This window comes from Elizabethkingia occulta (genome assembly GCF_002023715.1).
Classification (GTDB): Bacteria; Bacteroidota; Bacteroidia; order Flavobacteriales; family Weeksellaceae; genus Elizabethkingia; species Elizabethkingia occulta.
The window spans coordinates 115,343-173,013 of sequence record NZ_MAHX01000021.1; the positions used below are offsets into that span (position 1 = coordinate 115,343).

The 57,671-nt window shown below is 34.5% G+C and carries 49 protein-coding genes (2 of these 49 running past the window's edge); 19 read left to right on the plus strand and 30 right to left on the minus strand.

Translation table 11 applies throughout. The features are described 5' to 3' along the window. Positions 1–2,461 carry the 5' portion of a TonB-dependent receptor domain-containing protein gene (locus BAZ10_RS17585; RefSeq protein ID WP_078773144.1) on the minus strand. It extends 296 nt beyond the left edge of the window, so 2,461 of the gene's 2,757 nt are visible here — the first part of the coding sequence; its start codon is at positions 2,459–2,461; its stop codon lies off the left edge, out of view. A gap of 431 nt (positions 2,462–2,892) precedes the next feature. Continuing rightward, positions 2,893–3,939: an NAD(P)-dependent alcohol dehydrogenase gene (locus BAZ10_RS17590; RefSeq protein ID WP_078773145.1), complete on the minus strand. Its 1,047-nt coding sequence runs from the start codon at positions 3,937–3,939 to the stop codon at positions 2,893–2,895. 362 nt (positions 3,940–4,301) lie between these two features. Here BAZ10_RS17590 and BAZ10_RS17595 point away from each other — a divergent pair, with 362 nt between their 5' ends. The 4 genes from BAZ10_RS17595 (at position 4,302) to BAZ10_RS17610 (ending at position 6,408) form a co-directional block, all read left to right on the plus strand. Next, positions 4,302–4,682: a hypothetical protein gene (locus BAZ10_RS17595; protein ID WP_078773146.1), complete on the plus strand. Its 381-nt coding sequence runs from the start codon at positions 4,302–4,304 to the stop codon at positions 4,680–4,682. Between the two features lie 66 nt (positions 4,683–4,748). Beyond that, the gene (locus BAZ10_RS17600; RefSeq protein ID WP_078773147.1) at positions 4,749–5,018 is read left to right on the plus strand and encodes a YHS domain-containing protein; all 270 of its coding nucleotides are present in this window, start codon (positions 4,749–4,751) and stop codon (positions 5,016–5,018) included. Then, positions 5,015–5,704: an SCO family protein gene (locus BAZ10_RS17605; protein WP_078773148.1), complete on the plus strand. Its 690-nt coding sequence runs from the start codon at positions 5,015–5,017 to the stop codon at positions 5,702–5,704. Before BAZ10_RS17600 ends, BAZ10_RS17605 begins: the two co-directional genes overlap by 4 nt. 23 nt (positions 5,705–5,727) lie before the next feature. Next, entirely contained in the window at positions 5,728–6,408 is a 681-nt protein-coding gene (locus BAZ10_RS17610; RefSeq protein ID WP_078773149.1) for a superoxide dismutase, read from the plus strand. Between the two features lie 68 nt (positions 6,409–6,476). On the opposite strand, the gene BAZ10_RS17615 is transcribed toward BAZ10_RS17610, so the two are convergent. The 6 genes from BAZ10_RS17615 to BAZ10_RS17630 form a co-directional block, all read right to left on the minus strand. Next, positions 6,477–7,199 carry an MBL fold metallo-hydrolase gene (locus BAZ10_RS17615; RefSeq protein WP_078773150.1) on the minus strand — a complete coding sequence of 241 codons (723 nt, stop codon included), beginning with the start codon at positions 7,197–7,199 and terminating at the stop codon, positions 6,477–6,479. A 27-nt stretch (positions 7,200–7,226) separates the two neighbouring features. Beyond that, positions 7,227–8,171 (minus strand): MFS transporter, encoded by a 945-nt coding sequence (locus tag BAZ10_RS17620; protein WP_245803860.1) that lies wholly within the window; start codon positions 8,169–8,171, stop codon positions 7,227–7,229. A gap of 9 nt (positions 8,172–8,180) precedes the next feature. After that, positions 8,181–8,420 carry a hypothetical protein gene (locus BAZ10_RS19320; protein ID WP_245803861.1) on the minus strand — a complete coding sequence of 80 codons (240 nt, stop codon included), beginning with the start codon at positions 8,418–8,420 and terminating at the stop codon, positions 8,181–8,183. Between the two features lie 126 nt (positions 8,421–8,546). Further along, positions 8,547–8,720, minus strand: coding sequence for a hypothetical protein (locus tag BAZ10_RS18860; protein WP_245803862.1), 174 nt, complete (start codon positions 8,718–8,720; stop codon positions 8,547–8,549). An 80-nt stretch (positions 8,721–8,800) separates the two neighbouring features. Further along, positions 8,801–10,321, minus strand: a complete 1,521-nt coding sequence (gene eptA / locus BAZ10_RS17625) for a phosphoethanolamine--lipid A transferase EptA (protein WP_078773151.1) — start codon at positions 10,319–10,321, stop codon at positions 8,801–8,803. Next, a complete protein-coding gene (locus BAZ10_RS17630; protein ID WP_078773152.1) occupies positions 10,266–11,135 on the minus strand; it encodes a phosphatase PAP2 family protein in 870 nt (289 codons plus the stop codon). Before BAZ10_RS17630 ends, eptA begins: the two co-directional genes overlap by 56 nt. Positions 11,136–11,685: 550 nt before the next feature. On the opposite strand from BAZ10_RS17630, the gene BAZ10_RS17635 reads away from it, so the two are divergent. After that, complete coding sequence (locus BAZ10_RS17635) at positions 11,686–14,073, plus strand: TonB-dependent receptor (protein WP_078773153.1); 2,388 nt, start codon at positions 11,686–11,688, stop codon at positions 14,071–14,073. Positions 14,074–14,155: 82 nt separating this feature from the next. On the opposite strand, the gene BAZ10_RS17640 is transcribed toward BAZ10_RS17635, so the two are convergent. From BAZ10_RS17640 to BAZ10_RS17675, 8 genes are all read right to left on the minus strand, one after another. Continuing rightward, on the minus strand, positions 14,156–14,527 hold the full coding sequence (locus BAZ10_RS17640; RefSeq protein WP_059323622.1) for a Fur family transcriptional regulator: 372 nt from the start codon (positions 14,525–14,527) through the stop codon (positions 14,156–14,158). Positions 14,528–14,637: 110 nt separating this feature from the next. After that, positions 14,638–15,423 (minus strand): phosphatase PAP2 family protein, encoded by a 786-nt coding sequence (locus tag BAZ10_RS17645; protein WP_078773154.1) that lies wholly within the window; start codon positions 15,421–15,423, stop codon positions 14,638–14,640. Continuing rightward, a complete protein-coding gene (locus BAZ10_RS17650) occupies positions 15,420–18,449 on the minus strand; it encodes an efflux RND transporter permease subunit (protein ID WP_078773155.1) in 3,030 nt (1,009 codons plus the stop codon). The genes BAZ10_RS17645 and BAZ10_RS17650 overlap by 4 nt, the downstream gene beginning before the upstream one ends. Before the next feature lie 4 nt (positions 18,450–18,453). Next, complete coding sequence (locus BAZ10_RS17655) at positions 18,454–19,380, minus strand: efflux RND transporter periplasmic adaptor subunit (protein ID WP_078773156.1); 927 nt, start codon at positions 19,378–19,380, stop codon at positions 18,454–18,456. Between the two features lie 2 nt (positions 19,381–19,382). Then, entirely contained in the window at positions 19,383–20,648 is a 1,266-nt protein-coding gene (locus BAZ10_RS17660; protein ID WP_078773157.1) for a TolC family protein, read from the minus strand. 155 nt (positions 20,649–20,803) lie between these two features. Beyond that, a complete protein-coding gene (locus tag BAZ10_RS17665; RefSeq protein WP_078773158.1) occupies positions 20,804–21,232 on the minus strand; it encodes a hypothetical protein in 429 nt (142 codons plus the stop codon). A gap of 80 nt (positions 21,233–21,312) precedes the next feature. Beyond that, positions 21,313–22,563, minus strand: coding sequence for a sensor histidine kinase (locus tag BAZ10_RS17670; protein ID WP_078773159.1), 1,251 nt, complete (start codon positions 22,561–22,563; stop codon positions 21,313–21,315). Next, positions 22,564–23,238: a response regulator transcription factor gene (locus tag BAZ10_RS17675; protein ID WP_078773160.1), complete on the minus strand. Its 675-nt coding sequence runs from the start codon at positions 23,236–23,238 to the stop codon at positions 22,564–22,566. Positions 23,239–23,431: 193 nt separating this feature from the next. On the opposite strand from BAZ10_RS17675, the gene BAZ10_RS17680 reads away from it, so the two are divergent. Beyond that, positions 23,432–24,313 carry an AraC family transcriptional regulator gene (locus tag BAZ10_RS17680; protein ID WP_078773161.1) on the plus strand — a complete coding sequence of 294 codons (882 nt, stop codon included), beginning with the start codon at positions 23,432–23,434 and terminating at the stop codon, positions 24,311–24,313. 17 nt (positions 24,314–24,330) lie between these two features. On the opposite strand, the gene ccoG is transcribed toward BAZ10_RS17680, so the two are convergent. Further along, the gene (gene ccoG, locus BAZ10_RS17685; RefSeq protein WP_078773162.1) at positions 24,331–25,767 is read right to left on the minus strand and encodes a cytochrome c oxidase accessory protein CcoG; all 1,437 of its coding nucleotides are present in this window, start codon (positions 25,765–25,767) and stop codon (positions 24,331–24,333) included. Between the two features lie 460 nt (positions 25,768–26,227). Between ccoG and BAZ10_RS17690 the strand changes: the two genes are divergently transcribed. The 3 genes from BAZ10_RS17690 to BAZ10_RS17700 all read left to right on the plus strand — a co-directional run bounded on the left by BAZ10_RS17690 (position 26,228) and on the right by BAZ10_RS17700 (position 30,152). Beyond that, a complete protein-coding gene (locus tag BAZ10_RS17690) occupies positions 26,228–26,815 on the plus strand; it encodes a Crp/Fnr family transcriptional regulator (RefSeq protein ID WP_078773163.1) in 588 nt (195 codons plus the stop codon). A 52-nt stretch (positions 26,816–26,867) separates the two neighbouring features. Continuing rightward, positions 26,868–27,551, plus strand: a complete 684-nt coding sequence (locus BAZ10_RS17695; protein ID WP_078773164.1) for an MBL fold metallo-hydrolase — start codon at positions 26,868–26,870, stop codon at positions 27,549–27,551. Positions 27,552–27,704: 153 nt separating this feature from the next. Continuing rightward, on the plus strand, positions 27,705–30,152 hold the full coding sequence (locus BAZ10_RS17700) for a bifunctional YncE family protein/alkaline phosphatase family protein (protein ID WP_078773165.1): 2,448 nt from the start codon (positions 27,705–27,707) through the stop codon (positions 30,150–30,152). A gap of 48 nt (positions 30,153–30,200) precedes the next feature. Here BAZ10_RS17700 and BAZ10_RS17705 read toward each other — a convergent pair whose 3' ends face one another. The 5 genes from BAZ10_RS17705 to BAZ10_RS17730 form a co-directional block, all read right to left on the minus strand. After that, positions 30,201–32,444, minus strand: coding sequence for a CocE/NonD family hydrolase (locus tag BAZ10_RS17705; protein WP_078773359.1), 2,244 nt, complete (start codon positions 32,442–32,444; stop codon positions 30,201–30,203). 619 nt (positions 32,445–33,063) lie between these two features. Then, positions 33,064–34,506 carry a tetratricopeptide repeat protein gene (locus BAZ10_RS17710; RefSeq protein ID WP_078773166.1) on the minus strand — a complete coding sequence of 481 codons (1,443 nt, stop codon included), beginning with the start codon at positions 34,504–34,506 and terminating at the stop codon, positions 33,064–33,066. A gap of 39 nt (positions 34,507–34,545) precedes the next feature. After that, positions 34,546–35,979: a hypothetical protein gene (locus tag BAZ10_RS17715; RefSeq protein ID WP_078773167.1), complete on the minus strand. Its 1,434-nt coding sequence runs from the start codon at positions 35,977–35,979 to the stop codon at positions 34,546–34,548. Between the two features lie 358 nt (positions 35,980–36,337). Then, on the minus strand, positions 36,338–37,972 hold the full coding sequence (locus tag BAZ10_RS17725) for an FISUMP domain-containing protein (protein WP_165690105.1): 1,635 nt from the start codon (positions 37,970–37,972) through the stop codon (positions 36,338–36,340). A 39-nt stretch (positions 37,973–38,011) separates the two neighbouring features. Then, positions 38,012–38,218 (minus strand): hypothetical protein, encoded by a 207-nt coding sequence (locus BAZ10_RS17730; protein WP_078773170.1) that lies wholly within the window; start codon positions 38,216–38,218, stop codon positions 38,012–38,014. Positions 38,219–39,244: 1,026 nt separating this feature from the next. Here BAZ10_RS17730 and BAZ10_RS17735 point away from each other — a divergent pair. Next, positions 39,245–40,366, plus strand: coding sequence for a glycosyltransferase family 87 protein (locus BAZ10_RS17735; protein WP_262488191.1), 1,122 nt, complete (start codon positions 39,245–39,247; stop codon positions 40,364–40,366). 275 nt (positions 40,367–40,641) lie between these two features. Here the strand turns inward: BAZ10_RS17735 and BAZ10_RS17740 are convergent, their stop codons facing one another. The 5 genes from BAZ10_RS17740 to BAZ10_RS17760 all read right to left on the minus strand — a co-directional run bounded on the left by BAZ10_RS17740 (position 40,642) and on the right by BAZ10_RS17760 (position 46,180). Further along, a complete protein-coding gene (locus tag BAZ10_RS17740; RefSeq protein WP_078773172.1) occupies positions 40,642–41,070 on the minus strand; it encodes an anthrone oxygenase family protein in 429 nt (142 codons plus the stop codon). Between the two features lie 101 nt (positions 41,071–41,171). Beyond that, positions 41,172–42,647, minus strand: a complete 1,476-nt coding sequence (locus BAZ10_RS17745) for a helix-turn-helix transcriptional regulator (protein ID WP_078773173.1) — start codon at positions 42,645–42,647, stop codon at positions 41,172–41,174. Between the two features lie 321 nt (positions 42,648–42,968). Then, complete coding sequence (locus BAZ10_RS17750; RefSeq protein WP_078773174.1) at positions 42,969–43,295, minus strand: DMT family transporter; 327 nt, start codon at positions 43,293–43,295, stop codon at positions 42,969–42,971. Positions 43,296–43,509: 214 nt separating this feature from the next. Further along, complete coding sequence (locus BAZ10_RS17755; protein WP_078773175.1) at positions 43,510–44,913, minus strand: alkaline phosphatase; 1,404 nt, start codon at positions 44,911–44,913, stop codon at positions 43,510–43,512. Positions 44,914–45,118: 205 nt separating this feature from the next. After that, the gene (locus BAZ10_RS17760; RefSeq protein WP_078773176.1) at positions 45,119–46,180 is read right to left on the minus strand and encodes an NADH:flavin oxidoreductase; all 1,062 of its coding nucleotides are present in this window, start codon (positions 46,178–46,180) and stop codon (positions 45,119–45,121) included. A 135-nt stretch (positions 46,181–46,315) separates the two neighbouring features. On the opposite strand from BAZ10_RS17760, the gene BAZ10_RS17765 reads away from it, so the two are divergent. Then, positions 46,316–46,663 (plus strand): winged helix-turn-helix transcriptional regulator, encoded by a 348-nt coding sequence (locus tag BAZ10_RS17765; RefSeq protein ID WP_078773177.1) that lies wholly within the window; start codon positions 46,316–46,318, stop codon positions 46,661–46,663. Between the two features lie 97 nt (positions 46,664–46,760). Here the strand turns inward: BAZ10_RS17765 and BAZ10_RS17770 are convergent, their stop codons facing one another. Beyond that, positions 46,761–47,126 (minus strand): winged helix-turn-helix transcriptional regulator, encoded by a 366-nt coding sequence (locus tag BAZ10_RS17770; RefSeq protein WP_078773178.1) that lies wholly within the window; start codon positions 47,124–47,126, stop codon positions 46,761–46,763. A 96-nt stretch (positions 47,127–47,222) separates the two neighbouring features. Further along, positions 47,223–48,731: an amidohydrolase family protein gene (locus BAZ10_RS17775; protein ID WP_078773179.1), complete on the minus strand. Its 1,509-nt coding sequence runs from the start codon at positions 48,729–48,731 to the stop codon at positions 47,223–47,225. Positions 48,732–49,081: 350 nt separating this feature from the next. On the opposite strand from BAZ10_RS17775, the gene BAZ10_RS17780 reads away from it, so the two are divergent. From BAZ10_RS17780 to BAZ10_RS17810, 7 genes are all read left to right on the plus strand, one after another. Next, positions 49,082–49,714: an NAD(P)H-dependent oxidoreductase gene (locus BAZ10_RS17780; protein ID WP_078773180.1), complete on the plus strand. Its 633-nt coding sequence runs from the start codon at positions 49,082–49,084 to the stop codon at positions 49,712–49,714. A 239-nt stretch (positions 49,715–49,953) separates the two neighbouring features. Beyond that, the gene (locus BAZ10_RS17785; protein ID WP_078773181.1) at positions 49,954–50,826 is read left to right on the plus strand and encodes a helix-turn-helix domain-containing protein; all 873 of its coding nucleotides are present in this window, start codon (positions 49,954–49,956) and stop codon (positions 50,824–50,826) included. Between the two features lie 108 nt (positions 50,827–50,934). Next, positions 50,935–51,918: an alpha/beta hydrolase gene (locus BAZ10_RS17790; RefSeq protein WP_078773182.1), complete on the plus strand. Its 984-nt coding sequence runs from the start codon at positions 50,935–50,937 to the stop codon at positions 51,916–51,918. Positions 51,919–52,279: 361 nt separating this feature from the next. After that, on the plus strand, positions 52,280–53,446 hold the full coding sequence (locus BAZ10_RS17795; protein WP_078773183.1) for a glycosyltransferase family 87 protein: 1,167 nt from the start codon (positions 52,280–52,282) through the stop codon (positions 53,444–53,446). A 118-nt stretch (positions 53,447–53,564) separates the two neighbouring features. Continuing rightward, complete coding sequence (locus tag BAZ10_RS17800; RefSeq protein ID WP_078773184.1) at positions 53,565–53,996, plus strand: DinB family protein; 432 nt, start codon at positions 53,565–53,567, stop codon at positions 53,994–53,996. 9 nt (positions 53,997–54,005) lie between these two features. Next, positions 54,006–54,785 (plus strand): toxin-antitoxin system YwqK family antitoxin, encoded by a 780-nt coding sequence (locus BAZ10_RS17805; RefSeq protein WP_078773185.1) that lies wholly within the window; start codon positions 54,006–54,008, stop codon positions 54,783–54,785. A gap of 53 nt (positions 54,786–54,838) precedes the next feature. Continuing rightward, positions 54,839–56,011: a hypothetical protein gene (locus BAZ10_RS17810; protein WP_078773186.1), complete on the plus strand. Its 1,173-nt coding sequence runs from the start codon at positions 54,839–54,841 to the stop codon at positions 56,009–56,011. A 204-nt stretch (positions 56,012–56,215) separates the two neighbouring features. Here BAZ10_RS17810 and BAZ10_RS17815 read toward each other — a convergent pair whose 3' ends face one another. Next, positions 56,216–57,013, minus strand: coding sequence for an AraC family transcriptional regulator (locus BAZ10_RS17815; protein ID WP_078773187.1), 798 nt, complete (start codon positions 57,011–57,013; stop codon positions 56,216–56,218). A 134-nt stretch (positions 57,014–57,147) separates the two neighbouring features. Here BAZ10_RS17815 and BAZ10_RS17820 point away from each other — a divergent pair, with 134 nt between their 5' ends. Continuing rightward, positions 57,148–57,671: the start of a TolC family protein gene (locus BAZ10_RS17820; RefSeq protein WP_078773188.1), read on the plus strand. It continues 799 nt past the right edge of the window; the window shows 524 of its 1,323 coding nt (coding positions 1–524); it begins with the start codon at positions 57,148–57,150; the stop codon falls past the right edge of the window.

The following is a 57,671-nucleotide window of genomic DNA, read 5'->3' on the forward strand; positions in this document are numbered from 1 at the left end:
GCTGTGCATCCCAGCCATTTTGTACATCTTTGTAAAGAAGTGAAAGATTGGCTATATGTTTACTTTGTCCATATAATGGTCTTTTCTGCATTACCTGAATAGTTTCTAAATCTCCAGCCTGATTTCTTATTTTCTGACTTTTAGGTGTTTCAATATTACTATTGGTAAAGGTATAGTTAGCTTTAAATCCTATTTTGTTGAAGAATTTTATAACATCTACTTCTACACCAAAATTACGGGCAGTTCCGAAGTTGCCAGGAGAATAGAAGATATCCTGCGGTCTTGTAGGGTCTGGCTGTAATGTATATTCTATAGGATCTTTAATGGTTTTGTGGAATACACCCACCATATACTGATCTGTTGCATTTGGGAAATATTCGTATCTGAAATCCAGATTATCCGCCAAAGCTCTTTTCAAATCCGGATTACCTCTTTCCTGAAATTCTTCATATACAATTCTGGAGGGTACTATTTCATAAAATCCGGGTCTGTTGACAGAGCGAAAATAGGTGGCTCTGAAATTTTGGTTATGGTTGAGAGTATATTTTAAACTAAGACTTGGTAAATAATCCGTATACTTCTGATTCATTTCCGGCTTAGATTCTCCTTGTGGAAAGTAGAGTTTGTATCCCTGATTGGTATTTTCCATTCTCAAACCTCCTGAAATATGTAAATCTTCAATCCTTGTGTTAACCATCAGATATGCTGCTGTTGTTTTTTCAGTAGCATCATAAGTTAAAGGATTGGCTACTGCGCCTTTTGGATTTTGCACCTCATAATCTATATCCGTATAACCTTGATAATCTGTTCCCCATTGTGCGGCAGGATTTGAAGGTTTTAAGACGTAGTTGTTGTAGAAGCTACTTCTTTTTTTGTCCCGGTATAAACCTCCAAATTTAATTTCAGATCTGTTACCCAAATCTATACCCAAATTCAGATACCCAGCGTAATCGTTATCTGTATTTCTTTGCCAGCTTCTACTGGCATCGGTAGGAGAGGTATGGTTTTCTGCAAAATTTTTACGCACTCCCAGAGTTCCGAAAAGGGCAGTGTCCGGTAGCTCATTGCTGGCAGACGATACTACTGCAGACCAATCCATATTCAATAATCCCGGTACCAGTCTATGTTCACCTTTTAATGTAGAATTCCATACCCTTTGTTGTTGCAAACGGGTTCTGTTTTGGTAGTTAATTGAAGCATTACCTAATGCAGGATCATAAACGGAATTAGAGAAATTAGTATTGAGGTTTTCTCTATATTGAGTATCTCTCAGCTGTACAAATAAGTTATATAAAGAGAGGCTGTTATTTTTATTGAATTTATAGTCTAATTTGGTATGTATCCCCAATCTTTGCTGGTTTTCGTAATAGTTTCTGTCATTTAAAGAAGTAATCACAGCGTACTTCATAACATCTACGTTACTGGAATTAAAGAATTGGCTTTCTGTAAGGCGGCTATTGTTCTGGAAACTTACAGCTCCTATAACACCTAATTTCTGATTGAAAAATCTTTTTCCGTAAGAAACACCACCACTAAAGTTAGGCATAGCGGTAACATTCTCTATTCTATAGTTGTTTCTTGGGAAGTTTGCATTTTTAGCCTGATAATTTTTACCTCCCAATTCGTAAGGAGAACGGAAATTAATCTGATCTGTTGGAAAGGTTTTAAATTTTCTGTCCATCAGCATCTGACTGTATCCTAATGCAATGTTTACATTGATTTCCTCACGGGAAGGAGCATCTTTCATAACCATATTTATAGCTCCACCTACTGCATCACCTTCCATGTCTGGTAACAGAGATTTATAAACCTCTAATCTATCCAGTAGCTCCGCAGGAAATATATCCAAAGGAATGTATCGGTTTTTACCATCCGGACTTGGTATCTTCACACCATTTACCAATGTATAATTATACCTTTTATCCATCCCCCGAAGGATAGCATACTGTCCTTCACCATTGCTGCTTCGCTCTACTGAAATTCCGGAAACTCTCTGGATTACATTGGCAACACTAATGTCCGGTGATTTTGCAATTGCTGCTCCCGAAACAATATTAACTACTTGTGGTAGTTTTTGCTCTCTTTTTCTGGCAAATGCATCGGAATCGGCTTTTTTGTTTCCTTTAACACTAATCCGCTCAATCTCCTTTATTGCAGAAGTTCCCATAAACACTTCAACCTCATTCTTTTCCTCGGCAATAACAATTGTACTGTGAACTGTTTTAAAAGGATTGTAAGTAATGGTGTAAGTGTATTGTCCCGGAGAAAGATTTTTGAATTTAAATTCGCCATCCAGTCCTGAATAAGCTTTTTGTTTTCCGGGGAAGATCTGTACTTCTGCGCCGGTTACGACTTCTCCGGTTTCGGAGTTGAATATTTTACCTTTAAATTCCTGAGCCATTACCGCTGCTCCTGTAGTGCAGAGCGCAATGAACATAGTCTTTTGTAGAGCTGTTTTCATCCTCACTTTTTATAGAAGCAAAAGTATCGGTTAGAGGCTTAAACCCGATGAACAGGGCATGAACAGTCTATTAAGGAACTGTAAATGGAGGTGGTGTAAAATGAATTTTTTGTTAAACTTTTAAATTGATTTCAAGGATAAAGAAGTTCCCGGAAGATTAACAAATTTGAATTTTAGTGGCTGATAACCTGTAGATTAGTAGTAAAATAAGTTTTGTTTTATTTAGCAGCACTAAAAGAGCTAGATAAGTTTTATAATAAAATGGGGCTGTCTCAAAAACCAAAAAGTATTACACGTTGTCATCCTGAGCAGAGCCAGTAGTGAGTCTGACGAACTATCGAAGGATTTTTGCGCATTAGTTTTGGTAATGAAGATGTTTCGACTAAGCTCAACATGACATTTTTTGAGACAGCCCTATTTTTAAATTTATATTAATTAGTTAATGTTTTGCTATCGATAACAAACCTATACCTTACATCGCCTTTAAGCATTCTTTCGTAAGCATTGGTTATATCTTTGATGTCGATAAGTTCAATATCCGAAACAATATTGTGTTCTGCGCAGAAATCCAGCATTTCCTGAGTTTCCTTAATACCACCTATACCAGAGCCTGCAACACTTTTTCTTCCTCCCAAAAGTGGGAATATTCCAATTTGCATTGGTTTAGAGGGCGCTCCAACACATATATGAACTCCATTTGTTTTTAATAATGAGATATAAAGATTCATATCGTGTTCTGCAGAAACAGTATCCAAAATAAAATCAAAGGAACCTTTTACAGCTTTTAATTGCTCAGGGTCACTTGTCACAACAAAATGATGGGCTCCTAATTGTTTGGCATTTTCTTCTTTTGAAGGAGAAGTACTTAGAACTGTTACTTCAGCACCAAAGGCAACTCCAAATTTCACAGCCATATGTCCCAATCCTCCTAAGCCTAAAACGGCTAGCTTATGACCTTTGCCTACTTTCCAATGTCGCAGAGGAGAATAGGTTGTAATACCGGCACAAAGTAATGGTGCAGTAGCAGCTAAATCTAATTTTTCAGAAATGTGTAGAACAAACTCTTCTCTTACAACAATGGTGTCGGAATAGCCACCATAAGTAGGATGCCCGCTGCGGTCAAGATTGTTGTAGGTTTGTGTATTTCCTTCTAAACAATATTGTTCTAAATCATTTTTGCAGTTTTCACATTCCTGGCAAGAGTCAACCATACATCCAACTCCTGCAAGTTCACCTACCTTGAAGTTTTTCACATGATCACCTACTTTCACAATTTTACCTACAATTTCGTGTCCTGGTACCATGGGAAATAATCCGGGAAACCAATCATTTTTTATTTGATGTAGGTCCGAATGACATACACCACAATACATAATTTCAATTTGTACATCATGAGCTCCGACCTCTCTTCTTTCAAAGTTCCAAGATGCTAAATCAGAATTAGGGTCTTGAGCTGCATAGCCTTTTGTTTTAATCATAATTAATAAGATTTGTTTATTCAAATGTAATAACTATCCAAAGAATTCTTACGGTATATTACTTTTTTGTAAATAAAATAATGAATCAATTTAGTGTGAAAATGCTGTACAACACATAAATCAATTCTTTTTCTTTAGCTTTTTTAAAAGATGATCCTTGTTTGGATAGAAGAAAATTGTGTTTTAAATGTTACAAAGCAAAATTGAACCAAATACTTATAAAATTTATTGCCAGAAAGTTCAGTTTTATATTGCTATAAAGTCCATGTATTTAGCGTTTATAATACCTGCGTATGACTTTCATCAGATAATGAATAAAAACAGATTTTGTATTTGTACCTTTGACTGACAAAAGTTGGTAATTGAAGTCACTTATTTCGATATTCGTCATATTTACAATTGCATTACGCCCTGTATTGCCATTGTTGGATTATGCGCTGAATTACGATTATATTGTGAGCAGACTTTGTGAAAACAGAAATCGCCCGCAATTGGATTGTAATGGAATCTGTTACCTGTCCAAAGAGCTGGTAAAGGTATCCGGAAACTCTCCGAAACAGGAAAATTCCAAGATTAATATTTCCGTTTTTATAGATACTTTTATTGTAAATGATACGTTTACTTTTAAATCATTATTTACGGGTATTACTAATAAAGTAAAACCGGCTATTTATTACACAGATTTCTACGATTTTACTTCCCATTCCAAAATATTCAGACCTCCTTTGTCTTCATTATTTTAATTTTTACAACAAGATGCTTTTAAGACGTAAAGCATTGGATTTCAGTTTAAAATTTATCGAAAAATAATGAAACAATATATATTGACGATACTGTGCTCAGTATCAATTTTCTCCTGTGCAAAACAAGAACCGACTGTAAAACATGTAATGAAAGCGGGAGAGGGACCTATCTTGAAAAATGTGAAGGTGGTAAATGAAGATGATCCGGTCTGTCATATGAAGACTGCAGAATTTTTAAAAGATACAGCCGTTTATAAAGGAAATATCTATGGATTCTGTAGTGACAATTGTAAGAAGACCTTCAAGAAGAATCCTGATAAATATGTACAAAAATGAAAAGCAGAAGCAAGAGGAAACCTCAGCAGTCTTCAAGGGCTAAAATTGTAGTTCCGTTAATCGTACTGGCAGTAGTGTTTGTAACGATTGGTTTGGGAATAGGTTATTTTAAAAAAGACCTTTATACGGTAATGAAGGTTCCTGAATTTAATCTTACTGACCAGAATAATAAGAAAATTACGAACCACGATATGCTTGGAAAAGTTTATCTGGTGGAATTTTTTTATAGCCGCTGTCCTACAATCTGTCCAGTGATGAATCATAATATGCGACATATAGAAGATCAGATTAATAATCCGGATTTCGGAATTATTTCTATTAGTATAGATCCGACAAATGATACGCCAGAAGTATTGAAAAATCATGCTGCAATGATGGGTGCTAAATCTCCTAACTGGCATTTTCTAACCGGAGACAGAGATTATATTGGAAAGATAGCCGATCAGTTCAATATTTATGTTGGTGATAAAGAAGATCAGGCGGAAAGTCTTAATCACAGCGGAATGATTGCTTTGGTTGACAAAAATGGTAATATACGAAGCCGATATGGTAAAGATGGTATGCCCATTTTATACTATTCCGGACTGAACTATAAAGATCCTGAGGGTAAAGAGGCCGAGTTAAGTGGCAAATACCATCCGGACAGAGAACTTTTGATAGAAGACATTAAAAAACTTTTGAAATAACGAATCATAAAATACACAACACTATGAAATTATTTGGAGCAGCCACTCTAGGCTTTGTACTTGTGGCACAGCTGGTATCAGCACAATTTAAGCAAGCACCGTTACCTTATGCTTATAATGCACTGGAAGGGTCAATCGATGCGCAAACAATGGAAATACATTACAGCAAGCATGGTGCAGCGTATGTAGCAAATTTAAATAAGGCTATCACCGGGACGCCATTGGAAAAGGAAAGTCTTGTGAAAATACTTTCCGGAATCTCTAAACAGACTCCGGCAATAAGAAATAATGCTGGTGGTCACTATAACCACGAGTTATTCTGGACAATCCTAACGCCTGAAAAGAATACACAACCATCTGAAAAACTAGCGAAAGCCATCAATCAATCTTTTGGAAGTTTTGATGCTTTTAAAGAAAAGATGAGCAAAGCCGGAGCAGATCGTTTTGGTTCAGGTTGGGCATGGCTTATTGTAACACCAGATAAGAAGTTAGCAGTTACTTCTACCGCAAATCAGGATAATCCACTAATGGATATTGCTGAGGTTAAGGGAATACCTGTACTGGGAATTGATGTATGGGAACATGCTTATTACCTGAAGTATCAGAATAAAAGAGCTGACTACTTAAGTGCAATATGGAATGTAATCAACTGGAAAGAGATTAATAAGAGATATGAAGCTGCTTTAAGTGGTAAAACTGAGTAATTTATATCTTGATTATAAGCTTTAAAAAAACACCACTGAGAATCAGTGGTGTTTTTATTTTGCCAGATTTAAAATGAAAGAATCGGATATTCCATATCGTGATAAAATAAGATTTTCCAATTTTCTTCTTTTGCCTGTTTTTCCCATTTTATACGATCCTGTAGTGCTTTTTTACCGTCAAAATCTGACTTATAAGCCAAATGATATTTAAAATAAGTACTCTGAGGTAGGTTATCTGCACCATAAAAAACAGTTTCACCAGCTTCTTTTATCCAAAAAACTTGATGAAAAGGAGAGTGCCCTCCGGTTACTTCAAAAAATATTTCTTCCGTAATCTTCCCGTTGTTTTGATCCATCCAGACGAGATTTGAATGCTGCGCAACAAAGCGTAATATATCCAAATCATACGAAGGAGTATTTTCTTTTGTGAGCGCAAAATTATATTCTCTTTCCTGAAGATATATTTGGGCTCCCGGAAAATTTAATTCCATACCTTCCGGAGTTCTGTTCACCAGCCCGCTGATATGATCCTTATGGAGATGGGAGAGTAATATCTTACTGATTTGCTCTGGTCTTATTCCGGATTCGGCAAGCTGTTGAAAGATTTTCTGTGTATTGTTGTCTTTCCATCCGGTTCCGGCATCCAATAATACATAGTCTTGTCCGGTGATAATAAGAAAGGGCTGAATGGCCATTTTTAATCCTGAGGATGTATCAGCATTTTCTAATAATACAAACTCTTTTTGAGCATTAACTGAAAAGTTACCTTCTTTTAAAGGGATAATCTTCATGTACTTTTTATGTTTTTCGTAATTAATTTAATTTTGATTTACTCCGGCTCTTTTAATGGTAAGGAAGAATGTAATAAAAATAACAAACAGAAGAAACAAGATAAAACCCATCCACGAAGTTGCGTGCAAAAGATAACCTGTTCCGCTTCCCAGTACACTGGAGCCAAGGTAATATACCAGCCAGTAAATAGATGTGGCCGAACTTTTACCTTCTTTAGCGTGCATAGCAACCATTCTGCTGGCCATAGTGTGTACAGCAAAAAATGAAAAAGTAAGCAGCGCAAGACCTATAATAAGTATATAAATCTGCCTGGAAAGTAACATTAGCGCACCCATAAACATACTGATAATAAAAGCTTTCAGAATATTTCCCGGTGCATATTTCTTAACCAGTCTGCTGGTAGCCATGGTGCCAAATACACCGAAAGTATACATTAGAAAAATAAACGCAACAAAGATATGATGCAATGAGAAAGGAGGAGCTTCCAGTCGGAATGTAAGATAATTGTACACGCTTACAAATACGCCCATCAGTAATGCTGCAATACCATATAATCTAAGCATATAGGGATCGGAGAGAAATCTTCTCATCTGTTTGAACTTCTGAATAAAATCAGTTTTCTGTGGCTTGAAAAAATGTGATTCCGGGAAAAATTTCCAGAATATCAGACCCAGTAATAAGCTTTCAAATCCTATAACCAGAACAGCCGTTTGCCAACCCAGTTCTCCGGAAACAATCGTTGCCAGTATTCTGCCACTCATACCTCCGATTGTATTACCACTTACATACATGCTAATGGCAAGTCCAACAATAGCCAGATCTACTTCTTCGGTGAGATAGGCAAGGGCTACAGCCGATACACCGGAAATTACAAAGCCTTTAACAACTCCGATTGCAATTAGTAAAGTAAGGCTTTCTATATAAGCAGAAATAATAGTAAGTACAGCTGATGATACCAATGAAAAGACCATTAGTTTTTTTCATGAAAACTGATCTGCTTTGAATGCAAAGAAAAAAAGACCCAGAGCCATTCCTATTGTGGCAGACGATACAAGTAGTGAGCTGTCACCAACGGAACGGTTAAAATGTGTTGTAACCATCGGAAGTAAAGGCTGGAACAGATAAAGCTGTGCAAATACAGATAGTCCCGAAAGAAAAATACACAGTTTAATATTCTTAAAGCGTTTGCTATCTTTTTTAGCCTTTACAATCGTATTCATTATAGATATCCGTAAGAAAACTCACGCTTTAGAGACGTCTTAGCTACGGTGGTGCTAATTTCTGGATATTTTCTAAATATGAAAAGCACTTTATTTGTAGATTATCTATACAGCATTTAGATAATTTTAATAGCTACATTCCTTCAAATTTTTAAAGTATTGATATTCAGGTTGTTTTCCGTAAGTGGTAAAATCTACAATAACCTCAGATGGCTCATGGATCAGGAAAATCTGGTAGAAAGCTTTATGTTCAGGCTTCTGAATTGTTCTGGTCGTAATGTTGTTGATCTGAATCAGCATACTAAAGACACTATTTGTTAGGAATAAATTAATACCTAAAGTTATCGACTATCATTTTTTTACCCAGAGAAAAATCTTAGTTATTTGAAAATATTCATTTTCTCATCATAAATAGGACTTTGTACGCCTAAAAAGTTTAGGACACTGTGAAAGACATTATTCTGAGAGAGTGTATTATTAGGTTTTAGCTGCTTCGAGCCATCGGATGTCCAAACTATAAAAGGAATTTCATACTGCTCTTTTGGAGCAATACTGATAGGAACTCCATGCATGTACAGGTTCTTTTCGCCTAAAGATTCTCCGTGATCCGACACATACATCATGGCACTGTTGTAGCCATTTAGTTGTTTCAGATCTTCAATTATACTGTGTAAAATATAGTCTGTGTAAACAATGGTATTATCATAAGCATTGATGAGTTCTTCTTTGGAACAGTTTCCTAATTCTACACTATTGCATACAGGTTTAAAGGCTTCAAATCTTGATGGATACTTCTTGCTGTAGGTAGGGCCATGGCTCGTGCTGGTATGCAGGACAATTAGTATTTTATTCTTCTTGCTAGCCATTATTTCTTCTTTTAAACCATTTAGAAGAACGCCGTCATATCCACAATCTTCACCTTTACATTTTGCTTCCAGACTCTCTTTGTTCTGGTAGTTTTTGATGTGCACAGGAGGCTCACCCCAATTGGTTGTTCTCCAGATTACATCTACATCATTTCGGTACAGATAATTTGGCAGGATTTCATACAGATCATCTGTATTTTTATGCTCCAAAATACATTTTACACCAGCAGTGGTATAGGTTGCACAAGATGTAGCATTATAGCTGTGTACACCTGGGGTTTTGGAAAGTAACGGATTTGTATTTTTTCCATAGCCATACAGTGAGAAATTCTCTCTTCTTGCAGATTCTCCAATGACCAAAACCATAACAGATTTTTGAGTATCTTTTATTGTTGCATTGGGTAATAGTATTTCTTTTTCATTCTTTTTGTAATCGTGGATATAGAAAAGCGAAAGGTTTACCGAGTACGACCAAGGCATTGCGAGGCCTCCCAATGTTTTTGAATTTTTATCAATCCATAGCCAGTTGCTTGCATTAGCAAATGCTAAGATAACCATGAATAGTAAGGTGAGTGAAGAGGTAATCAGAAATTTCTTTGGTTTCTCCTTTATAATCTTTGCTTTAATGATAAAGATAGATGGGAGGATTCCAAGTATAACAAGATATAATATCAGTTTAAAAGAGAAAAAGCTACTGGACTCTTCGTAATTGGTATTGAGTATATTACCAATCATGCTCTCATCTATTATTACACTATAGGTATCGATAAAATAAACAGCGAGAGAATTGATGATAAAAAATAACACCAATAAGACTTTCCCGGCAATACGCGAGAGAAAGAGGATGAGGTAAAAAGTGAAAAAGTTTGCAGCCAGCATTAGTATGACAAGGCTTATAATAATACTTACGCCGCTAAATGTTTTATAATCAACATTACCTACAACAAACTTGAAAAACGGAAGATGGAATAATAGAAAATTAAGAAAGCTTATTAATAATGAAAAATCTCGTAATTTTAAATTTCTTTTTAGCATATATATTGGTAATTATATGAAGTACAACCATAAGATTAATTAGTGATAAATAAAATATGATCAACTTTTCATTAATAAGCTTATTTATTAAAACAATACTACAAATTGCAATAACTAACATGAAAATAGGATAGTACCTTTTATCACTTATCCATATCCATGTTTTATATTTCTGATTGATAAATATACCTAAAATTCCCGATAGATAGCCAAGTACACCACCTGCAATAACATCTAAAGGATAATGTGCTCCAACACCTACTCTTGTAAAAGCAATCATTAGCCCTGCAAACGTAAATGTAGCGATCCAGATAATTTTATAATTTAGTTTTTTAGGCATAAACGAAAATAATAAAACAGTAAGGATCGTAAAAATAGTAATAGAGTGGCCGGAAGGTAAACTATTATGTCCTGTTAATGTTTTTCCTATAATCGTAAAGCTATTATTATCAAAAACTGCAGCGGGCCTTGGTACAGCAAATAAAGTCTTTATAGGGGTGCAGAATACTGCTGAAATTATTGAAGCGGTTATTAATGCACCCCATACTTTTGGTGCATAGACAATAAGAATCGTTAAAAATGATAAAAATACAAGTGCATCGCCCAACTGGGTAAGATTATACTGCAAACTTGGATATTGAGATAGTTTGGAATTGATCAGAAAAAATAATGGAGTCTGAAGTTGTATATAAGATCCAATATTTAGAGATCCTGTGATATAAAGAAAAAGAATACCTAAAGCGACCAGAATCACCGGCACATAAAATAAATATAGATGAAGTTTAATGTAATTATCAGTAGTAGTTTTGTGCATAGTGTTTAATTTTTAATCTAGTCTTCTTTATGGGCTGCAATGTACACAATATTAATTAATTATATAGTGTTTAATTTTTATATGTGTGTTGTTTTTCTCAATGTTGTTTAACTCTAATTTGTCTTTTTATACTACACTAACCTATGACATTATATTTTTTGCAAAAATAGGATGCGCTTGACTTAGTTGTATATTATTTAATGTTCATATTACAAGAGATTTAGGTTTAATAAGTTCACATCCGCTTAATACTTCTCTAACCTCTTACTTATAATGCTGCAAATAAACTATAATGTCCTCGAAAATTTAAATTTAAATGACGAACGGACATATAGAGATGACGTAATGCGTTTATTGAATATGAAATACTAAAAACATATGCTTAGTATCTATTTTCTAAGTTCATTATCAGAGGTTACGTCTATTTATTTAGCTGATTTCTAAAGTGAAAAGACATAAAGGAGGTAATATTTCATTTCAATAACGCAACATTGTTGCGTTATTGAAATGGAATTTATAGCTTTGTCCCCATATTAAAATATGATTATACATGAAGAATGCTGTTATTTTTTTAATGGGGAGTTGTTTTATTTCATACACTTCTGCCCTGAAAGCTCAGGAGAAAGTTACCGGAAAAGATCCGGTGAAAAATATTGAGTCAGTCAATGTATCCGGAAAACAAAACCTGGATGCACTGACTGTACCCAGAAAAACTTTAGATTTTATACAATCCGGGACACTTGGTGAAACTTTAAGTAAAATTCCGGGAATTCAGAATTCTTATTACGGACCCAATTCCGGAGCTCCTGTAATTCGGAGTCTTAGCGGGAACAGGGTAAGAGTATTGGAAAACGGAGTTGCAGTAAATGATCTCTCAGGCATTAGCCCGGATATAAATATTGATACCGAGATCAATAATGTACAGAGTATCACAGTATATAAAAGTTCGGCAGCAGTATTGTATGGTGGTAAAGCTATTGGTGGAGCTGTTGATTTGGAAACCGATTATATACCACGACAGCTCCCTGCAAAAGCTTTTGAATTCAGAGGATACCTGGAAGGTGGAACTAATAGTGGTCAGAGACAGGGATTTTCAGCGAAAGGTAAGGTTGGTAAAAACTGGGCATGGACAGTAGGCGCGAACAATTATAAACAGAACGTTGTCCGTATTCCCGGATTATCCAAGGATCCACGTTGTTATGATCCTCAGTTGGTAGGATTTGATAGCGGATTACAGGCAATGTGCCAGTTGGATGTACGTTCCAGAAATGTACTCAATAAAAGTCTTTTTCCATATATAGATCAGTTTGCAAAAGATCATTTTGTAGAATATGAACTTTCGGAAGACGATCTTTATACTTTCAGGTCAACCTATAGAAATTCGAAAGATGGAAAAGATTATCCAAATCCTAAAAACGATCTATACATCCCCGGACAGGATGCTACAAAAGACCGTTACAAAAGAGAGGTAAACAGTATAAAAGATTTGGGTCCCGTAAAAGATGGCGAGATTACAAACAGCCATTCGGAAAGCAATTCTTTTCATATTGGTACCGGTTATGTAGGGGAATCCTTTTATGTAGGAGCTGCTTATCAGAATTCTTACTCCTATTTTGGGGCTCCGGGCTATGCAATGCCAAAGATGCCAGAGCATTCACATGGTAATAAGCCTCAGGAAAAAATAGAATATCTTCCTATTAATGTAATGAGCTTAACGCATAAGGCTATGCTGGAATCCGCGTACAAATTCCGAAATTTTCCTTTGGCCAGCATAAAACTGAGCTATATGGGAGTGTTTTCTGAGAATACAGAAATGTTAGGCAGACGAAGAGCTAATCAACTTGATGTAAATCAGCATAACGGACGTGTGGAACTTGTGCAGCAAAAGATGAAATTCTTAACAGGAACCACTGGTGTGGAAGTGCAATACCGTGAAATGGATGGCAGCGGAAACCTGCGTTATTTACCTAATAATGTCAGTCGTGAAATAGGGTTCTATACGATGCAGCATCTTAACTTCAATTTTCTTGAATTCGATTTGGGATACCGCAACGACCATGTACAGAGAAGAGCGGATGCGGATAAAAATTATGTAAGAAGTCGTGGTATGTCTGGTGGAAAACTCTCAGACAGAGATTTTACACTAAATCAGTATCATGCGGGAATGACCTGGAATATATTTAAGAAAGGTTACCTGAAAGCACAGTATAATCACTCTGAAAGAGCTCCCGAAATAAATGAGCTTTATGCCGGAAACAATCATTATGCATTGATGGTAGAAGAAAACGGAGATGACAGACTAAACAAAGAGGTTGCTAAAACATGGGAAATTGGCGGCGGACTAAATCTGAAAAATGTACGACTGGCAGCCAGTTGGTATCATACAAAATATGATAATTATATTTATCTGGCTCATACAGGTATCTCCAGAGCCGGAGGATTTTCGGTAAAAGAATGGCGAAGTGATAACACGGAAATCAATGGTGTTGAAGCGGAAGCTGCTTACAAATTTGACCTCACTAAATTCGGAAAATGGGAAGTAGGTTCCTATTTCGACTTGGTACGAAATATTAGTGTAGCCGATTCTTCCATTAGAAAATGGAGTGATGGGGATTATATGCCTAATATGCCTACCAGCAGATTTGGATTTAATTTAGCGGGGGCTATTGACAGGTTTAGCCTTAATGTGTCTTTGGATCATTATATGAAACAAAAATATCTTGGGAAAAATATCAATCCGGAACTTCCTATGCCGGCATACTCCCTTTTAAATGCCCGTGTTTCTTATGAAAGCACACTGAGTAATTTCAATATTGAGTATTATGTTACCGGAAATAATCTGCTAAATGTTGAGGCCAGACCACAAAATTCACCACTGAAATTTCTGGCACCTTTACCAGGTATTAATATTTCTGTAGGTGTAAAGATAAAAGTGTAATATAATGTTATTACAAAAAAGCCTTGTCAGTTTTAAACTGACAAGGCTTTCTATTAGATTTAAATTCTAATGTTATTAATTACTATTTAACACATCTGGGGCAAACACCAGATAATACGAAGTTCATATCCTGTACTTTGTACTCCTTGGGCAGCTTATAAACAGGTTCTACATCTTCCAGACACGAAACTGTTCCGCATTGTGTACAGCTAAAGTGTGCATGGTTATGATGGTGCTGTGCATCACAATGATGACAGGCAGCAAACTTCTGATGGCCGTCTATATTAATAAATCGGTGTATATGTCCTTCTTCCGTTAATCTGTCCAGTACACGGTATATGGTAACTCTGTTGCACAATCCCGCCACCATTTTTTCTATTTCAGAATGAGACAGCGCAACTTCAGAGTGATCAATCAGTTCCAGAATTTTTGCTTTGGCAATCGTGTTTCTCATTTTTTTGAATATTTAATTTGCAATAGCGTTGCAAATGTAAAGATAAACTTTATTTTTCACAGTGAAATTAAATAGGAGGAGCTTGTTCTTTTGAATTATTTCAGCAGTAATTAAAATTGTTTTACATAGCCTATAGTAAATTGTTTATTGCTATATCCTGGAAAAAGAAAAGCCTGATGTTTGGCATTTTTGCCAATATGGATTTTATCATAAAGCCAATAGGATAGAGTAGTAGAAAGTATACCTATTCCGGCTCCTGCTGCAACATCACCCAACCAGTGCTTGTTATTATACATCCTGAGAACTCCTGTTCCTGTGGCAACGGCATAACCTGCAATACCAATCCAAGGAGAAACATCCCAGTATTCTCTGCGAAGAAATTCGGCAGAAGCAAAGGCTAAGGCAGTATGTCCGGATGGGAAAGATTGATTATTACTACCATCAGGTCTTTCCTGATGTGTTAGTTTTTTAGTAGGGACTACAATGGCTGTGGAAATTCCGATGGACATTGCATATACAATCAATTCTTTTTTTACCGAACTTTCCCCTTTTACGCCAAAGGCCTGAAGAGCAAAGACTGCAGTGCCGGGTACAAATTGAGTATAATTGTCAATAGTAGTTCTAAAAGTAGGATGGTCTTCTGTTATTTCGTTTCGGGTATCAAAATTTATTTTTTTGAACCATTTGGTTTCTGTCGCCAATACACCGTAAGTAATTAATACACCGGGGATGATAAAATGTTTGGGCTTTAACTGAAAAGAAGTATGCATGGGCAAACTATCTTTGATAATGATGTTATGGGTAATGCTTGTAACACTATCCTTGGTCTGTTTGTTGAGGCTGTCATTCTGTGCCGATATTGATATTGACACCAATAGAAAGATTAAGAATTTCATTCTTCAGTTTGTTTTAATTGAATTTTGTTTAATAAAGTTGGAAACACAATAAGCAAAAGGGGTAAGGCTACCAAAAATCCGCCAATCACCGCAATTGCAAGTGGCTGGTGCATCTGTGCTCCTGTTCCGATTCCTAAGGCAAGGGGCATTAAAGCGATAATAGCACCTAAAGCGGTCATTAGTTTTGGTCGAAGCCTTGTACTGATTGCATATATAAGAGCTTGTTCTTTTGTTTTGGAAGTAAGACTTTCATGGAATTGTAAATAGGTGAAAATGGCATTCTCTCCAATAATTCCTACCATCATAATTAATCCTGTATAGCTTCCTACATTAAGTGGAGTATTAGTAAGGAACAACAGCAATATTCCTCCGGAAATACCCAAAACAGAGATAAATAAAATAAGGAATGCTACAGTAATATTCCGGAAGAGAAAAAGCATTACAGAAAATACAAGTAAGCAGGAGATTCCAAGAATAATTAAGAGTTCTTTGAAGGATCTTTGTTGTTCTGCATATGCACCACCATAGACAATATTATAACCAGTAGGAAGTTTTATTTTCTGCTCAATTTGTTTCTGAATTTCTTTAATCGTACCACCTAAATCACCATTATCCAATCTGGCAGTTACGATTCCTAAAGTTTGTAAATCTTCTCTATTGACTTCCGCAGAACCGCTGGTAATATTGACTGTTGCAAATTCACTTAGTGGTTTTAGCGTTCCGTTGGGTAGAGAGATCATACTGTTATTAATATCACTAAGAGACTGATTGGTTCTGTTGTTATATAGTAGTCTGATAGGAGTGAACTGAACCTGGTCAAAAATATTACCGGCAACATTTCCGTCTAAATTTGCCTGAAGCTGTCTTTGAAAATCCGGTAAAGGAATCTGATATTGGGCCAGAGTTTGTAGTTTAGGAGTAACAATCATTGAAGGGCCTGCGATAACAATCCCATCAAACACATCAGCAGTACCATTTACTTTAGCAACAATGTCAGAAACTTTTTTAGAATAATCTTCAATAACTTTTTGATCAGTACCAAAAATTTTAATTTCAATAGGCTGTACACTACTCATGAGATCACCCAACATATCTGAAATCACCTGCCCGAAATCTACCGTTAAAGGAAGTCCTGAAACCTCTATTTTTGAACGGATATCATCTGTAACTTCTGCAGTTGTTTTATTTCGGTTCTTTTTTAGCTGGATCAGATAATCTCCGGTATTAGGCTCTGTAATAAAAAATCCCATTTGTGTCCCTGTTCTTCTACTGTAAGCTGCAACGTCGGGATTAGAAACTATAATTTTTTCTACTATTTTTAGCTCTCGGTCTGTTTCTTCTAATGAAGTTCCCGGCGGAGATTTATAATCCAATACAATACTGCCTTCATCCATTTCTGGTAAAAAACCTGTACTGATATTAGGTAAAATAAAAACAGTACTCATAATAAGCAATACGATGAAAATATAACTGAAGATAGGTTTATGGATAAAGAAACCTACCCATTTTCTTTCTTTTACATCATGATGCTGAAGATTTTTTTCTTTTATTTTTACCGAAGAAAAAAGCAAATAAACGATAGGCAGCAGTAACCACGTAGCAAAAAAAGAACAGACTAAAGTAATGATCATTGTGTTGGTCATGACTTTAAAATAAGCTCCGGCAACACCACTCATCAGGGTGAAAGGTAAAAATATAACAATAGTACTTAATGAAGAGCCTACCATTGCCTTTAATAAATAATTAATAGCTTTCTGTACCAGTGATCTGGATGATTCTTCGGGATGCTCTTCGTGGGTACGGTGTATCTGTTCTACCACAACAATAGCATCGTCTATAATAAGACCTATTGCAGCAGCTATAGCTCCTAAGGTCATAATATTGAAGGTCTCACCGATAGCATATAATACCAGTAGTGTAAGGCTTAAAGTAATAGGAATTGTAATTAATATAACGGCACTGGCTTTCCAGGATCGTAAAAATATAACAGCTACAATAATGGCTAATAGAAGGCCTATCCATAAGGCATCTGTTACGCTTTTAATAGAATCATTTACAAAGTCTGCCTGAACGTAATAAGGCTTTAATACAACATCTTTGGTCAACGTTTTTTGCAAATCATTAATTTTTGCATTCATTGCCTTGGTCAATTCTACAACATTTGCATTGGGCTGTTGAATCACCGCAATCAAAATACTTTCTTTTCCGTTAGCATTAACTTTGATGTATTGCTTTGCCTGATGAATATTAATGTCAGCAATATCTCCTAATAGCACAATTCTGTTCCCGTTGTTGCTGATGACCAGGTTTTTAAGCTGATTTTCGTTGCGAATCTGTGCATCGGTAAGGGTTAGGTATAAATATCTGAAATCAGAGGAATATCCATTAGACTTAATAAAGTTTGTATTGTTTATAGCCTGTTCAACTGTAGTTGAGGTAATTCCCAAACGGGCCATCATTTGCTGGTTCATCACTACCCGAAACTCTTTATCTTGTCCGCCTATTACTCTTATTTCACTTACTCCGGGAACCTGAGAAAGAAATGGCTTAATTGTATAAAGAGCAAGCTGTTTAAGAGCTATAGGGTCTTTGGTATCAGAGTTTAAAGAATATCCCATTACCGGCAGAATGGAGGGATTCATTTTTTCTACGGTGATATTAGTCTCCGGAGGTAATTGATTTCTGACCTCATTGATGCTGCTTTCTACCTGTTGTTTTGCCAGACCTACATTAACATTCCAGGAAAGAAATGCTGATATTTCGCAGCTTCCCCGGCTGGTGGTACTTTTAAGGATCTGCAGGTCGGGAACTTTCTTTATGGCATTTTCCAATACTTTTGTAACCCCTACAGTCATCTGGCTAATGGGCTGCTGCCCTACATCTGCAATGATCTTTATTTTGGGAAAAGTAACTTGCGGAAATAAAGCAGATTGTATTTTGGTGTAAGAATAGATGCCGCCTGTAAGGATTAGAAAAATCAGAATCAATAAGGGGCTTCTGTAGGTTACAAAAAATGACTTTTTCATCTGATTATTGTTTTTTTATTTTTACTATTGCAGTATCGCTTAATCCAAAGTTTCCGGAAGTAACAACTCTGTCTTTTGTTGAGAGATTTCCCGATATGATCTGGATATATTCATCGGTTTCTGCGCCTTTTACAATAGGTGTTTTTACAGCAGTGGTGTCATTAAGCATTTTCATTACCCAAAAAGAAGACTGTGTTTCATCACTTAGTACTGCCATTTTAGGAACTGTTAACCCGAAGGCTGTTGATTTGGAAAAGCTAACTGTACCAATTAAATTTTCCGGGATATTGTCGCTGTGAGGAACTTTTAAAAGAACCTTTACTGTTTGGGATACGGGATCTACTGTAGGCATTACTTTGGCGACTTTAGCAGGTAAACTGCTGCCATCGGGTAATTTTACCGATAGAGAGCTTTTATCTTTTATCAGTTGTAAATATTCATAGGGTACATCTACTACAAATCCGAAGCTGGAAGCATCAGTAATAGTTGCCAGAATTTCTCCATCCTGTACATAATCACCTATCTGATGGTTTAACATGACTACATATCCTGTTGCAGGACTAACTACGGTTGTTGTTCCGTTAAATCTGAAAGATTTGTCCAGTTTGTTAATGGTATTACCCAAAGCTCTGGCTTCTTTGGTTTGTAATCCAAAAAGGACAGAACCCTGAGTTATTCGATCACCAAGCCTTACTTTCATACTGATGATATAACCGGTACTATTCGCCTTTGCATCCGATTTTAGCAAATAGGTTGCTGTTGCATTCAGTGTAACGTTATTGTCAAGATGAATTGTATCGGATGGATATGCAACATTTACTTCCGTTTTGGGCTTGGCATCAGGTTTTGCTTCTTCAGCAGAGGGTGCCTCATTTTTTTTGCAGCTAAGTATAGAAACACTAAATAATATGAGGTATAAAAACTTTTTCATGACTATTGAATGATTAAATATTGCATTTGATTTTGCAGATTGAATAAAGTCGACTTATACTGGATGATATTGCCTTTAAGGCTAAGTAAATTATTGATCGACAAAATAAAGTCTACCATCCGAACATCTCCGGTAGGTAGTTGTTTGGCGTTGGCTTCTACCAAAGTCTTTGCATAATTAATCTGTTGATTGGCTGTTTCGATCATCTTGTAATATTGATCCATCTGATTCTGGATCTGAAAAATCTGCTGTTGGTACTGTCTTTCTGTTTGTTCCAGATATTTTTGACGTGTTTGTAATGCCAGCTGGTTTTGTTGTAGAAGCATTTTCTTCTGATGCCCATCGTATATAGGAATTGAAACGCCCACACCAACTCCTAATCCAAAATTTTTATAAGCAGTCTGGGCGAATGAACTCTGATATCCTCCATCGGAAAATGCCATTATTTTTGGCTTATAGTTGTATTTTATAATTTCGCTATCATTGGCAATTTTCAGACTATCAGCTTTAAATGACTGAGTATATAAACTTTCTTTAAAACTAACAGGAGAAAGTATCTTTTTGATATGAGGCTCCTCCAAAGGAGGAAATCGGGTATCTACAATACCACATAAATAATTCAGGAGGGCATAATTGCTTTGCCATTCTGCTTGCTGCTGCTGTAAAGTAAGCTCATTTTGCTGTAAAGTAACCTTAAAAGTAAGATAGTCCGTTTGTTTAAAAACAGAGCTCTGTGTCAATTTTTTCAGGATTATATCTTCCTGATTGAGTAGACTGATTATTTCCCTGCTTAATTCATAGCGCTGCTGACTGGAATAAGTTGCAATATACTGATCGGTAATCTGTTTATTTAGCGTTTGGATGCTTAGATTTTTTTGTACTAAAATTTGTCCAATATTTGCGTCATAGGCTTTTAACCTTGTATTAAGATTATTTCGGCTGATAAATTCTTTTACAACTCTTACACCTGTAAACAAGGATTGCCCATTGGTTAGGGCATTGTCGTACCCCCATCCTTTGATATTAGGTGAATACCCGGCAGTAGCTTCTCCGGTAACAATAAAACCATAAGTAGCTCTTAATTTCAGGCTGTCAATTTTATTGGAGGTTACCTGATTGTTGTAATCATTGAGCAGCGGACTATTTGTCTGTGCCGCTTTAATAAAATAAGATAAGGCAGGCGCAGTTTGTGCTTTTACTGAAAAGCAGAGCGATAAAGTAATCAAAACCGAAAACCATCGAACGGGATATTTATAAATAGTGTCCATACAGACTATTTCAAATTGTTGATCCAAAGATGGGATCCAATTCTGTTGAGATTCTGAATTTTTGAATTTTGGATTGTTTTTTAATCAGAAATTAATAAACAAAAAAACCGGTTATTTCTAACCGATTCCTTATCAATATTTTATTTTCTATGAGGTTAATCCTTTTTTAATTCAACAAAATTACCTTTAACATCGAATAATGCATCTCCAGATTTTACTTCGGCTTCATAAAGAACTGAGCCATTTGCCTTGGTAATTTTAGCAGCCTCTTTTATAGTACCTAGCTTGTGCTGCACGATGTATTGAGGTACCGAAGCAGGAAGTTGGTCGGGAGTTATTTCAACTTCACTTTCTTCCAATGTGCCAGCTGCGGTATATAATACGCTCATTTTTTTTCCGTTTTGCTTAAAACCAGCTTCATATTTTCCAGCTTCTTTTTCCCATTTTGGTTTAATGCTCGGATGATTTTTTTGAAATGCCTGCTCTACAGCCAAAGGAACTTTAATATTTTCACTTTTTTTTTGTGCTAATGCCGCTGTACTAAATCCTGTTGCAAATAGCAACGCTAAAATTGTCATTTTCATTTTACATTTTTTTTTAATTGATGTTGTAAAACTCAGTAGACATTCTGTAGAGATCCTGAATTTTTTTAAATCATTAGCAATTAATTGAAATTAATAGTAAACAGGTGCATATGATCTATAAACTGGTATTGAATATTGTAATGATACAAGTCACATATCTTTTTGCTTATTTCAAGGCCCAGTCCAATGCTATTGGTGTTTTTTGATTGTTTTTTAAAGCGTTGGAATAGTTCTTTTTCATTGAGCTCTTCCTTTCCATAATTGGCAATAATGAGTTTTTGATGAGATGTTTTTACAGAAACTATACCGGTGCTTTCAGAGTGTCTTATGGCATTGGATAAAATATTTCCAATTAAAATATCAATAAGAATCGGATTGGCAATAACTTCAATTTCGCTGTCCATCTTAACTTCCCAATGTATATTTTTTTGTGAAGCCGGCTCATCATATTGGTTCAGTAATTTTTGAATACGAGTGCTAATTTTTAGTTTTTCAGTATCCGGAAACTGATTGTTTTCGATTTTAGTAAGCAATAATAAAGTACGGTTAAGGCGCTGCATTTTGTTTCCGGCCATGGAAATTCCTTCAATCAATTCGGCCTGCTCCAGAGAAATGGGAGAAGTCTGCATAAGCAGTTCTATGTTGCTTTGCATGACTGCTATAGGAGTTTGAAGTTCATGCGATGCATTCTCTGTAAACTCCTTTTGTGTTTTATATAGTTTCTGGTTACGCTTTATAAGGGTCTTAATAGAATCTCCTAAATTTTTAAACTCTTCAATATTGGTAGGCATAAATTGATAATCATTATTGCTATCTACCCTATAAAGACTTAGCTTATGAACGATATCGTTAAAGGGTTTCCAAAGTTTTTTAGAGAGTTGAAAATTAATAGCAACTAAACCTGACAATAAAACTACAACCAGAATTAATTGTAGCACCAATATGCTATTGAGTAGGTCTTCATCCTCAATCATAGATTTCTGAATCCTTATTTCATATGCTTTACCATTAATAATTGTGTTTGAAATAGAAATCCGGTGCATAACTGTTTCGTTGTCATCGGGTATAAAAACGGGCTGATTGTATAAAGAGTCAAAAATTTTAGGATTATTTGACTGGCGGACAATAATGCTGTTTTCAAAGGAAATAAAATTATCAGGTTTTGTCGTTTTTAACTGTTTTTCGATCCAGACTTTTTGATGGTTTATGTTTTCATCCAGACTTTTCAGCATCAGGTATCTCAAGGAAAAATAGAATACAGGAACGGCTATTAATAAAATAATAATAGCATAAACAACATAACGGCGTGATATGTAGTTGATCAGTTTCATCTAGTATTCAAATTTATATCCCATCCCATAAATAGACTTTAGGTAGTCATTACAGCCTACGGTTGCAAGCTTTTTTTTCATGTTCTTAATATGAGCATATATAAAATCATAATTGTCATAAACATCCGCATTTTCTCCGGAGAGGTGCTCTGCAATTGCTGTTTTGGAAAGAACCCGATTTTTATTAATGGTAAAATAGAGCAGTAGGTCATATTCTTTTCTGGTGAAATCGATTGTCTGATTGTTGGCAGTAACCGTTTTGGCCAATGTGTCAATGGTAATTTCATGAAATACCAGAATATTGCCACCATTAAATCTTCGACGACGTATTACAGCAGCAATACGTGCGCTTAGTTCTGATAAATGAAAAGGTTTCGGAATATAGTCATCTGCACCCAGGGTTAATCCTACTATTTTGTCATCAATAGAATCTTTGGCGGAAATAATAATTACACCATCAGTTTTGTCATTTTCTTTTAAAACCTTTAAAATATTCAATCCATTACCGTCAGGTAGAGAAATGTCAAGTAGAATGCAGTCATAATCATACGAGTCTACCTTTTCAATCGCAGTATTGAAGTTTGTGGCTATTTCACAGAGATAATTTTCCTGCTTCAGATAGGCGACAATGCTTTTGCTCAATGCAATTTCGTCCTCAATAATGAGTATTTTCATACTGTCATTTTATTCAAAAATAGAATTAAAATCTGAATGAAAACTGAATTTATGAAAATATTAATTACAACGAGAAATATTTAACAGGGAATAGTAATATATCCCGCAAATGCTTTATTAGATCAGTTTTTCTTTTAATCACCACCATTATACTTAAGGGATTTTCACTACTTTTAAACTCTGAATTTTCACTATGAATTCTATCTCTGTACTTCATATGAGCCTCTTTCAGGAGGATAATACGGTTTCTGGTTTTTATTTTAATACCATGAAAGGTCATCTGAAGAGTAGTCATAAGCATATTGAAAAGCCTCACCGCCATGATTTTTATGTGACTGTACTATTTACGCATGGAAGCGGAGTACATGAAATTGACTTTCAAAGTTATGACGTCCAACCTGGTAGTTTATTCTTCCTTTCACCAGGGCAGATACACAGTTGGGAGCTTTCGGACGATACGGAAGGTTATATCTTCTTTTTTTCACAGGAATACTATAACATGCATTATGTGAATCAGAAACTAAAAAGCTTTCCTTTTTTTGCGTCGGTATCCTTTCCCAGAAAACTCCAGTTGGATACTCAGAACTTGAAGAAAATTAATTTTCTGTTTACAGAGCTTCAGGAAGAAAGTCTACAGGAGAACCTGATGCAGAAAGAGAATATTCTGGCTCTTATTACTAGGGTTTATATTCAGTCCACAAGACTATTTTCAAAAGATCAGCAACTACTAAACCCAGGTAGTGTTTTTTCATATATCCACCATTATCAGCAGTTCGAAGCGCTTTTAGAAGAGCATTTCCTGACCCAGAAATCCAGTTCTTATTATGCAGATTTGCTGGGAATTACGGCTAAGCATCTTAATCGCATTACGCAGACAATAGTACAAAAAAAGGCTTCCGATGTTATTACCGAAAGGGTAATACTGGAAGCCAAAAGAATGTTGATTTATGTGAACGAAAGCCTTACAGATATTGCTTTTAAACTGGGCTTTGAGGAGTACTCCTATTTCTCAAGAGTATTTAGTAAAAATACAGGAGAGACTCCTTCGCATTTCGTTCTGAGGCACAAATCATAGAAAACATAGGAATATAATTATAAAGCAAATTTGAAAGGACCTTCGAAAGTCGTATTGTAAGAGGTAATCATTTTTCCTTTTTCATCAAAGATGCCTATTGTAATATTCTGCTTACTTAGTCGCATTTCTTTTTCCGGAAAGGCTATACTGACATTCCCTTTTATAATTTCATTTTCTTTCAATACTATTTTTACAGGGCCATAATAGGTAATAGTAGCATTCGAAGGGTTCAGTACTTTTATGGTGATGACTTTTTTAGAGTTCTCCTTATTCAGAAATGTATAAGTATAAAGGTTATTTATTTTTCCGTCAGTTACTTGGAAAGTAGTTCCCGGAACTTTCAGAAACTTGGCTTCCATGCTTCCTCTGTCATACATCAGATAGCCCACTAGTCCGATTAATAAAGATAGCGCAACAGTAGTAGCCTTCATTCTTGGTGTAAATCTGAACTTTGTGCCGGCTTCTATTTCCTGCTCTGTAGCATAGCGCACCAGTCCCTTTGGTAAGCCTACCTTTTCCATAATTTCGTCACAGGCATCAATACAGGCAGTACAGTTAATACATTCCAGCTGTTGTCCGTTTCTAATATCAATCCCTGTAGGGCATACAACTACACATTGATTACAATCTATACAATCTCCTTTTCCCAAGGCTTTACGATCTTCATTATTTCTCCATTTCGAACGGTTTTCACCTCTTTTGTAATCATAATAAACATTGATCGTCTGTTTGTCAATCAGTACACCTTGTAATCTTCCGTATGGACATATCAGTGTACAAACCTGTTCTCTAAGCCATGAGAAAACAAAGTAAAATAACCCTGTAAACACAATCATTACAATAAAGTTTACAGGATTGGCAGCCGGACCTTCCTGCATTATTTTAAAAACTTCTTCATAACCTACGATGTACATAAACATAAAGTGCGTAATGATAACCGCGATCAGTAAGAATACTGACCATTTCAGAAGACGTTTTCTTATTTTTTCCGCATTCCATTCCTGTTTGTCCAGTTTCATCTGTTTGTTTCGATCTCCCTCGATCCAGTATTCTATTTTACGGAATATCATTTCCATAAAGATAGTCTGCGGACAAAGCCAGCCGCAGAAAATCCTTCCGAATACAATACTGAAAAGCATTACAAATATTACAGATGTTACGGCTCCGATAGCCAGAATAAAAAAGTCCTGAAGATAAAAGGGCTGTCCGAAAATAAAGAAATGCCTATCCAGAATGTTGAACAGAAAGAACGGGTTGTTATTGATTTTCAGAAAAGGTAATATGAAAAATATCCCTAACAGTACATAGCTGGTATAATTCCGGTAATTGGTGAATTTTCCTTTTGGCTTTCTGGGAAAAACCCATTTTCTTTTTCCGGTTTTGTCCATTGTTCCGACTTCGTTACGGAAACTTTCTTCCTGAATATCTACAGGCGCCTGGAATTGAGTATTCATTACTTTCTTATTTTCTGATATCAGATAGTAGGGAAGGGTCGGTAATAGACTTATCATATTGTTCCCTGTTTTTCTGATATTATTGTTCCTTATGCAAAGCTCCTAATTATAAGATAAGGCCACTAACATTATATTCTTCTGGAATTGTACAATTCGGACATTTTATAAAAATACAATATGATATAGATCATGGCAGATCTATTTATTTTAGCAGGATTTATGTTGTTGAATTTTTACCGATTATTCTGAGGCAATAACTAGTAGGAAAATAACTGCACAAAAATGATATCAATCAACAATTGGAAAATTTACGTTTGGAAATGACTTTGCTGAATGAAATTAAAAAAGCAGCGGATAAGTTTTTTTTTGAATGTACAATAATGATTAGATTTGAATACTGGATCTGGTATGTAACCTATGGAAGTTTACGAAGAAAATAAAATGATGAAAAAATTTCGAAATGACTAAATTATTTGAAGATTACTTATCCTCAATAGAAGAACTATCAACTGAGGAAATCAGCTTTTCTTTACAGTTCTTCAAACCGATTCTGCTAAAAAAAGGTGAGTTTTTCATTCAAGAGGGTGTACACTGCCCTTATATTGGATTTATCGCTAATGGTGCTGTAAAAGCTTTTGCTATAAATAAAGAAGGAAAGGAAAATATAACCTGCTTCAAATTTGAAAATGAATTTGTTACTTCATTTCAGGAGTTTATAACACAGCAAAAATCCAGAAGGAGTATCAGGGCTATTGAAGATAGTATAATTTATAGGATAAGTTACCCGGACTATAAGGATCTCCTTAGTCAGGTGAGCACTTGGAATAATGTTATTAAATTGGTTATTGAACAGGAATATAGCCAAAAGGAGCGTTATATGCTTAATTACAATAATAAATCGGCGGTAGATAAATACCATCATATCCTTTCTAACGAACCTATGCTCGTTAAGCGCATAACGACGCAGGATCTGGCATCCTATTTGGGAATTACACAACGATCGCTTACGCGGGCGAAAGGACAGATACACAAACCTAATGTATTATAGGACAAATGTCCTTATTTTGACGTGATCAGCGATGTAGATTTGCACCAAAAATATGTTAAGTCAAATTGCTCGTGAAGTGTTTCACATCTCACTGATGCCACGCAACAGCATTAACTGTTATATTATCGAAGGTGTATTGGTGGACTGTGGAATAAGAAGTTCGTATATCACTGTAAAGAAAGCTCTCCAGAAAATACCTGTTTATCAACATGTACTTACGCATGCGCATGCAGATCATCAGGGCTGTAGCGATCAGATATGTGCTGAGTTCTCAATACCTTTATTATGTCATGCTGATGAAGTTTTCAGGACTGAAACAGGTATGGTAACTACTGATTATCCCAATCCACAGCATTGGATTGCAAGGCTTCAGCAAAAATACTGGGCAGGCCAGGGACATACAGTGGAGCGGACAGTAGGTGAAAATGATAAGATCGGAAATTTCAGAGTAATAGATACACCCGGACATTCGCAAGGGCATATTTCCTTATTCCGTGAGCATGATGGTGTACTGATAACAGGAGATGTGGCAACAAATATGAATCTGCTTACAACAGCCACCGGTCTGCGGCTTCCGCCAAATATATTTACCACTGATCAGCAACGCAATATTAAATCGCTTCAGAAGTTAGCAAAATTAAACCCTGCTATTATATGTTTTGGTCACGGACCGGTCATGAGAAATACAGACAGGCAGTTTGAACAGTTTGTGGCTAAATGCAGTGCTTCTATTTAAAGACGGATCGTGATGTAATTCATTCTAAGCTGCTTATTCATATATCGATAAAATATTTATCATAATCTGAGCCATCCGTGGGTCAATATTAAATTTATTTTAATTTTAAAATTTAAGGTTTAGTCCCATTCAGAAGTTTCGTAAATATGTCTTATGAAAAGAATAAGCGTCTTAACTTTCAGTACCTGTCTGTTAACAGTCTTCCAATTGATGTCGGCTCAGGATAGGGTTACTGCCGAATTGGAAAGCCATAAAGTAGGGCTTCCAAACGGATGGACATTAAGCCCTGTAGGAAAGCAAATTGAACTGGGTGATCTCCCATTGAATTTGGTGATTAGTCATGATAAAAAATTTGCGGCAGTTACTAATAACGGACAAAGTACACAGAGTCTAGACCTTATTGATCTTTCTTCGCAACAAAAAATTGATAGTATAGAAATCCCCAAATCGTGGTATGGGCTTGCATTTTCTAGTGATGATAATACATTGTATGCCTCTGGTGGACATGATAATATGATCAGAACATACAGCATTAAAAATGGAAAATTTACCTCAAAAGATTCTATTGTTCTGGGAAAGCCCTGGCCAAACCGAATCGGTATTGCAGGTTTAGCAGTTGATGACAGAAAACAACAACAGCTGTATACTGTTACGCGTGAGGACAAAAAGCTTTATGTTATAGATCTGAAAAGTAAGGCTATAAAATCGAGTTTCGATCTTGGTGCCGAAGGCTATGCCTGTATGCTGACTCCGGATGCGAAACAGCTTTATATCAGTGTGTGGGGTGCAGAAAAGATTCTGGTTTGGGATGTGTCTTTAAATAAAGTAATCAAAGAAATTGCGGTAGGCAATCATCCTAATGAAATGACCTTTAGCAAAAACGGTAAATGGCTGTTTGTCGCAAATGCAAATGATAATTCAGTTTCTGTTATTAATACCAAAGACGGGGTAGTTGTGGAAACATTGAATGCGGCATTGTATCCCAATGCACCAAGTGGATCAACAAGCAATGGCGTTGCAGTGTCTGAAGATGGTAAAACATTATATATCGCTAATGCAGATAACAATTGTCTGGCTGTGTTTGATGTGAGTAATCCGGGGAAATCTGTTTCAAAAGGTTTTATTCCGGTAGGCTGGTATCCTACAAATGTAAAGGTTGTTGGAAAAACAATTTTAGTTACCAATGGTAAAGGACTATCATCAAAGGCTAATCCATATGGACCTAACCCAACAGATCAGAAAGAAAAAGTAGATCGCCACTCGGGAGATCAAAGTAAGCCCAAAGAGATACAGTATATTGCGGGACTTTTTAAAGGGACTCTTAGTTTTATCCAAGATCCGGATTCTGAACATCTGGCAGCATATTCCCATGCAGTATACAAAAATACACCCTATTCAAAAGATAAAGAATTACTTACTGAAGGGGAAGTTGGAAACCCTATTCCGATGAAGGTGGGGGAGGCATCACCTATTAAGTATGTTTTTTATGTTGTTAAAGAAAACCGTACCTACGATCAGGTGTTGGGTGATGTAAAGCAAGGGAATGGTGATCCTTCACTTTGTCTGTTTGGAGAGAAAATAACACCTAATCAGCATAAAATTGTAAATGAATTTGTGCTGCTGGATAATTTCTATGTAGATGCAGAAGTTAGTGCAGACGGACACAATTGGAGTATGGGAGCGTACGCTACCGATTATTTAGAAAAGACCTGGCCTTCAAGTTATGGAGGCAGAGGTGGTACTTATGGAGGTGAAGGCGAGCGTGAAATCGCCAATAATAAAGGCGGTTTTATATGGGATAATGCCAAAAGACATCAGGTATCTTATCGTACCTATGGAGAATTCGCAGACAAAGGAAAGCCAAATGTAAAATCTCTGGAAGGTCATGTAGCACCAGGTTATACGAGTTATGATCTGAGTGTAGCAGATACTACGCGTTTTAGCCAATGGAAAGCAGATTTCGATCAGTTGCTTAAAGAAGGCAAAATGCCACAGTTAACAACAATTCGCTTTAGCAATGATCATACAGAAGGGATGCGCGGGGGTAAGAAAACACCTTACGCTCATGTCGCTGATAATGATCTGGCTGTAGGGCAATTTGTGGATTATATAAGTAAGAGTCCTATTTGGAAAGAATCGACTATTTTTATTCTGGAAGATGATGCCCAAAATGGCCCCGATCATGTGGATGCACACCGTAGTCCTGCTTATCTTATAAGTCCATATGTGAAAAGAAAATTTGTAGACCATACCATGTATTCTACGTCAGGTATGATCCGTACTATAGAACTCATCTTAGGTATGAAACCTATGACCCAGTACGATGCAGCAGCTACGCCTATGTGGAGGTCATTTACAAGTCAGCCTGATTATGCTACATTTGACCATCTTACGGCAAATGTAGATTTGAATGAAAGAAATCCAACAAAAGGAAAGTTAGCAGTACTAAGTGATAAGTATGATTGGTCCAAAGAAGATGCTGTTCCTGATTTGGTATTCAATGAAATCCTTTGGCAGGGTCTGAAAGGAACATCAGCACCATCACCTAAAAGAGCAGCTTTTTTAAAGGTAAATAATAAAAATGAGGATGACGATGACTAAGAAGTCAAAGATCACCCTTTATTAAGTTATAAGCAGATTTTTATCTGCTTATTTTTTTAGTGGAATCTCTACAAAACTGTCGTTGTACCATTTAATTTCCATAGGTATTTCAGCATCTTTTATTGTTTCAGTACTTACATCTTTTCCGGTACCATAATTAATCTGCCATGCCGGGCTTTTCTTGATTCCTATTTTTAGGAGTAATTTACTGCCCTTTTCTATTTTTTTGCTAACGAATGGTGTGCCTGTTACAGAAATTGTTTCTTTTTTTCCGGGAGTTAATAATTGGCGACTGCTTCTGTCTTTAGCATAGCTTGCTCTGGTAATGAATTTGGAAAGAAGGAAATACTTTCCGTCTGGAAGAACCTGATATAGCTCTGCAACAATGTCACAGTCCTTTTTATTAATCGAGAAATTTAAGCTGGCGGAAAAAGAACCTGTTAATTCAGTGTCTTGATCAAAAACTTCCGAAGTATATAGGGTACTGTTGTCTTTTTCCTGTATTGAAGTACTGATGAGCTGAGGTTCATCCGTCAGTATAAATTTATCAACATCACTTCTGTCTTTGAAGTTTACATTTAAAGTAGTGAAAGCCGATTTACCAACTTTGTTTTCCTTAAGTTTTAAATCTTCACCTAAATAATATTTTACCTTTGTCCGGTCAAACTCCTGCATTGAGCTGGCACTTTTCCAGATATTATCACCCATTACTTCATAATTGATTTTTCCTTTCAGAAAATCTGGTTTGTTTTTCCCTTTTAGTATATAATCAAACCACTGAAAACAAATTTCATTTATATCAAACTCCGCAACCGGATCTATTTTTACACCCATAACTTCTGGCATAACATAACCCTGAGGGCCATAATGATCGTAAGGCCCAATAATAACATAATGGTCAGCACTTGGATTGTACTTCATATGATTTTTATAATAATACATAGCGCCAAGCTGATCATCATCGAAATAGCCTGTAGTTGTAAGAATCGGAATGTTTATTTTTGAAAACTCCTTTGGATCAGGAGTCATGCCCTGCCAGTAAGAATCGTAAGAAGGATGTTTTAGCCAGCGTTGAAAGATTTCATTTATTTCACCATTTATATAATCCAGTTTATTAAAGGCCTGGCCACTGATATACCATTTTTTATAAAGATCATTCCATTTTTTCTCATCACTAAATCCGGCATTATCTGTTAGTTTGCTTACCGTGGTAAAGTAAATCCATCTTAGCATATAACTCATAAAAACATTACCGCTCATCGGATAGTCTATTCCTATACCGACAGGAGCCTGTGGGACAATTGTTTTAAGAGCCGGATGTAATTTTTTTGTAGCAGCCCATTGACTAAATCCAAGATAACTGCCACCAATCATTCCTACTTTTCCATTGCTCCATGGTTGCCGAGTAATCCAGTCAATTACTTCAGTAATATCCTCATATTCGTGTTCAAAAGGCTCTATGTTCTCTTTACTTTTATATTTCCCTCTTGTATTAATATAGACACAAGAGTATCCATTACTCGCCAGCTGTTTAGCAGTTTCAATATTCTGAGGAGCGGAATAGATTGTATTAACGATAATTACAGGCCCGGGATTTTGTATTTTCTTATTTACAACTGTTGAAATACTTATTTCTTTTTTATCTTTCGTATAGACAATAATGCTGTCGTTTACCGTAAAGCTTTCCTGATCTAATTTTTGTAAAAAAGGAAGACCTTTAGTATATGTTGTTTCAGCAATAAGATTGGTAGCATATCTTCTGAACAATAGCATTGCAGTTTTCAAATCAATACTACTTTTACCTGTAATGCTGCTTTTGATGAAACTGTTAAGATCTTCTTTAGCTTCTTTTGGAGAAATACTAAAGAAATCGGGCATAAATACCTGAGCATTACTCGCTAAGGAATTATACTTTTTGAGTAATTCTGCCTGATATGTTTCATTAAAATCTTGTTTGTTATTTAGCTGTTGCAAAGTATTCATATAGACTTCATACTGAGCTCCCATTGAGACGGCTATTTTGGGATTGCCTTTCATGTAGCTATTTCTTATAGCATTGAGCTGCTCTAATGCTGTTTTATAATCTCCCATCACAAAATTCATCCGGAACAAATTATCATTATCAGGAGTTTCTTTACTATCTGCAGTCTGCTTTTTTATAATGGGACCCAGATAGCTTATAATAGATTTTATATTAGAAGAATCTACTTTTTTAAACTGGCTCATTGGTATATTTTGTGAGAACAGCATAAAACTGAAAAAGCAGATAGCAATAGCTAGTATTTTTTTCATAGCATTTTTTTGGTGAGCGAAAATTACAAAATTAAAATCCTTGTACAGGGAAATAAACATGTTTATTTTCAATGTCATATGAAGTAAAATACCAAAGGAGTTTTATTTTGTATGCATAATTATCCGGAGAGAAAAGGAGCGTTTAGAAATAATATGAATGATATCGATTGTTAATTATTGGTTGTCAGTTTTTTAAATAAACCGGGCAATTTAAATTGCCCGGAAACTATTTGGAATGAATAGTTTTTTACACAAACAAACGATAATGATGTATAATTTGGTATTTGAGATTATTAAGAAAAACTGCCCCGGATTAGCCCTCATTTGCTAGTTGTTAAGAAAGATAACAGTCCTAAAATACCGGGGCAGCAGACCAAATTGAAATAATAAACTATTTGAGTGCACCTGTAACAATAATGATCTTTTTTGTTGATTACAAATTTTGGTATTATTATGTGGTTTATCAAAAACTGAACTCCTACATGAATAATACTTGTTTATAAATATTTGAAGAACAATGTTTTAAATTTCAACATTGTAGAGTTTATAAATTTAATACTACAAGATAATATTTGATGTAGTGTTCGTGTCGGCATTTATAGTCGAACTTTACACTATATTATAATTCCTTCAGGAATTTATATATATCGGATTCTGCATTGATGTTCAGACGCTTTCTAAGTCTTCTTTTTCTTTGTTGTACCGAAGCAATTTGGACAAATGTGTAATTAGCAATTTCTCTTGAAGAAAAATTTAATTTCAGTAGTGCACAAAAGTATAGTTCTGAACTCTCCATATCCGGATTTATTTTTAATAATTCAGCGATGAATTCTGGATATGTTTCTTGAAATTTCACCAGAAAAGAGGCATCATTGTTTTTAGCTAGAATTACTAATTCATTATCCAGTTTCGATGTTACATTTTTCTTTATATCATCTGCGGTCTGTTTTAAAATTTTCTTTTTCTGATGAAGAGAATTAAGATGCTTGTAAATTAATATACCTATAGTTATACTAACCATTGTTATTATAAAAATAATTACCCATTCCTTTCTCTTCGCTTTTTCATCGGCACTTTTAATATCAGAAATAATTTTCTTAGTCATCAAGGAGTTTGTTTCCGTTGCTTCTTTAAAAAAAGTATTCATACTATTATTTGTCAGATCTCTGTAATAATCTTCTTTGTATATATTTCCTGTTATTTTATATAAATCAGCAAGTTGATTGTATACATAAATAACAAGAAGACTTGTAACGTTTTTTTTGTCTGAAATAGATTGAAGTGCCTTGAAAAAATAATCTTCAGCCAGTTTATAATTTTTTGTTTTGAAATTATATAACCCTGTAACACATAAAACTGAAGAAGAATCTATAACAGAGCCTTTCTCTTTTTCAAGAATATTAAAGGCATGATTGATATACGTTTTTGCAGAATCTGTTTGATTCTTCATCAGATAATAGCGGGCAATATATGCATCGACATCGGTATTCTTATCCAGAGATAGTTTTTGTACCTTTTTATAATATGATAATGCTAAATCGTTCTGTCCTTGAGAATCGCCATTATTTATATAGATCTCAGGTTCAATATATTTTTTCAAATCTGAATCTTCGGCTTTTTCGAGAAGATTCACAGCTTTTTTTCCATAGACATTGGCTTGTTCCTGAGTGCTTATAAAGCCTATAAGCAGATTATACTGATTGGCAAGCATTGCTCTGTGAATAAGGGATCCATTTTTTTTGAGTATGCCTTCTGCTTTAGTTAAAAGAGAAAAGGCTTCCTTGAAATGTCCCATGTATATTTTTAATTTTGCAAGATTTATATAGCATAGGGCTGCTCCTTCAGGGTATTTTTTTTGTTCAGCTATTTTTAAATAATCATTAATGAGTTTAATATACGCACGATCATTTCCGGAAATTAAATAGGCATCACTTTTTTTGTTCAGTGGAAGATCAAAAGTTTGTTCATAATTTTCTGTAATATGATGATCATAAAAGATTAATAAAGAAAAGGTAATACATAATATAATAATCGAGAGTAATAAGTAAATTTTTGGTTTCATACATTTGTTGTTGTCAGTTTAGTGCTTCTAGTTGCTTACCTAGAGATTATTGAAAAAAGTATAAAGATCTATGTTTCCCGGAATGTTTAGTCTTCTTCTTAATCTCCTTTTACGCTGTTGTACAGAGGAATGCAAAACGGAGGTAGAGTTGGCAATTTCTTTAGAAGAAAAATTGAGTTTGAGTAAAGCACAAAATGTTAATTCCGAATTTTCGAGATTAGGATTTAATTTGTAAAGTTTCTGAAAAAACTCAGGAAAAGCTTCTCTGAATGCTGATGTAAATGTAGGATCATTTTTCTTTGCCAGAGCGATAACATTATCTAATGTTTTATCACTCACTTTGTTTACAAGTTTAGTAGTTTCAATTTTAATAAGCTTTTTTTTGTGATTTATTTTTTTAATTTGTTTGTAAGTATAATAACCAACTAAAAGAATAAAAATTATAAACAGACTGATAAAAATCCAGGAGTGGTTATTGTGAGAATCTTCCTCTTCATTTTTCATATCCATAATAAACTTTTGATTGACCCAAGGGACAGCTTCATTTTTTCTGTTATTAATATGGGTACTCTCTTTAGTATAAAATTCCGAGTAAATGTTCTCATTTTGTATATCACCTTTCGAGTTATAATACTTAATAAGCTCCTGATAGATTGATGTAGAAAGTCCAGCCCCTGTCTCTTTAGTGGATTTTTCCATTTCAAGAGCTTTTAGGTAATAAGATTTTGCCTGTTCATCCTGCTGGATGCTGCTAAGGTATCTTGCTGTAACATAGTAAAGTATAGTACGTCTGGAATCTTTAAAAGATAATTTTTGAGCTAAAGCGGTCGCATTATCCAAATATACCTTAGCAGAATCTGGTTTATTCATCTGGATATAGTAGTCAGAAATAAAAGCTTCAAGCATAGTTTCTTTTTCATAAAATCTGGCTTTTTTGTAAGAACTTAGTATAGAATCTCCTGTCAGGCTTACAAAGGCTTTATTGATATAAGAAAAATATAACTCTTTATTCTTTAATTCATTATCAGGCGCTTTCTTTAAGCAATTTAAAGCTCTGTTATTATACTCTAATGCCGCCCCCTTTAAACTCAAAATATTACTCAGAAGGGAATACATATTATATAATATGGCTTTATACAATTTATTATCAGATGATTTAAGAAGTTGTTCTGCGGTATTTAATTCTGTTAAAGCTTTTTTATAATTTAGCCTATTGATGCTCATTCTGGCCATATTAAGATTATATAGGGCCTTACCATCTGTATATTTCTTCTCCTCCGCTATTTTTAGATATTTCTGACTATTGGCTATATATACATTGTAGTTTCCAGAGTAGGCAAGAGAATCGTTCTTAATCATATATGGAAGATCTAAATCCTTATAGAATTTATTTTCAGATGACTGACAAGAGATTAAAAGCAGAGTGGTAAGTATTGAAATACTAAATTTAAAGAGGGAATTTTTTTTAATCATTTTATTTGTTTTGTGTTTTGTAAAAAAGCAGTATTACTTCCATGTAGGACTGCGAAATTAAATCAAATGACCATACATTTGGTGTAATTTAGGTACTACTTGTATCATACATATACGTTTTTTGATGTAATATCTAGTTTTTAATGAGTGATTTATAAAATGAGATACAAAAAATGAAATCCAATCTTTAGAATTATTTTTATAAGCTTTCTTGTAAAATTGTCCGGAGCTTTTGAAAATGATTACTAGATATATTTTAAAACAATAATCTTTAATAACAAATAATGGCGGATTACTATCCGCCATTATTTGTTTACACATTATAATAATCTTTTGCTTCTAAACTGCAAAAATTGATTTATTGAGCTATACAGCGAACTGGCATTCCTGTCATCGGATTGGCACTATATTGTATAACTTTTAGACCGTCTATGCTCGCAAAATAATATGCATTTCCATTATTTGCATTATTAAACCATAAGTAAGCATACATTCCTCGTAGGTTAAGTCTGCCTGCAGCTCCGTTGCGTGCTCCTGCAGCTGGTATTGTCAACTGAACATTACTATTGCTATTACTTTTTATTACTACCGCAGCACTATAATTATTTGGATTACCGTTAGGATCATATGGATCCCATGTTCCAATTCTACTCTGGCTTGTTACGTTGAGCAATGCCTGAAACTCGCTGGCAGTAGGGACTCTATAACTGCGAGGACATGGGTCGTTACTGGTTTTACTTGTATTCCACGCATTTCCTGCTGGAATCGGAGAGGTTTCCCATCCCGGAATTTCGTTTGGTTGTGTTGATGCATCAGCAACCACCCGCTTTTTCCCCCATTGGTAGTAGTTTCCGTGCAAACTTTTTTGCGACGGGTTCGAGTCTGGATTTACAGAGGTATCCGCTCCCAGATTATGACGCATCCAAATCTGACCATTGATACGAGCAGCTGGTTGCCCATCATATATAATATAAGAATCCCCGTTTGTAGTAGGTTTAAGGGTGATAGACAAGCTATATCTTTCTCCAGGCTTAACCCTTATTCCATTATATGTTAAGTTGTTTTTAGTTATTTTATTTATGGTAATACTACCAATACTTATTGTTCCACTTGTTGTTAAAGAAGCAATTAATAGTGTAGGGCTACTCGTAATTGTAGTGGCTCCTATACTGGTGAAGTTCACAAGGTTGCCAGTTGTTTTGTCTGTATAAGTAATAGGGCTGTTATTATTACTATCATTGAATTGTATACTTGCCGAATTAGCTGAAGGCAAGATTTTTACATTACTTATTTCTGTGATGTTTCCTACTACGGAAGCATTAATTGTAGTAGTAATCTGACTAAACTGATGTTTTAAAACAATGTCAAGAGTGTTGGTGTCAGTGGGAGTTAATGTTAATTGTCTTTTAAAAAACATCAGGTCATCTTTTATACCACTTAATTGTGCTGTTTTCAAATTTTCTCCATTTTTAATGGCAGGTATTTCTCCAGGTTTATTAATTGAATAAACAATAAAAGTATATTCTATGCCGGAATCTAATGCTATACTTTCTGATTTCTGCCCTGTAATGTAGTTTTTCTCAGTAATGTATGCTCCTGTACTGCTATCATATACAATAACTTTGTACATAATTCCTGAATTCAAAGGAGTTGGAATGCCGGCGCGAGGGTTAAGAGATGCCTGAGCACTGCTTTTTAAGGCAGAAGATGCGGGAGTAAGGGTAGCTACAAGTGAATAATTATTATCAAAAGGAATGCTCTGAGTTTGTACACCTGTTGAGAAACTTGTATTGTTAATAGAGGCTGTAGTTTCAAGATTATTATCTTCATTCCCAACTTCTTCTATTCCTTGCATGTTTATTTGTAATCTGGTTTGGCCAAATTTAGTTTGTTCCTGATTAATATTATCATTACTTCGACAGGAATTAAAGCTTAAAAATAGGGCGAGTATAAAAATTCCTGTCACAGGAAATTTTAATATGTTTTTATTCATTTTTTTCATCGTATTTTAATATCTGAATTTTTTTATTTTTTACCAATCCATTGTTTTATCAATACCAGTACCTGTATCCCAATCTTCCATAATTGGATTATTCTTGTCTTCAATTGTAACAGTGGCCGAGCCTGCTGCAATACCTTGTTCCATCTCTATATGTATAACACTTAAAGAAGGAGCAACATACTTTCGTTTTTCATGGTTAGCATTTAATTCGTCTTGTGTTTTTTGTTTCTTTTCCATTTGTATTTATTGTAATTAATAATTTTTATAAAAAACATTCCTATGTAGGTGTTGTTTTTATTCCTACTATATGGTTGATAATGCATATGTTATTTAATGTTTGTGTTTTGTGGTGTAAAAATCAAAAAATTATTAGAGTAACATGTTTTTTTATGACCCTACATGGATAATTCTCTGTTTTTACTTTCTGATTTTCAATATGTTATGTTTTTATTTTTTTGATTTTTCATTTTAATAGATACATTGGTGTAATTGCATTCTACATACATACTACATCATTAGTATTTGTGGTGATTTTAGGGTGTTAATGAGCTGTTTTTTTAGCATTTAACCGTTTTTAGTTGATAGGTAATGTATCATATAAGTAGTGTTGTTGTTTTGTATAAAAATCCCGAAAAACTTACTTTACAATAGCTTTATTGTTTTTCAATAAATAATTAAGCATTTTGAAATGGAAAATTGTTCTGGATTAAAATTTAAAACAACGAACAGGATAGAAGCGTTGTTTATGAATTGGAGATTTGGTAGAGTCGCTTGCTTATAATCTTTGTTTTAAGCAACTGAAAAAAGCTATTGTTAATAGCTTGTAAAAAATATATTACAATCACATTCGAGTTGACTCAGATAACCTATTCCAATTTTTAAGATAATAAATTACATTGGGAATTATTTTCATAATAGCCTGGGTATAATCTGCCTTACAAAAATTATACATGCTGTATTCAATAGGTTACCTGTATATCAGTATAAGCCCGTTTGCTTAAGAGTAGAATGAAATTTATTTATTATATCCTCAATAATCTTCTGAGTATTAAGATGTATTATTTGTAAATAGGGCTTTGATAAATATGTATTATATATGTACTATGAGGAACTAATAAAGGATTTGAAATATTATTTGATTTTTGAGCCATTCAAAATCTATGGACTAAAACCTGTTATATGGCTCTTTCTTCTAAATATTTACGAACTTTTATTAACCGCTTCATACTGAAGAAAAATGTAATTGTTATATTCTATATTTTAATGGCCGTTATAGCGGCTCTTAGGCAGTATGTGTATGGGAAATACAATAATTATTTAATATTGAAGTCCGTATTCTGGCATACTCTGAATCGGAAACCTCTTTATGATAACTATCCTACAGAGTATTTTGATAGTAATCATTATGGTCCTTTTTTCTCTGTAATTATTGCTCCTTTTGCATTATTGCCTGATGGTGTTGCCTTGATACTTTGGAATGTGTCTAACATTAGTGTGTTGCTCCTCGGTATTTTTAGCTTACCTGTTTCTGGATTCAATAAAAAGATTATAGCCTGGATTATCATTTATGAATGTTTTACAGCCCTGCTGTTATTCCACTTTAATATCGCACTTACAGGACTTATTCTCCTGTCTTTTTCTTGCATAGAAAAACGAATGGAGATGAAATCGGCTTTTGCAATGCTTATTGGTTTTGCTGTGAAGCTGTATGGTATTGCTGCATTGGCTTTTTTCTTTTTCATTAAAGGTAAGAAACAGTTTCTTCTTTCAATACTTCTTTTTGCTTTTGTTTTTTTTTATCTTCCAATGCTTATTTCTGGTCCGGGCTTTATTATAGAAAGCTATCAGCAGTGGTTTACTGTGCACATTTTTAAAAACCATGATAATGAGCTAAAGAGTAAAATGTCAAATCCTTCTATTTTAGGATTTATCAGGATAGTTATGGGATTATATATCAATGCGTTGTATGGCTATATTTTCGCTTTTTTATTATTGGTACTCGGTCTGCTAAGAACTAAGATGTATCCTTTTGTGAATTTTCGCCTTATGATCCTTGCTTATGTCTTGATATGTCTGATAATTTTTAATACAAATATAGGATTACATAATTATATTATTGGTTCTGTTGGAGTTGTGATTTGGTTTGCATGTGTTAAGAAAAATATTGGTATATGGGGACTGTTTATATTTACTGTTATAACTACCGGTTTATCCTCTACAGATGTTTATTCCAAATATATAAGAGAAACTTATGTAGTTCTTTATGTTTTAAAAGCTCTGACCTACATTCTTATATGGTTGGATTTAAGTTTTAGAATATTGTTTTTTAAATTTTCTGATAACAATACGCGAAGGCGAATTTTGAGAAATAAATTTGTTATATAAAGGAAATGTATATTTTCTAAGCAGGTATATTAATGTAGGATATATGTAGCCTGGTATTTTTATGTTTTTTAAACTTAATTTATAATATTTGCCTCAGTAGTTTATTGCAGATTTAGATGACCGGATTAGAATGGTGTCCGGTTAAATTCAAATTTCTCATTTCGATTTACTTAGAGAATTGAATTTTAATTAGTTTTGGGCAATTTTTAATTGCCCATTTTTATTTTAGCTAATCTAATATAAGAAAGCTATAATAGGTCATGGCGTTATTTTCTTCAAACACAGGCCATAATTACCAAAGTTATACTAACTACAGAAGAAAAGCCTTTTACAGAATTCCAATTGTTGCACTGTCTCTCAAAATTGTTGAGCATTTGTTTTATGGATATATCCGTAGCCTTTGTCAGGTCTGATAAAACTAGTTTATTATTCAAAGGAACATTGAATATTGAAGTGATTACAAATACACCAATGATATAGAATAAAGAGACTAGTAGTAACAATAAAAATGAAGTCTGGTTTTGATGGTATTGCTGAAAAGCAGCTATTGGAAGTGTAACCAGAGCTCCAAAGGAACATGTGAAGAATATAGGATTTAGTATTTCCCGGTTAATACTTTGCATCGCCTGTAAATATTCGCGATCAGCTAATTTTCTCAATCCCCAGCTGACAGATACAGAATAAGAGAAGAATTGTCCGTCCATTAGTGCTGTGGTTATACCGGTTAGGATAAGTGTGATTTCCTGAAAAAACTCATAAATATATAATTTAATAGTTTGTTACAGGCTGTATGTAATAAAACTGGTTATTTGTCCATAAGCCAGATGTAGATATTTTCCTCAGTAGATATATCCAGTTTTTTTCTGATTCTGTATTTCTTACTTTCCACAGCACCTATAGATAAACGCTTTATTGAAGCTATCTTTTTAGTATCAAAATTTAGTTTCATCATTGCACAATATTCGATATCGGACTGTGTAAGTTTCGGGCTTATTTTTAAAAGGTTATCACTAAAATTAGGAAATACCTCGTTGAATTTAAAATAAAAAGAAGGGTCATCTTTTTCAGCCAGACCTATCAGCAGATTAAGAGTTTCGTGATTCAACTGTTCTTCTTCGTACTCAGTGAACTTCTCTGCTATATGATCAGCAGTATTATTCCTGATAAACTTTTGTTTTAGAATAATTACCAAAACAAAAATTATTAGAAGTACTGCGATGGCATAATATAATATTGAAGATTTCCAAAAAGAAGTTTCTTCACTTTTATTTTTTGTTTCTTGTTTCAAAACTTCTCCTGTAGTGACTTTTTCTGCAAGGTTAAGACTATCACTTAGCTTCTTACTTTTATCGAGATACAGAGATTCGTTTTTATAGTCTTTTAGTTCATGGTAGCATTCTGAAAGCCAGTTGTATATTTGTTTTTCGGCATATTTATCTTGATATTGTTTTGCTACATTCAAAGCTATATTATAAGCTTCAATTGCCTTTGTGTAATTTTGCTTCTTTTTTTCTATAGCACCCAGCAAGAAATTCCTTTTGATAAGCCAGCCGGGATAGTCTGAATAAAGCTTGTCTCCTTCTGTAATATAATATTCAGCTTTATTCAGCTCATTTGATTCTGTATAATAGGATACAAGAGAACGCAGACAGTGAACATATAATATTGTTTTTAATGTACTATTATTTTTGATTTGTCTGACTTCATTATAAGCATCCTGTAAATACTGTTCATTTTCCTTTTTATTTCCCAAAGGTTGAGCTTTTTCCTGCTCGTAGGCTAAAATAAAGGAAGCATGTTTTAATATTTTTTTATAGTGTTCGGCATCCGTTGAAAACTCAGGAACCATTTCTATAATTTCTGAAGCATTATTAAAGTTTATTTTAGCTTCATCACTGTATCCTAACTGAGATAAGACTGATCCTTTTAAAAGAAAAAAAGAAATCCTATATTGCCGTAATACCTTTTCCTCTTGGGTAAAGGAAAGTCCTTCATTTATTTTTTCAAGAGCAGATTTGAAATCACCAATGTGTATATAATTTTTGATAATGAAAATTAATGCTTTTGCCCGTCCTTCCGAATAATCAATCTCCTTAGCTTGATAATAGGCTTCTGTACTCATTTTTAATATTACGTCTACTTTACCGGTATTTGAGCCAGGTTTTGAGTTTGGTTTATCTAGTTTAGCAATATTACTGAGAAGACTGTCTATTTCTTTTTTGTCCTGGGCTATTCCAAGACATGATAATAGAACGAAAAATAAGAGCACTACTTTCTGCATAGTCCTTTAGATATCGTATTTTAATAAAGTTTTTAAAAATGAATTTACCGTCACCAAAGATACTATTAGTTTTGATATAGTATAATATTTATTAATAATTTACGGGTAAAATGATATAGTTGTTATTTATATGTTTTTTTCTGATTAAATATGTAATCTCGTTTTGCTTATGGTTTGAAAAATTAACAATAGCAAAATCGAGATTATCAAATATTTTAATATCAGGTACTTCATGATTTTAAATACTAAAAAAGCCTTCCGTAAAGGAAGGCTCATAAATAATCTGATTATAAAAAAATAAAGTAAAGATATGAAATGTGTTTAATGGGATACGGCCTTTAGCCCGACAATAGAGCTTACAAGAGTAAACAGGAAAAATAAGCGCCAGAAGCCTGCCGGATCTTTGAAAACAAAAATACCCATAAGAACAGTTCCTACCGCTCCCAGACCTGTCCAAACAGCATAAGCTGTACCTATTGGTAATGTCTGTGTTGCTTTTATTAATAAGGCCATACTTATAGTAAGACAAAGTATAAATCCTCCATACCACCAGAAAGATTCTGTTCCGGTTGTTTCTTTTGCTTTTCCAAGGCATGAGGCAAAGCCTACTTCGAATAATGCTGCAATAACTAAAATAATCCAGTTCATATGTTTATATTTTGTACAAAAATCATGACTTTACTGCATATTATATTTTACATATGATAAAAAATTAGGCAGTCGGAATATCCCGACCGCCTGTTAAAACTGTTAACAAACCAAATTTATTGTTATTATGATAAATTACTCCGCTGAAATAAATTAACAGTTTTGTAGCAGAATAGCTTTTAGGTATAATATACCTTTATGTTTATATTGTGTTTTATATATGTACTGCTGTTGCTTCCAGCATCAGGTAATGTAGGTCTGTATTTTTTACAAATGGTTTTAAGAGTTCGCTGCCAGGTCCGTACATCGCAAGTTCTACATAATCTCCGGAGTGATCCATACTGATCCAGCCCACAGAATTATGTTTTTTCTGAATTTCTGAATAGGCTTTGAAAGGCATTTTTTTGTAATTGTATATACCTTCTTCCTGTTTCTCCGCACCTGTATAAAAACTGAGCAAATGTTTGGCTTCTTCGTCGGTAAGACTAAATTTGTTGGTTTCAAAAATCCAGTCTTTCATCTGCTGCAGATTAAAGTTTTCATGGATATTATTTAGGATATACTCATTCGTATATTTATAATTGGCTATCGTATTGAAGCTTCTAGTTGCTTCAGCCCCATATATGGTTCCCGGATTGGCATTTCCGTGATCAGTAGTTATAATAACCAGTGTATTACCATCTTTTTCAGCAAAATCCATTACAGCTTTTACAGCTTCCTCAAAAGCTAACTGATCGTGAATAAGTGCTGCAACATCATTAGCATGGGCTGCCCAGTCTACTTTTCCGCCTTCCACCTGTAATACAAAACCTTCCTTGTTATCTTTAATCTGATCAATTGCGGCTTTAGTCATTTCTGAAAGGGTAGGAGTGCTTTGGAGTCCGGGGATATTATTTCTGTCAATGGTATAGGGAAGAGCACCCGTACTGAAAACACCCAGTAATTTTTTTCCTCTTTCTGTTTTTTGTAAATCTGAACGATTTTTCAGAATCTGGTAATCTTTCTTTTGGTATAGGCTGTAAATATCTTTTTTATCTTCTCTTTTTGCAGCGTTGAAAAACTCGTCGCCACCACCCATCATGACGTCAAATCCCTCCTGTGCATATTTTTCCGCAATCTCCGGTTCTGCATTTCTTTTTTCTGAGTTAATGCAGAACCCGGCTGGTGTTGCATGTGTGATTGTCACAGTGGTTACACAAGCTGTTTTCTTGCCTGCTTTTTTGAATTTCTGCCATATAGGAGTATGTATTTCTCCATTAGCACCTATATTCAAAACGCCGTTTTTTACCCGTTTTCCACCGCCAAAAGCTGAGCTGGCTGCCGCAGAATCGGTTACGATAGAACTCGCAGAAGCCGTATCCATAAGCGCGCGGCTTACTTTGTTTTCCAGATAAAGCCCAATCCAGTAGCTGTTTTTTCCAAGTGTGTTCAGGGAATACTGATTTGCCATAGCCAAAGTTCCGGAGCTCATTCCGTCACTAATCATAAAAATTATATTCTTAGCTGTTTTTTTGCTTCCGGAAGCCGGTTTGCTACTACCTGCTATTAGTCCGGCGGGATTTATGGTAAGAAATCCTGAAAGTAATGCTGTTCCTTTTAAAAACCTGCGTCTGTCCATTTTATAACCATTTAATGGACTGCAATATAGGTGTTAATTTTAATTAATGCAATAATGTTGCGTTAATTATTTGTAAACGAATATTAATTTTGTGCTTAATACTTTCTGTTGGGATTTGGTAAAAGGAAAACTTCAGATATAAAAGAACCCGGCTGATAAATAAGCCGGGTTAAAAGATTATCTTTTTGGATTAACCATTCCTATGTTAATATAGTACTTTCAGACTTTCTGCAGAAAAATCAGAAAGTTCCTCTGTATTTCCGTTTTTAATTTTTTGAACCCATTGGTAGTCGCTCAATATAGCTCTTCCGACAGCAACAAGATCAAAATCCTGTCTGTCTAATCTTCTTAGTAATTCAGAAAGGTCAGTCTTCTCAGTTCCTTCACCAGCGAAAGCTGAAAGAAAGTCACCTTTCAATCCTACAGATCCTACTGTAATAGTTGGCTGGCCAGTGATTTTTTTAGCCCATCCGGCAAAATTGAGATCCGAACCTTCAAATTCAGGCTCCCAGAAACGACGCTGAGAACAGTGGAAGATATCTACTCCGGCTTCTTTTAATGGTAAAAGCCATTCCTCCATTTCCGCAGGTGTTGTTGCTAATCTGGCTTTGTAATCCTGTTGTTTCCACTGAGAAAGACGTATGATAATAGTGAAATCTTCACCAACAGCTGCTCTTATTGCTTTTATCACTTCTACAGCAAAGCGGTTTCTTTCTTTTAGTGTTTTTCCGCCATATTCATCGGTTCTGGTATTTGTACCTTCCCAAAAGAACTGATCGATAAGGTATCCGTGTGCACCATGTATTTCCAGACAGTCAAATCCAAGGTCTTTTGCAGCTTTTGCAGAAGCAGCAAATTGTTTGATAGTATCTTCTATATCAGCAATACTCATTGTAGCTGCTGCCTCCATCGGAACTTCAGGATATTCTTTGATCATTCTTGTGTCACCTACATGCCATATCTGTGGTCCCATTTTACCACCTTCTGCATGCACCTGATCAATTACATTCTTCCATCCCTGTAAGGCTTCATTACCATAAAAATCAGGAATATTCAGTAAGTTTTTGGATGCAGGTCTGTTGATAACAGTACCTTCAGAAAGAATAAGTCCAACTTCTGAAGCTGCTCTTCTGGAATAGTAGCCTGCCATTTCCGGAGTAGGGATACCTGCAGCAGATTGTGCACGGGTCATAGGAGCCATTACGATTCTGTTTTTCAGATGAAGGTTTTTATAGATAAAAGGACTAAATAATGAGTCTGTATTCATTTTTTATAAGATTTTTATAAAGTTAATTTTACATTTGTTACACAAAGTAACTAATAATAATTCATTTTTGTATCTATTAAGTAAAAAAATGTGGTAACTTTGCTGTAACCAACATTAGTAACAAAGAGGTAACTTATGAAACAGAAACAAATGGCAGAGTGTGATTGTCCGCTTGTAAAGGCGATGTCGGCACTTGGAAGTAAATGGAAGCCTGTAATTGTAAGAGTTATAAAAGATCGTACGCTGCGTTTTGGAGAAATTGCGGCACGCATCCATGTGATATCCCGCAAGGTACTTACCGATCAGTTGAGAGAAATGGAAAAGGATGGATTGGTTACCAGAACCGAGTTTAAGGAATTACCACCAAGAGTGGAGTATACCTTAACCGAAAAAGGGCTGGCACTGCTGCCTATTTTATTTATGTTGGAAGATTGGGAAAAACAATATGAAACTAAAGAAATTTCGGAATTAGCAGATGTATAGTAATAAACCCGAAAAAGCAGGAAATCCTCTTTACAAAAACCGAATTTGCTAAGAAAACTATAAAAAGATGAGAAAGAAATAGGTACTATATTCTTAGTTATTTATTTCCGTTTCGGAGTAGTTCATTTCTGTAATTAATACCCCATTTTGACATCGTGTCGATAACATCATGAAGGCTTTTTCCAAAGTCTGTAAGTTCATAATCTACCGTCACAGGCATCGTATTGTTCTGGGTTCTTGTAACAAGGTTGTTCATTTCAAGTTCTTTCAATTCTTTTGAAAGCGTTTTGGCAGCTACTTTTTCCAGTTGTCTTTTAAGATCCATAAACCGCATTTTGCCAGCAAAGTATAAGTGGCTGATGATAATGGTTTTCCATTTTCCACCCAATAAATATACTGTATCTTCTACACCGCGTAGGTGCATTTTGCAGTCCGGTCCCAATTCTGTTCTTTGCTTTTTCATAGCTTAAAAATGAAATGACAAAATTAGCTGTTTCATCGTACAAAAATATACCCGGTTACTAAGTGGTAACTAATTACCGGGTACATCCTTATAATCTTAATTCAGTTTCTGATTCGTTTTTTGGACAAAATCATTCCATTGCTTATCCAGATAAAGAATGGATTCTTTCTTTTCTCTTTCGTTCAGAGAGGAGTAATTAATTGAATTATAAACTAATTTTTTTAATGCTTTCACATCTAATTCCCAGTATACAAAGGCAACCCAGAAATCATAACTAAGTCCTTCGTATCCATATACTCCTGGGTCATCACTGTTAATAGAGCATTGTACTCCGTTGCTTAACAAAACTCTTGCAGGATGATTTCTCATATCGCTGACATAACCTAAAATCTGATTACTGATCGGGCTTACCTCAACCAGTTTGTTTTGTTTTTTAATCAGTTCCAATGTTTTTGGGAAATAGATCAGGTTTAGGCCATGACCGATTCTTTTGTTATTGAGTAATGCAAGATCCAGAACATTTTTATTGAAAACAGAATTACTTTCACCGGCATGCAGGAAAAGTGGCATGTCTACGCCGTATTTTTTTGAAAGCTCATCTAATTTCATCCAGCTTTCACGGAAGGAGTAAATACTATTTCCGGCAGCCTCATCGGCAACAAGATCAAATCCCGAAATCATATCCTGAAATTCTTTCTTTAGCTGGAAAGCTGCTTCAAGCTGTTTGTCAACCCCTTTAGAATCCAAAAATTTAAAGCTAGAATAGATTAATTTCAGTGTAAACTGTGGAGCTGTCTTATGAATTTCTTTAAGAATGTCCTGTAGATCCATAATAGATGTGTTTAAAGGATATTTCCCATGCTGAAAATCATAAAGCTGATCAAAAATAAATCTGATCTCTACATGCTGTACATTATCTTTTATTAAATCCTGAAATCCTTTCAGATAATATGCTTTAAAGAAAGGACGATAAGATAGTAATGAGCCTGTACGTTTAAAACGTTTTTCGAATTCTATCCAGTAATCCGTATAGTTGCATAGCTGATCCCGTTTCAGTAACAGAAGTTCTAGTAACTGCTTTTCAAAACTTGGATCAGAGCTTAATTTTTCATCAAGGCTGACAAATCCTGCAGGGACATTGTCTTTTGAAAAGAAAGCCATCTGCCCGAAAATATATTGATCATTATCCTTCTGAACATAAACATAACCTTCTTTATATTTTCTCGCTGTTGCAATGATCCATTTTGCATCGGTAATCCCACCACTATGTGTATGCAAAAGCCCCCCTTTAGGCATAGACTGGAGAATATCAAATAATTTGCTGTTTTCAATCAGAGGTTTTAGCTGATTAAAAGAACTGTTATATAATGGTATATTTTGCTTTTCAGTTTCAGTAAGTAATTCTTTACGCAACTGGAATAGTTTTTTATCCAATGTCTTTTCTACATCAGATAATTTTAGATCGGCATCAAAGCTTAAAGCTTTATTCTCTTTGTCTAACAGGTCTATTTTCTGCTGATACGAAGATTCCTGAGCTATTATATGCTGACTCCCCATAAGAGGAAGGCCTGAGAATAAAATGTAAATAAGAGTTTTTTTCATCATAATATAGTGGATGCACGAGATTGTGCTTAAAATGATTTAATTATTATTTCCGGAATAAAAAATTGTGCAAATAACGGGATTTCATATTATTTATGAAAATCTGTTCTCTGAATGCAAAAAAAACGCCATGATCTCTGCTGACATTATATTTGTAAGAACAGTTAAATCAACAGAAGTATTTCCGGATAGATAATAGCAGGTAGTTACTTATTGGTAACTGGTTACTTTTGGGTAACAGGTGTATTAAAGCAGCTTTTGTCATGTAACTTTGCAGAATAAGAATGAGAATGAAAAATTTAAGATATAATATCTCATTATGCATCATTTAAGAAATAAAAAATAACAGAATTATGTCGTTACAAAAAACACTAAACTGGAGATCTGCTACAAAGGCTTATAACGGAAAAACTATAGAGATAGAAAAACTGGAACAAATTCTGGAGGCAATACGTCTGGCGCCTTCCAGTTCCGGTTTGCAGCCCTTTAAAGTTTTGGTTATTACAAACAAAGAGCTAAGAGAAAAGCTCCAACCGATTTCCCGTGATCAGGATCAGATTATAAGAGCATCTCATATATTGGTTTTTGCTGCCTGGGATGAATATACAACGGAAAGGGTAGATTCATTTTTTGAATTTAGCAATCAGGTACGGAATTTACCAGATTCTACTACAGACGAATACCGTCTGAATTTACTGGATATACTAGCTAAACAAACCAAAGATCAGCATTTTGTAAATGCTGCAAGACAAACTTATATCGCACTGGGATTCGGTCTTTTGGTGGCTGCAGATCTCAGAATTGATGCTACCCCAATAGAAGGTTTTGATAATAAGTCTGTTGATGAGCTTTTGGATCTTCCTGCTCAGGGACTAAAGAGTACTGTAATGATGGCTTTAGGATATAAAGATGAGAATACAGACTGGTGGAACAAGCTGGAAAAGGTAAGAAGGCCTAAAGAAGAATTGTTTGTGGAATTTAGCTAAACATAAGTTCTATACAAATGAATAAAAGAGGAGATTTATAGTCTTCTCTTTTTTTATTTTCCCGATAGGATGGCATAGGGGAGATGATGATGAGAAGTATGTCAGGCTTTCTAGTTCTGTTATAAAACCTAGATAGTACGGAAAATATCCTTAATTTTATAAAAGTTAACTGCTGGACTGTATCTTTTTACTTTTAACCATTAACAGTGCTCAGACTAATAACTATTCAAATTAAGTTTATGTTTGAATTTAAGGAACTATCTCTCGAATCATTATATAAAAGACTAGGACTGCACAGAGTTAGTCAGACGGATCAGGAAGAAATTAATTCCGAAAAGTATAAGTCATATATTAAGATTTTATACCTTCCGGCGGGCTATACGATAACAGTAGATTTTAAGAAGTACACAACAGACTCTTCCTCCATTTTTTTTATCAATAGCAACCAGCATTTCAGGATTGAAAAAGCCGGAGAGGAATCAGGACTGATGATCTATTACAACCGTGATTTTTACTGTGTTCAGATACACGATGCTGAGGTAGCTTGTGATGGTATTTTGTTTAATAATCTAAGCAATATACCTGTGATTGGTTTGTCAGCCACAGACAAAATAATGATTACTTATATCTTTAAGGCAATAGAAGAAGAATTCAAAGTAATAAAAGCCCAGAGAGAAGAGATGCTTAGGGTCTATTTGAAACAGATTATCATACTGTCTACAAGATTATGGAGTATGCAGCATCTGGACAAAGCACATGATGCAACAGACAATGATACAGCCTTCTTCCGACAGTTTAGTCTACTTGTAGAAAATCATTACAGACAAAAACATACTGTTGCAGACTATGCCGAACTAATGGGTATTGCTCCTAAAACACTCACACACAGACTTCGGAAAATGAATATGGCACAACCTAATGAGGTAATTAAGGATCGTATTATTCTTGAAGCTAAAAGACTACTAATCTATACAGAGATGAGTGCAAAGCAAATTGCTTACGCATTGGGCTATGAAGATCCAGCCTATTTTAACAGGTTATTTTCCTCAAAAGTAGGTGACAATACATCTAATTTCAGGAAAAAATACAACGAGGGAAAAATGTACAATTAATATTGCTTTTTGTACCTTCTCAAAAAGTCTGTAGTGAAGTAGCTTTGCAATATCAATGAGTAATTAATTAGTCAATTTTATTTTTTAACCTTATTAAAAACAAATATTATGGCACAACCAAGGTCTTACAAAGGAGAAAACGATCCTCAGGTTTTTACTGAAGTACGTACATTTTTAGAAGCATTAAACACGGCAGATTCCAAACCTATGGAACTGCTAAGCCCTGAAGAGGCTCGTCAGGTTTTAGTAGGCGCCCAGAAATCTGTAGAAGTAGATTATTCGGGAATTGAAGAAACTGAACGTGTGATCGAGCAGAACGGATATAAAGTAAATATACATATCACCAAACCTAAAAACAGCAAACCTGGAGCACCGGTATTTATCTTTATCCATGGTGGTGGATGGGTGCTTGGAGATTATCCTACACACCGCAGGCTGGTAAGAGATCTTGTTATAGAAAGTGGAGCGGTAGCAGTATTCCCGGATTATACACCTTCTCCGGAAGCGCAATATCCGGTTGCTATTAATCAGATCTATGCTGCAACACAATGGGTGGCAGAGCATGGTGATGAAATAGGTGTTGATGGTAAAAATCTTGCAGTTGTAGGAAACAGCGTAGGAGGAAATATGACAGCTGTAATTTCTTTGATGGCAAAGAATAATAACGGACCACATATTAAATTGCAGGCATTACTTTGGCCTGTAACAGATTCCAATTTTGAAACGGATTCTTATAATGAGTTTGCTGAAGGAAGATTTCTTACCAAAAATATGATGAAATGGTTCTGGGACAACTATCTGCCAGATACGGAAAAACGTAAAGAAATATATGCTTCTCCTTTACAGGCTACATTGGAAGAATTGCAGGGATTGCCTCAGGCTTTAGTACAAACGGCTGAAAACGATGTGCTTCGTGATGAGGCGGAGGCTTATGCAAGAAAATTAAATGAAGCGGGAGTACCAGTGACATTGGCAAGATATGCTGGTTTAATTCATGATTATGGATTATTAAATCCACTAGCACATATACCAGCGGTACAAACAGCAATACTTCATGCTGCTGCTGTTATTAAAAATGCGCTTAGCAAGTAATATAACAGATTGAAAATAAATAAAAAGAGCCAGTTTAATTTTAAGCTGGCTCTTTTTATTTGTTAAATTTTGAAGTTATGGAAGCATTAAAATTTGTTTAAACTCCCGAGAATAAAAGAGAAATTGAAATGATATTATTTCTCTTTTACGTGATATAGATGTATATTTGCAAAAGCTTTATGAATGAAAAAAATGAGTTTAACAGACTGTTGGTTAATAGCCCTGATAAACTATTCTTATACAAATGATCACTGTGAATTTTTGAAGTTTCTAATAATACTATTTAATTCCGGAATCCTATTGATAAACCCAATTTCTTCTTAACCAAAGCAATAATTTGTAAAATAAACAATTAAAATATATGGATATTAAGACTGAACAACCTAAAGGATTCAGCCTCTCTTTTTTGAATTCCAAAACTACTTTTTGGTTATTATTACTAGGATTTTTAATCATAAGTGTCTTACTTCTTATTCAGACTTATAACCGGGCATTGAGAATCCCTGATGGTAATGACTTTACACTTTACCTTAATGCTTCCCGAAACTTTTTTGAACTAAAAAATCCATATATCATAGAGAGTGAATTCGATTTTCTCTATCCTCAGACATTGTGTATCTTACTTTATCCTTTGACTATTATTAATTATAAAGTAGCCATTCTTATTTGGTATTTATCTGGTATTATTGCTTTTTATATATCTTTTAATGAATGCTTTAAAATGACAGGCAGGAGTGGGGAAATAAATAAGTATTCACTTTTTTTTATTTCTTTTTTGGCCTTATTTGGTATTGTTCAGGATAATTTTTTAAATGGACAGGTCAATTTTATTGTGCTTTGCTTCTGTGTATTATTTTTTAAATACCTTAGAAAATCTCAATATATTCTCTCCGCTTTGTTTTTAGCGTTGGCTATTTCCATAAAAGTAACCCCTTTAATCTTTTTAGGATTCTTATTTTTTTATAAAGAAATAAAAATTACTGTTTTAACAGTATTATTCTCTGCTGTTTTAATGGTAGGAATCCCTGTACTTCTCACAAATTTAGATTTTGTGCTTTCAAATTATAAGCACTATTTAGATATTTTCATTTTGCACAGAACAACCAATTTCTCTGAGTCCAATCTCCATTCAGGTTATTCTTTAACAATGTTTTTGTCTAAATACTTTGGGAAATATGCTCTTATAGTATCTACAGCGCTCAGTTTGGTATATTTGTTTATAAAGCAACTGAGAGAGAAAGTCTTGAGTCCGTTAGTTTTTGCAGGGTATCTTTTGTGCATATTGCTTATTTCTCCAATGAGCGAGCAACATCATCTGATATTTATATTTCCGCTGTTACTCTTACTTTTAACAAGTAACATCAATCGTATTGTTAATCTTATTGTAGTTCTGCTCTTTATAGCATTCTCTTCTCTTAAAGTCGAAATCTTTATGAGCCTCCTTATATTATATACAGCACTCTTATTGCAAGGAAGTAAAGAAAGCTCTGATGCTTATAGCAGAATTGAAAATGCATATGGCTCTTAAGTATTTTTGGTCAAATTTTGATAAAATATCGTGATATTGTTTTAAAATAAATAAGTTCAAAAATCAGAGGATTTATCATTAATTTGCTGAATTATAAATAAAAGTGAAATTTAAAAATATGAAATATCAGATACTTAAAACAATTGTTGACGCTGAATTAAGGAGATTTGAAAATATTTCTGAAGAAGAATGGTCCTACAAAGCATCTCCGGAGAAATGGTCAAGAAAAGAAATTATAGGGCATCTCTGTGACAGTGCTTTTACAAATATCCGCAGGTTTGTAGTGACCCAGTATAAAGAAAATGAGAATACTGTATATGATCAGGATGCCTGGGTAAAAGCTCAGAATTATCAGAATATTCCTACAACGGAGGTTATCAATCTATGGAAAGCGCTTAACTATCAGATTGTTCACATTGTAGAAAATATGCCTGATGAAGCACTACAAAGAACCAGTGATACTTCGAAGACAACACCCGAGATACTAACCCTGGAGGTGCTTATTAAAGGGTATATAGATCATCTGCATCATCACTTAGAGACAATTTAAATTGTTAGAATGAAAAGATTATTATTTCTACTGGCTATTTTACACTTGTTTTTTTCCTGTAATGGGCAATATAAAGAGCAAAAAACCTTTTTTAAAAACGGTTCGGTTAAGGAAATATATTATTTGGATGAAAATGGACAATTGGCTGGCGAAGCAAACAAATATTTTGATAATGGAAAGTTGTCGACAGTAAGCAAATATAAGAACGGAAAGAAATTTGGCGAAAGCAAATGGTACTGGAAAAATGGAAAATTAAGAGGAAGTGTATCATTTAATGAAAATGAAAAAATGTCCGGAGAATGGAAAGAATACTACGAAAATGGACAATTGGAAAATATTGGAAATTATAAAAATGGAGAAAAGACTGGCCCGTGGAAGTATTATTTTGAAAATGGTCAATTATCGTCTTTAGGAGATATGAAAAATGGGAGCAGTATTGGTCAATGGAAATCATATCATAAAGATGGAGCAATAAGAGGACTCGCACTATATGATGAAAACGGAAGTGAAACAAGCGAATGGAAAGAATTCTACGAAAATGGGCAATTGGAAAGCATTGGTCGTTATGAAGAAGGAATGAAAAGTGGAGAGTGGAAATACTATTACCAAAATGGAAATTTGGAGCATTTAGAAATCTATAATAAATACAGACGACATAATGGTGAATGGAAATTTTATAATGAACAGGGTAGTCTTGTAAAAACAGAAATATATTCAGATGGAAAGGAAACGGGGGATTGGAAATTTTACGATGAAAAAGGTAAGTTAATTAAAACTGAAAAACATTAGGAAGCTTAATCATAAAAGATATATTAATTTGGCTCTTAATAAACTCAAGAAAAATGAAAAAATATACTACACTATCTCTTATATTAATGTTACTCAGTTTTCCTTTATTGGGACAGAACAAAAGCGACCTTGAAAAAAATAAGTTGTTTGGTAAAGTAAAAAATATCTTTTCATTTAAAGTGAGTTATGGTGATAAAAATGATACGATTTTTTTTAGTAAAGACTATTATAATGAAAATGGGATGAATTTGAAATATATTGATTTTTCAGAATATTCGAGAATTGACAGCATAATTAATACTTACAACAAGAAAAATCAGATTTTATCGAAAGTAGAATACAAAAGAATTTCTTCTCTAAGTTCAGACGACGTTGAAAACAGTATCGATACTTCAATCTATGAGTATAACAACAAATGCAATGAACCTACAAAAATTAAATCGTCAAATAGAAATTATCAAATCAGTTATATATTTGATGACAAGTGCAGAAGAGTATCTGAAACCGAAATTGGTAGAGGGAGAACTCAAATAACCAATATAACCTACGATTCAAAAGGAAGGATTATTAAACAAACATTTACTTACGAAGAAGAAAAACCTGACAAAGTTGAAACGTATAAATATGATGATGAAAAAAATACCTTAACTTATTTGGAATATAGTCCAAGGTATGATGTTTACAGAGAAAAAACGATAACTCAATTTTCCAGTACACAAAAAATCATCCAGAAAACATTTTTCAATATTCCAACTGCAGGCGGAAGCATAACGTTTAGTAAAGGAAGTAGAAGCGAACCTAATCAAATACATCTTATAAAAAAATATCAGTTTAATAATGATGACAAATTGATAACGGAAACCCATCTTGATGGCAGTAATAACGAACTTTTAAAAGTTGAAGTTTTCTATGATGATAAAAGAGAATTGAAAGAACAGAGGTTTTACAAGAATGGACATCTGGAGTACAGAGAAGAATACAAATACGTCGATGGTAAAAGACTGGAAGAAAAACAATTTTTACTTGATAAGAAAAAGCCCCAATATGTAAAAACTCGAAAATATAATACTAATGGTCAACTCTTAGAATTTATATTATTTGAGGAAAACAATAGGTATTCTAATAAGTATGTGTATGATCAGTTTAATAACAAAATAGAAAAGAAAGAGCTTAAAAACGATAAACTTCTGAATACTGAATTCACTAAAATTGAGTACTACGAATGAGAATAAAATTTTAGAGTATATAGAATTGAAAATAAGCTTGCAGAAAAAGATTATGCGTCGGGTTGAACATAAGTACTGATCTAGAAAATTACCACAAATAATGGCAGAAATAAGATGAGGTAAAATAGAAGGACAAAATTTCTGCGTTTTTATAGTGAAAATCTCGATCAGTATTGATGTATAGAAGTAAAGAAAAACCTGTTTTTAAGACAGGCTTTTTGTTTTCCTTAGGTCAGACGGTCTGGATTGCGTAAATTCATGAAAAGTATCGCTAAAGGTACTAATACTACTATAGCCGACTTCGTCTGCAATTTCATTAATAGACTTATGGGATTTTAGGATAAGCTCAATGGCTTTGACCATTCTCAATGTTTTCAGATATTGCAGAAAAGAGATATCCAAAGTAGATCTGAAGAGCCTTGACATAGACCTTTCGCTCATTCCGAAACGATCGCTTATACTTACCAAAGTATGTTTATCACCAATATTACGATCCAGATAAAGAAGTATTTTGTTCATCTGATAATCATCTGTCATAGGCAGGACAATAGGTAAAGCATATTGGCTGACTTTAGGAAGTATATTTTTTAATGAAACAAGGAATTCAAAATTGTGATCCTTTGCTTTCACATGTTTTTCATCCCAAATTTCGGTATACTTAATCATTTGAATTAAGAGTTCTGAAGCCGGATAAATTCCCAGTTTAGTATAAAAAGGATCGGTACTATCGTCATGTGCGTAGAAATAAAGAGAGCGCAAAACGGTAGCAGAGTGGCCAATGCGTAAAAGATGCTCCATTCCCTGTGGAATCCAGAAAAAATGACGGGCAGGAACAACATAAGTTTTGTTATCCGTTGTGATATAGGCAATTCCACCTTCTACATAGCTTAGCTGTCCTTTTGTATGTCTGTGAAATGGAATCAGTTTTTCAGATTTTTCATGCATGACAAAAACACTTCTGGAATGTTTGTCAATATCTGGTAATGCTGCAATTAGGCCCATAATTTATACCTGTAAAATCAAGAATACAAAGTTACAATTATATTGGCTGGAATCAGGTAAAAATTGACTATTTTGGATAAAAATAATATTCATATAGAAAATAGCTTTGCATTCTGATAATTCATAAGTTCTCAATGAAAATTTATTCTACCCTGGCCTTTATGCTGGGGACCCTTTTTCCGGCATTCGCCCAGACCCAGGTTCTTAAACATGACACACTTTATCTCTCCCTGAAGCAGACATGGCAGAAGGCAGAAGAAAACAGCCGCCCTATTCAGATGAGTAATCTGGAAACTGATATCTCAGCAGCCAGAGTAAAAGATGCTAAATTGGAGCGTCTCCCTGAGCTGAGTGTAAGAGGTTCGGTGGAGAAGGCTTCTAATATTCCGGTTTATGAAAATGGACTGTTCTCAAAACCAACACAACATGAAGTCATCCATACGCTTTACAGGGCCGGAGCCGATTTTTATTTTAATATTTATAATGGTAATAAGCTTAATCTTAAAATAAAACAGGAAAAAGTTCTGCAGAAGATTAAAAAGATCCGAAAAGATGAGAGTGTTTCCGACATTCATTACAAAGCAGCTTCACTGTATCTTGATCTCCAAAAAAGTTTGATGTTCCGGAAGCTTATAAAAGAGGATATCCATGATCAGAA

Coding starts and splice junctions, on each gene's coding strand:
- BAZ10_RS17715 (WP_078773167.1), bottom strand. CDS start 35,979: ATGATTAAAAAAAATTCCCTCTTTAAATTTAGTATTTCAATACTTACC.
- BAZ10_RS17645 (WP_078773154.1), bottom strand. CDS start 15,423: ATGAAATTCTTAATCTTTCTATTGGTGTCAATATCAATATCGGCACAG.
- BAZ10_RS17780 (WP_078773180.1), top strand. CDS start 49,082: ATGTCGTTACAAAAAACACTAAACTGGAGATCTGCTACAAAGGCTTAT.
- BAZ10_RS17615 (WP_078773150.1), bottom strand. CDS start 7,199: ATGAAGATTATCCCTTTAAAAGAAGGTAACTTTTCAGTTAATGCTCAA.
- BAZ10_RS17815 (WP_078773187.1), bottom strand. CDS start 57,013: ATGGGCCTAATTGCAGCATTACCAGATATTGACAAACATTCCAGAAGT.
- BAZ10_RS17650 (WP_078773155.1), bottom strand. CDS start 18,449: ATGAAAAAGTCATTTTTTGTAACCTACAGAAGCCCCTTATTGATTCTG.
- BAZ10_RS17590 (WP_078773145.1), bottom strand. CDS start 3,939: ATGATTAAAACAAAAGGCTATGCAGCTCAAGACCCTAATTCTGATTTA.
- BAZ10_RS17725 (WP_165690105.1), bottom strand. CDS start 37,972: ATGAATAAAAACATATTAAAATTTCCTGTGACAGGAATTTTTATACTC.
- BAZ10_RS17730 (WP_078773170.1), bottom strand. CDS start 38,218: ATGGAAAAGAAACAAAAAACACAAGACGAATTAAATGCTAACCATGAA.
- BAZ10_RS17770 (WP_078773178.1), bottom strand. CDS start 47,126: ATGAAAAAGCAAAGAACAGAATTGGGACCGGACTGCAAAATGCACCTA.
- BAZ10_RS17675 (WP_078773160.1), bottom strand. CDS start 23,238: ATGAAAATACTCATTATTGAGGACGAAATTGCATTGAGCAAAAGCATT.
- BAZ10_RS17640 (WP_059323622.1), bottom strand. CDS start 14,527: ATGAGAAACACGATTGCCAAAGCAAAAATTCTGGAACTGATTGATCAC.
- BAZ10_RS19320 (WP_245803861.1), bottom strand. CDS start 8,420: ATGAATACGATTGTAAAGGCTAAAAAAGATAGCAAACGCTTTAAGAAT.
- BAZ10_RS17690 (WP_078773163.1), top strand. CDS start 26,228: ATGACTAAATTATTTGAAGATTACTTATCCTCAATAGAAGAACTATCA.
- BAZ10_RS17695 (WP_078773164.1), top strand. CDS start 26,868: ATGTTAAGTCAAATTGCTCGTGAAGTGTTTCACATCTCACTGATGCCA.
- BAZ10_RS17655 (WP_078773156.1), bottom strand. CDS start 19,380: ATGAAAAAGTTTTTATACCTCATATTATTTAGTGTTTCTATACTTAGC.
- BAZ10_RS17790 (WP_078773182.1), top strand. CDS start 50,935: ATGGCACAACCAAGGTCTTACAAAGGAGAAAACGATCCTCAGGTTTTT.
- ccoG (WP_078773162.1), bottom strand. CDS start 25,767: ATGAATACTCAATTCCAGGCGCCTGTAGATATTCAGGAAGAAAGTTTC.
- BAZ10_RS17800 (WP_078773184.1), top strand. CDS start 53,565: ATGAAATATCAGATACTTAAAACAATTGTTGACGCTGAATTAAGGAGA.
- BAZ10_RS17755 (WP_078773175.1), bottom strand. CDS start 44,913: ATGGACAGACGCAGGTTTTTAAAAGGAACAGCATTACTTTCAGGATTT.
- BAZ10_RS17665 (WP_078773158.1), bottom strand. CDS start 21,232: ATGAAAATGACAATTTTAGCGTTGCTATTTGCAACAGGATTTAGTACA.
- BAZ10_RS17670 (WP_078773159.1), bottom strand. CDS start 22,563: ATGAAACTGATCAACTACATATCACGCCGTTATGTTGTTTATGCTATT.
- BAZ10_RS17745 (WP_078773173.1), bottom strand. CDS start 42,647: ATGCAGAAAGTAGTGCTCTTATTTTTCGTTCTATTATCATGTCTTGGA.
- BAZ10_RS17660 (WP_078773157.1), bottom strand. CDS start 20,648: ATGGACACTATTTATAAATATCCCGTTCGATGGTTTTCGGTTTTGATT.
- BAZ10_RS17710 (WP_078773166.1), bottom strand. CDS start 34,506: ATGAAACCAAAAATTTACTTATTACTCTCGATTATTATATTATGTATT.
- BAZ10_RS17810 (WP_078773186.1), top strand. CDS start 54,839: ATGAAAAAATATACTACACTATCTCTTATATTAATGTTACTCAGTTTT.
- BAZ10_RS17605 (WP_078773148.1), top strand. CDS start 5,015: ATGAAAAGCAGAAGCAAGAGGAAACCTCAGCAGTCTTCAAGGGCTAAA.
- BAZ10_RS17630 (WP_078773152.1), bottom strand. CDS start 11,135: ATGCACAAAACTACTACTGATAATTACATTAAACTTCATCTATATTTA.
- eptA (WP_078773151.1), bottom strand. CDS start 10,321: ATGCTAAAAAGAAATTTAAAATTACGAGATTTTTCATTATTAATAAGC.
- BAZ10_RS17750 (WP_078773174.1), bottom strand. CDS start 43,295: ATGAACTGGATTATTTTAGTTATTGCAGCATTATTCGAAGTAGGCTTT.
- BAZ10_RS17735 (WP_262488191.1), top strand. CDS start 39,245: ATGGCCGTTATAGCGGCTCTTAGGCAGTATGTGTATGGGAAATACAAT.
- BAZ10_RS17765 (WP_078773177.1), top strand. CDS start 46,316: ATGAAACAGAAACAAATGGCAGAGTGTGATTGTCCGCTTGTAAAGGCG.
- BAZ10_RS17775 (WP_078773179.1), bottom strand. CDS start 48,731: ATGATGAAAAAAACTCTTATTTACATTTTATTCTCAGGCCTTCCTCTT.
- BAZ10_RS17760 (WP_078773176.1), bottom strand. CDS start 46,180: ATGAATACAGACTCATTATTTAGTCCTTTTATCTATAAAAACCTTCAT.
- BAZ10_RS17680 (WP_078773161.1), top strand. CDS start 23,432: ATGAATTCTATCTCTGTACTTCATATGAGCCTCTTTCAGGAGGATAAT.
- BAZ10_RS17610 (WP_078773149.1), top strand. CDS start 5,728: ATGAAATTATTTGGAGCAGCCACTCTAGGCTTTGTACTTGTGGCACAG.
- BAZ10_RS17705 (WP_078773359.1), bottom strand. CDS start 32,444: ATGAAAAAAATACTAGCTATTGCTATCTGCTTTTTCAGTTTTATGCTG.
- BAZ10_RS17740 (WP_078773172.1), bottom strand. CDS start 41,070: ATGGACGGACAATTCTTCTCTTATTCTGTATCTGTCAGCTGGGGATTG.
- BAZ10_RS17635 (WP_078773153.1), top strand. CDS start 11,686: ATGAAGAATGCTGTTATTTTTTTAATGGGGAGTTGTTTTATTTCATAC.
- BAZ10_RS17620 (WP_245803860.1), bottom strand. CDS start 8,171: ATGGTCTTTTCATTGGTATCATCAGCTGTACTTACTATTATTTCTGCT.
- BAZ10_RS17700 (WP_078773165.1), top strand. CDS start 27,705: ATGAAAAGAATAAGCGTCTTAACTTTCAGTACCTGTCTGTTAACAGTC.
- BAZ10_RS18860 (WP_245803862.1), bottom strand. CDS start 8,720: ATGCTGATTCAGATCAACAACATTACGACCAGAACAATTCAGAAGCCT.
- BAZ10_RS17805 (WP_078773185.1), top strand. CDS start 54,006: ATGAAAAGATTATTATTTCTACTGGCTATTTTACACTTGTTTTTTTCC.
- BAZ10_RS17600 (WP_078773147.1), top strand. CDS start 4,749: ATGAAACAATATATATTGACGATACTGTGCTCAGTATCAATTTTCTCC.
- BAZ10_RS17785 (WP_078773181.1), top strand. CDS start 49,954: ATGTTTGAATTTAAGGAACTATCTCTCGAATCATTATATAAAAGACTA.
- BAZ10_RS17795 (WP_078773183.1), top strand. CDS start 52,280: ATGGATATTAAGACTGAACAACCTAAAGGATTCAGCCTCTCTTTTTTG.